The sequence below is a fragment of the Pseudoalteromonas sp. P1-8 genome (genome assembly GCF_001399985.1).
In the GTDB taxonomy this organism is placed as follows: domain Bacteria; phylum Pseudomonadota; class Gammaproteobacteria; order Enterobacterales; family Alteromonadaceae; genus Pseudoalteromonas.
In genome coordinates, this window is the sequence record NZ_LJSO01000001.1 from 747,641 (window position 1) to 805,311 (window position 57,671).

The window sequence follows — 57,671 nt, forward strand, 5'->3', positions numbered from 1 at the left end:
AGATTTAACCTACCCGCAATACGTAGTGATGATGGCGCTGTGGGAAAAAGATCAGATCAGCATTGCTGAATTACTTGAAAAAACCGCCATTGATGGTGGTGCAATGACGCAAATTTTGAAAAAAATGAGCGATAAAGCATTGTTGTCGATCACCAAAGATAGCCAAGATAAACGCAAACGACTCGTGCAGCTCGAAGCCAAAGGCAAGGCGATGCAAGATCAAGCTGCCGATATACCGTCGCAAATTCGTTGTCGCTTCCCAAGCATTAACGAACAACAAGCACTGCAACTGATTGAGTTACTCGATTTAGTAAATAGTGACCTTAATTAACAAAAATTATTTGAAAGTGAATTTGGATAATACCAACTTGCTTAATAAAGTGGGCTTTTTGAGGCAAGAAAACCTCGTTGATAACAAGGCAAAAATTTCGTTATGTTGTTTTAAATGAGAAATTTTTAACGCTGGTAGCGACAGGTTTGCTCCCTCAAAATGATTACGTATTATTGCGAGCTGGTATCTAAACCTCTTTTTAATATAATTCTATACGCTATAGTGTTCAAAACTCATCAATACGGACACCATCATGAAAGCATTTGGATACACTACAGCAACCCCAACGTTATCGGACTCATCATTACAAGCGATTGAATTACCTGATCCCGTTGCGACAGGTCACGACATTCTTGTCGCCGTAGAAGCAATTTCAGTAAACCCTGTTGATACTAAAATTCGCGCCAATGTGTCACCAGACAATGGCTACAAAGTTATTGGCTGGGACGCCGTGGGAACCGTTAAAGCTGTTGGCGACAAAGTTTCGTTATTTAATGTCGGTGATCGTGTGTTTTATGCTGGCGACTTAACGCGCCAAGGCAGTAATGCTGAGCTGCAACTTGTTGATGAACGCATTGTCGGTCTTGCACCAACAAGCCTCAGTAATAGTGAAGCAGCCGCCCTGCCATTAACCAGTATTACGGCATGGGAGTTATTGTTTGACCGCTTACAGATTGAAAAATCTAAAAGCAATAAGCCAGCCTCTGTATTAGTGATAGGTGCCGCAGGTGGTGTAGGCTCAATTTTAGTGCAGCTTGCCAAACAGCTTACCAATTTAACAGTTGTTGGTACCGCCGCACGAGAAGAAAGCGCCAACTGGCTTAAAGACTTAGGTGTTGATCATGTGCTTGATCATAGCAAAAACCTTAACGAGCAACGTCTTGCGGCCGATCTGAATGAATTTGATTACGTAGTGAGCTTAACGCACACCGACCAACACCTTGATAGCATTATGGAAGTGATCAAGCCACAAGGTAAATTGGCACTGATCGACGACCCTGCAAGCTTTGATATTTTAAAGTTAAAGCGTAAAAGTATTTCGTTGCATTGGGAGTTTATGTATACCCGCTCAATGTTCCAAACCGATGATATGATTGCCCAGCATCAGCTTCTTTCTGAGCTCTCGACCTTAGTTGATAACGGCACAATCAAAACAACATTGGGTGAGCATTTAGGTAAAATAAACGTAGCAAACCTTATTAAAGCCCATGGGATTTTAGAATCTCACAAAGCTCGCGGAAAGCTTGTGTTGGAGGGGTTTGAGTAACGAAGGGAAAGTTGCGAGGGGAAAGTTAGCGAGAGTAAAGTTAGCGAGAGTAAAGTTTTGAGAAGCGAGGTGCGAGCATGTAGCAGCGATTTTACATCGCGTTTCATTCTCGTACCTTCCCTACCTCACCCATGTCGCGGCATAAAGCTGCTGCTACGAAAAACGAGGTGCGAGGGACGAGGGGCGAGAAGCGAGGGCGAGCATGTAGCAGCGATTTTACATCGCGTATTTCCTCGATCATTAATAAAAAAACGCATCATTAAAGTGCATTACTACGCTTGCCTTTCACTATTTTAGTGCCAGTTTTTGGGGACGCCCTTACCGCTGAATATTAACCAATTGATTTTTAATGCATTTAATTTTAATAAAGGTTTGGCACAGATCTTCCAATAGTGAGTATGAACTGGCACTAACAAGGAGACTAACGTGACTAACTTCTTTCACACTCTTTATCTACTTTGGCGATTAGACATCAGCACATGGCATATGCATGAAGCAAACGATCCGCATAATGTGGCTGATTTGGAGCGTCGCTATGTTAAATAATGACCCCGCATTTATTGAAGCGCTTAAAAAAATTTCGGTTCATCAACTAACAATCACTGAAGCGTCTGAGCAGTACGACATTCCTAAGCGTGTGTTATACAAAGCCGCACGACAGCAACAAGTTAAGCAGAACAAACAAAAAGCGTATTTAATCGCCACTCAGAAGCGCCTTCAACAAAGTCTACGTAATGTAGAAATGGAGTTAGCTAGCTTCAGCTAAATAACTTCTGTATGGTTAAAATACACGCACAACAATGATGGATTAAGTATGCACGCAGTAGAAGTAAACTTTGATGGCTTAGTGGGGCCTACTCACAATTACGCGGGATTATCGTATGGCAATGTCGCTTCACTAAGTCACGCCTCTTCGCATTCCAACCCTAAAGAGGCCGTGCTTCAAGGCCTTGAAAAAATGAAAGCAATGCACGAATTAGGGCTAGAACAAGGTATTTTTGCACCTCATGCTCGCCCCGACATTAATGTGCTAAAGCGTTTAGGCTTCTCAGGCAGTGATAGCCAAATTATTGAAAAAGCATTTAAAGCAGACCCTATTTTACTGCGAGCTTGTTATAGTGCATCGGCCATGTGGACAGCCAATGCTGGCACTATCTCGCCTTCAGTCGATACGCTTGATGGCAAAGTGCACTTTACAGCTGCTAACTTAAATAACAAATTTCACCGCTCGCTAGAGCCCGTTACAACTACGGCTTTATTAAAAGCCATGTTTAACGATGAGCGTTACTTTAGCCATCATACGCACTTACCTGATCAAGGTTTTTTTGGTGATGAAGGCGCCGCAAATCATAATCGATTATGCGACAGCCATGCAGATACAGGGCTTGAGATCTTTGTTTATGGTGCAAGTAGTTTTAATAGCGCCTTACCAAAACCCGTGAAATTTCCTGCAAGACAATCTCTTGAAGCTTCGCAAGCAATTGCTCGTTTACATCAGCTAAAGCCAGAAAATCAATTATTTATTCAGCAAAACCCTGATGTAATAGACCAAGGTGTCTTCCATAACGATGTAATCGCTGTAGCCAATGGCAATGTACTTTTATGCCACGAACAAGCGTTTTTACATCAAGCTGATACGCTAAAACAGATTAAACAAGCTTACTTAGGTAACAAGCCACTCCATATTATTGAAGTGCCAACCAACAAAGTGAGCATTACTGATGCTGTAGGCAGCTATTTATTTAATAGCCAATTAATTACCTTAAGTGATGACAGCATGATGCTGGTTGCACCTAAAGAGTGTCAGCGTAATCAAGCTGTTCACGATTACATTCAAGAAATGATATTGGCAGATAACCCTGTTCAGCAAGTGCGCTTTTTTGACTTGCGCCAAAGCATGCAAAATGGCGGTGGCCCTGCTTGTTTACGCTTGCGTGTAGCGCTCAATACTGACGAACTAGCCGCAGTCAATCCGGGTGTACGATTCAGCGAAGAAAAATATAACCAATTAGTAAGTTGGGCGAATAAGCATTACCGTGACTCTTTAAGTAGTGACGACTTTGCCGATCCAATGCTTTTAACCGAAAGCTACCAGGCACTTGATGAGTTAACCAGCTTACTTAACTTAGGCTCTGTGTATCCATTTCAACAAGAATAAATAATGAAAATTAGAGCTGTACACTCTATTAAAGGGGTGTCTAAATCACTCAATAGTTTACTGATTGATAGCGTTGCCAGTGGCGCATCAATCGGCTTTATTGCCCCGCTATCATTACAGCCAGCACATGACTACTGGCAAGGAGTCGATGGGGATTTAGCAACGCCTTACCGTAGGCTTTATCTTGCCCTTGATGGTGATACGGTGATTGGCTCAGTGCAGCTTTCTTTGTGTGCTAAAGCCAATGGCACTCACCGCGGCGAGGTTGAAAAGCTCATGGTGCACAGCGAATATCAAGGCAAAGGAATAGCAAAACAATTGATGAATAGCCTAGAGACCGACGCCCGTATATTAGGGATTCAATTATTGGTACTTGATACCCGCCAAGGTGACACTGCTTCATATTTATATCGCAAACTCGATTATATTGAAGCTGGCACGATTCCTGGTTTTGCGAAAAGCTCATCCGGTGAATTTGACGCAACGGTGTATTTTTATAAGCAGGTCGCCTAGATCTGCTTTTTATAGCCAATTGATATAATCATAAAGTCGACTAATAAAAATCTATAAACGTACTAAACTAGTACTGCGGATTTTATTAGGAGCGATAAATGGCGCTATCAATACAGCAACGGGTACTCTTTCTAGCCCTACTTCCCCCCCTACTCATTGCAATTATGCTGACACTCTACAACTATGTGCAATCAAAACACAGTGGTGCACAAACCGTTGAAAGTTTTGCCACACAAATGGAAAACGATCGAAAAGCAGAAGTTAGTAACTATCAAAAAATTGCCATGAGTTCGATTGCTCATCTCATCGCACAAGATGATGGCTCTAATACTGAACAGCTACAAAACCAAGCAAAAAGCATTTTGCGTAATTTGCGTTTTGATGATGCTGGCGATACAGGCTATGTGTTTGTATATGATGTAAAAGGTGTCAACATTGCTCATGGCGTTAACGCCTCACTTGAGGGTAAAAACCTTTATGATTTTAAAGATCCTAATGGGGTTTATCTGATACGAGAGCTGATTGATGCTGCGAAGAAAGGCGGTGGCTATGTGCAGTATTCTTGGAAAAATACCAATGGCAGTGTAAACCCTAAACTCGGTTATGCCGCTTTGCTACCAAAATGGAACTGGGTGCTAGGAACCGGTTTTTGGATCAGTGGCCTTGAGCAACAAGTTGCAGTGACAGAGCAACGTGTTAATGAAGGTATCGATAATGCCTTTATAAACACCGTTATCGCTTCAATATTCGCAGTTGCAATTACCGCAGCGATTGCAGTGGTGGTATCGCGCAGTATTACTAGCCCTCTGCACACAACCGTACTAGCAATGAACGATATATCACAAGGTGATGGCGATTTAACCCAACGTTTAATGGTGAAACGAGACGATGAACTCGGCAAGCTTGGCAGTTCGTTTAACCGTTTTGCCGATGACGTTGGTAAGATGGTTATTGATATTCGCCAATCATCGCAATCGATGAATCAAGCGTCACACAAACTCAACGAGCTACTTGCCAATATGCACGCAGGTATTAATCGTCAACATGAAGAAAGTGAACAAGTTGCAACCGCAATAAACGAAATGTCGGCGGCGTCAATGGAAGTTGCCCGCAGTGCTCAAGAGGCCTCAACCGCTGCTGAACATGCCGATCATTTAGTAAAACAAGCTAACAACCAATTACTCATTGCCATAAAAGTGATTAATGGCCTTGCCAAACAAGTTGATGAAGGGGCTAATGCGGTCGATCAGCTTAATCAACAATCGAGTCAAATTGGTAGTGTGCTTGATGTGATCAGAAACATTGCCGAGCAAACAAATCTACTGGCACTGAACGCAGCTATTGAATCTGCCCGAGCTGGTGAAGCGGGTCGTGGCTTTGCGGTGGTGGCTGATGAAGTGCGAACTCTAGCAAAACGCACGCAAGATAGTACTCATGAAATAGAGGCAATGATTGAGCAAGTACAGCAAGGAACAACAACTGTAAATAGCATTATGCAGTCAATCAAATCTGGCAGTGCAACCAGTGTTAATGAGGCAGGCGAAGTCGAAAAAGCGCTTAATGAAGTACTGCTTTCGGTTAACACCATCACATCACAAAATGCACAAATTGCCACAGCCGCTGAAGAGCAAACGTCAGTGTCTGAAGCCATTAATCAAAACATGACGACCATTGTCGATATCGCTAACAAAACCGCTAATGATACCGATGTAGCCACATCGTACATGCATGAACTAACAGACACGGCAACGCAGTTAGAACAAAATGTTAGCCGTTATAAAACCTAATAACTGATTGATGGTTAGGCAGGCATTGCAGCCTGCTTAACAAAAATCATTGGTCTTTTGTAAGTTCTTTAGCCAATCGAACAAATCATTATCGTAGCGCTTTAGACGTTGTTGATGTTTGTCATTAAGACTATAAAAAGGCGCAATACAAATATACTTTTCGCCCATAATAAGTACTAAGCGCAAACCAAAAAATGAGTAATGGTGAATAAACTGCACTTGTCTTGCATGCATATGACGGCATTGTCCAAATAAATTACGGTAATGCACACCATGGCGACACACCGTTAAATTGCGCTTTGAATTAAACACAAGTAGCGCTAATAACAACGTAACTGCACAAGCTAAAAAGCTAAAAAGTAAGCTGCTCACTTCTGATACGCTATTAATAAATCCCACAAATAAGATTAAGTTAAATGCAGCTAGCAGTGCCCAACTCCTCAACTCAAAGCGCTTTTCTAAATCAATGACCTTCATTTTTGTTCCTAGATTTTTATTTTTTGCGATGGTGTCAGCAAAATGTGGAAGAAAAATGAATTTGCTTAAAAAGCACGCTAAATTTGCATTTATATTTTGTCGTGGCTTTCAGCTTGTTACATAAAAGGTACAAAGGTGTTAATCGAAACTTATCATTAGCAATTCAAGTTACATTAAGTTTTAGTTATTACACTATTAGTAAATTTTTAGAACACAAAGGGAAGAAATGATGAACTTTAAAACTACATTACTTAGCAGCGCCGTTTTATTTGCACTTGTTGGTTGTGGCTCAGATGACGACAAGAACGACTCGGTTGATCCTCAGCCACAAACTGCACAGTTCACATTAGGTGTGTCTGATGCACCAGTGACAGGTTTAAAAGCTGTTAATGTTGTGTTTGATTCAATCACATTGAAAACCCAAGGTGGTGAAGAGTTCACTTTTGAGACCCGTGAAGATGATGATGAAACCATGCCTGAAATGGTTAACCTATTAGACTACACAGGTGATGATGTGTTTTCTTTATTAGAAGATGAAGAAGTACCTGCTGGCGAATATCAATGGATCCGTGCAGATGTTATCAATGGTGACACAAACGATTTAACCATGACTTCGCATGTTGTTTACGAAGATGACAGCATTGCACCACTGGTTGTTAAACGTAAAGGCAACGATGGTATCGGTGAAATCCAACTTGATGGCTTTACCCTTAACCAAGCTGGTAACGACTTTGTTATCGAATTTGACCTTAAAAAGTCACTAGTTGATCCACAAAATAGTGATGAGATCTTCTTAAAACCACGCGGTGTTCGCTTAGAAAACCTTGCTGAATCTGAAGATATCGAAGGCACTGTAAGCGATGTACTTATCGCTAACTGTGAAACTGATAATATCAATATCGCACTAGAAGATGGCTCATTCGGTCATGCTGTTTACCTATACAGCAGCGATGTTGAAATGCCAATGGACAACTATGAAGTTAACGAAGACGAAACACCATTAGATGCACCTCTTGCAACGGCGGATGTTGTTTTCGATAGCGAAGATAACCAATACGAATTTGAACTTGCGTTCATTCAACCGGGTGACTACCAACTTGCTTATACCTGTGCAGCGCATATCGATGACGTTGAAACGCAAGACGAAGCATTTACGCTTTATCAAGTAAAACCAATTACAGTAACATCAGGTGAAGACTTAGACGTGTCTTTCACTGTTTCTGAATAATATTGGAATCAATACCCCCATTAAAAAGCCCGCACTGCGGGCTTTTTGTTGTTTAGAGTGTGTCGTAACGAATAATTACTTCAGATATTTGATCCACCACTTTATCTGCACCGGTTTTAATGTCTTCCATGATCATGCTGACTTCTTCAACATTTTGCTGAGACTCACCAGACAGAGCTTCGATTTCTTCGATAAGAGCCGTCATTTTTGCTGCGATTTCTTGCGTCTTTCCAATCAGGCCTGATATTTCACTGGTCGACACAGAAGTACGTTGCGATAAATTTCTTACTTCATCGGCAACCACCGCAAAGCCACGACCATGCTCCCCGGCTCTGGCAGCTTCAATCGCTGCATTTAAGGCGAGTAAGTTTGTTTGCTCTGCGATGCTATTAATGGTGGTTACAATTTCACCTATTTGTGATGACTGCTGCGCTAACACATCCGACAGTTCACGAGTTTGATGAACCTGCTCGCTCACTTTTTTTGATGACGCAACACTACTTAAAATTCGCTGCTGACCATTCGTCACAACTTGCGAGGTTTCTTCAGACGTGTGGCCGGCATTTTCTGCTGCATGTTTAACTTCTTCGGTGCTGTTAACTCTGGCGGTGACATCAGATGCAAACTTAATGATCTGCGTCACTTTACCCTGTTTATTAAAAATAGGGTTGTAGGTTGCTTCTAAATAAAGTGGGCTGCCATCACGTTTTTTACGAGAAAATTGCCCAGAGAAAATGCGCCCGTTTGCAAGATCTTGCCAAAAGTTGGGGTTCTTTTGATAAAAGTCGTCATAACAAAACAGTTTGTGATGCTGACCTTGAATTTCAGCAAGACTGTAACCTACAACATTTAAGAAATTATCATTCGCAGAAATAATATGACCATCCGGCGTAAAGCGGATCATCGCAGTGCTTTTATTAACGGCATCATAGATTGCCGACATTTCATCAAGTTTCTCGACTTCTTTAGTAATTTCTGAAGCGAACTTAATTGCACAGCGCACCTTGCCATCATCACCGCGAACAGGAAAATAGGTTGCACGCAGCCAAATATCTTCGCCGGCACCATTTATGCGCGAGAAAACCCCTGACTTTGCTTGGCCTCTAGCAATATCTTGCCAAAACGTTTGATACTCTTTTGAGCTGCTATATTCAGGCGCACAAAACTTACTATGATGCTGACCAATAATATCGCCAGCTTGCACTTTCATTGTTTTACAAAACAAATCATTGGCTTCGAGAACAGTTCCATCTGGTGTAAATTCGATATAAGCAATACTTTCTCTGATCCCAGCTAAATATTGCTGACTTTTATCAACATCATGCTGCAAGGCATCAATGAGTTGATCTTTATTTTTACTAAACCACATTGAAACACCAGTTATTAGGGTAGTTAAATAAATATTAGCTCAGTAGCATAAGAAATAGAATTACAAAATGGTTCTTTTTTCTTAATGATTAACAGGTTAACTAACTGCCTGTTCTTACACTAAAGCGCTTTCTTCTTAAACATTGAGCAAATATATAATATTATAAGCCTTACCCAAACAGCCTAGGCTTTGTTATGACCTCGCGTATTCTCAAATCGATTTTTTACTCATCTTTTCTATTAGGCTCTGCTGTATTTTTGCAAGGCTGCCAAGAACAACCTCAATCAGATCAAATCGCCGTCACTGGCGGGCTCATCCAAGGGCAAAAAGAAGGGCGTTTTATTGCCTATAAAGGCATTCCGTATGCTGCAGCTCCGGTGGGAGAGTTACGCTGGCGAGCACCAGAGCCTGTTCCTAAGTGGCAAGATGTAAAAGTACTTAACGATTACGCGCCTGACTGTATGCAAAAGCCGTTTGCAGCCGACGCTGCACCGCTTACAACAACTCCTTCGGAAGATTGCCTTTATTTAAATGTATTTAAACCCACTAAACACAGCGATACCCCTTACCCTGTTGTGGTATGGATACACGGTGGTGGCTTTGTAAATGGTGGTGCATCACCCGCAGTTTACTCTGGTGAAAGTTTTGCTAAACAAGGGGTTATTTTTGTTAGCTTTAATTATCGCCTAGGCCGATTTGGCTTTTTTGCGCACCCTGCTCTTAGTCGTTTTGAGAACGATGCGCTTGGCAACTACGCTTTAATGGATCAAATTGCGGCCCTTGAATGGGTTAAACAAAATATTGCTCAATTTGGTGGTGATGCTGCAAAAGTGACACTTATGGGTGAATCTGCAGGAGGCGCATCGGTACATGCGATGATGCAAACACCTGCTGCTAATGGCTTATTCCAGCAAGCGATTATTATGTCAGCGGGCGGACGAGAGCTTTTTAAGCAGTTGCCTCTAACTAGTGATGATGACACCGTATTAAGTGCCGAAAAAATTGGCGAAAACTTTGCCAAACAACACACCATTTTAGGCAGTGATGAAAATGCCCTTGCTGCACTACGTGAGTTATCTGCCGAAGACGTGGTTGATGACCTAAATCTGAGCACATTAAACCGACAAAATGATGTTGAACCTACGTACGTTGGCGGGCCAATTATTGATGGCACCATCATCAATTCGGCGACAGAAGCGCGCTTGAGTAAAGGCACGTTTAGCCATGTTGCGACCATGGTCGGTACAACAGATATGGATTTAGGCTTTGCTAATTTTGCTTCTAAAGAGGCGCTATTCGCAAGTTTTGCTCCGCACAGTACACAAGCAAAAATGACTTACGATGCAAGCGGCGAAACGCCATTGCCTTTACTCAATTACCAAGTTGGGCAAGATGCTTTGATGCAAGAGCCAGCAAGGTTCGTTGCAAAACGTGTAACAGATATGGGGAAAGATGCCTTTTTATATCGTTTTGGTTATGTGGCGCAAACTTTAGATAAACCCGGTGCAGAGCACGCCAGCGAAATTCCGTACTTTTTTAATACTGTGGCAGCGAAATATGGGCATGTAACCACTGAGCAAGATAAGCAAGCCGCTAAAATAATGCACCGTTATGTGACGAATTTTATTAAATTAGGCACACCAAATGGCCCGGGTTTACCGACTTGGCAAGCATATAAAAATGATGAATCTTTTATACTGAAAATGAGTAAATCAGGGACTGCAGAGTTTTTACCGGATCCCTTACAAGCTCGGTTAAACATCACAGAAACAAAAGCTGAAAAGTAATCAAATAAGGCGCTTAATTAAAGCGCCTTATTTTTACCCTTGCTGCTGAACATACTCAAGCGCAGTCATCTTGTGGTATGTCACATTAGGATGAAATACATGAGTAGGATCCGGGTCAACCACCTCAATTGGCGTGCCTTGACTGCGTGCAATATCGAGTGCCATTTGCGTTATATTGACGCTAAACGAGGTGCCGATAAAGACGATTCTATCGGCATCGAGCATACGCTGTTGCGCCTCAGAGATTCGATAAAGCTCAGTGTAGTATTCGTCAAATAACAACACGTAAGGCTTAAACGATTCGTTAAGCTTGGGGCTTTCATTATCAATATTGAACACCTCAAGCAAGGAGTTGTGGAGGTTGTCTTCGTTGACTTTGTCCCACGGCGCGTTAAAAGCCATCACATCGTCACCTTGATGGTGAAACAGTGTCATTTGATCTAAGCGACCATGAATAGCAATAAAATCGGTGTTACCTGCTTTACCATCAAGGCCATCGATATTTTGCGTAATGAGATTTTTATCACTCAACCAATGATGCACTTGATTGGGACCGTGATGGCGATAGGTTGCAAAACGATGATAATACCAAACTAAAAATTCGCGGGGATTATTTTCGTACATAGCACGTGTTGCCATTTCCATCGGCGTATAATTTTTGCTGCCAATGGTCCAATAACCATCTTCGCCACGAAAGGTCGGTATACCGCTAGCGGCACTCACACCCGCCCCAGTAATATAGAGTGTATTCATAGAGATAACTTTACCTTGTAACCAAGTGCATCGGCTGTCACTTGTTGATTATTATCCATTCCACCAAGACGATACAAGCTTCCTTGGTGCTCTAATAAACCTCGATGATCCATGCTCGCGGTATCGGCTTTTGGCATTACATGCCACGTGTTTTTATCAACATCAAAGCGCCAAACATGATCACTCGCTGGCGCTGGTTTACCATCATACCCCATACCATTGTAGTTATATGGGTTATCAGAGCCGCCCATCATATAAATGTCTCCATTAAAACTGGTTGCTGCCATACGGTAATGGGCAACACCTGTTGGGTGTGGCACGGTACGCCAATCTATCTTTAATGGGTTATTTGCATCAATCGTACCTTTTAAACACTGTGCAACCGCAGCGAAAGAACGACGTTTATCAGCATTCGCCTGTGTTTTAACGCCATCACACACCAATATAGTGTTCCCACTAATTGCCGCCGCTTGGCCAAACACCGGTTGACCTAAAAATGGCGAAGCCTGTTGCCAAGTATCTGTATGCGTATCATACACTTGTACAAGGTTTACATTCCCATCGTTATGCCAACCACTGACTAAATAGATATAACGCTGCTGGTACGAAAGCGCTACACTGTCATCCACCGGCACTGGCATATTGGCAAGTTGCGTATATGAATTAGAGAGCACATCATAGCGATATACATCGGGTGTAGAGATTTCTTGATGATCGGCGCTAACGGTATACCCACCAAATACATAGGCATGCTTACCCACACCCACTGCGGTACTCGCCAAACGGCCAGTAAGGGGCAACGTACTTGGTACGGCTTTAGCTGCTTGCCACGCCTTATCGCCCACTTTAAGGACCCACACTTTATTGTGAACATCTGTATGTGCTTTGCCTGAGCTCAAGCCCATAAAACTTAAAAAGTAGGCTTGTTCATCAATAACAACTTTGGCAACAGCATTGTTCGCGACGGGTTCAGGTAAGGCAGGTATGGTTGCAAGTGCAATAGAAAATAACAGGCTCATAAATTAAATAGGTAACTTAACACATAGTTTAAGAATACCATTTTATGAGCCTGAAGAAAGGCTCGCTATTAGTAAGCAATACTAATACGTTGATTTAAATGAGCTGCCGATTGTGCTTCATCAAGCATCGCTTTAGCATAATCAGTGACTGATATTTTGCTTTCGCCTTTTGCATCAGTAAAGAAGCTGTCGCCACCAACACGGTACGGGCCTTCTGACTCACCAGGGTAAATGACCGCAGCTGGTGATACAAAAGTCCAAGCTGTATCTACTTTTGAGGCTCTAAACACATCAAGTGCCTCACCTTGAGCTATGGCTTCTGCTTTGTATTCAGTAGGAAAATCTGGGCTTGATACCAGTGTTACACCGGGTGCGACTTCTAAGCTACCTGCACCGCCCACCCATAAAATACGTGTGTTAGTACCTGCAAGTGCGTTTAGTAATTGTTTTGCTGTATTTGCCACAATTTCATGGTTACCTAAAGCACGACCACCAATTGCAGCAATAACAACATCACTACCTGCAGCTGCAGTTGCGATATCGTCTTTAGTTAAATCAAATTCAGTCACAGTAACGTTATCTTGGGTTACTTTACTTGCGTCTCTAACTAATGCAATTAACTGATGACCACGTGCGATTGCTTCTGAAGTAATGTGGCTGCCAATCCAACCTGTTGCGCCAATAACTGCTAATTTCATGAGGAATTCTCCGTTGTTTGTTTCAATGATTGCAGTTTACTTGTTCACTAATTACTGATAAATACACTATATAGATACACATTGTTTCACTTGAAGATACCAATGGATAAACTCAATTCAATTACTAGCTTTGTCGAGGTTGCCCGTACCGGCAGCTTTACTCAGGCTGCAGAGCATTTAGGTTTAAGCCGATTACAAGTTTCTAGACATATTCAAGATATAGAAAAGTGGCTAAATTTAAGGTTGTTTCATCGCACAACACGCAAAGTGAGTTTAACAATTCAAGGCGAAGAAGCCCTTAGCTATTGCCAGCAAATATTAAATCAAGTGTCTGATTTACAAAGCCGAGCACACAGCCATAACAATGAATTGGTAGGTACCATTCGAGTTGCCTCTCCGATTGGGCTTGGCCAACATAAACTGTTTGATGCCATTGAAGTATTCACCAAGCGCCATCCTCAGACGCGCTTTGAACTGTTACTTTCAGATAGTTTATCGCAGCTGGTTGATGACCGCGTTGATATCGCTTTGCGTTACATCCACCAGCCCGATGAAGGTCATATTGCCCGTAAGCTAATGTATATCGCAACCGCAGTATGTGCTTCTAACGATTATTTAGCTGCGAACCCACCGATTAATGAGCCGAGTGACTTAACCGCACATAATTGCCTTGTTCATAACAAACACACTATTTGGCAATTTCAACACGACGACAACACACAAAAAGTCACGGTTAAGGGCAACATTGTTGCCAACGATATGGGGGTGCTTTTAAAAGCAGCGAAACAAGGAATCGGGGTAGCTCACCTACCATGTGATCTCGCCAATGACTATTTGGCATCAGGTGAGCTTGTTAAAGTACTGCCTGAGCATACTACTATGGGCTCTCACTTATGGGCAGTGTATTTATCACGTAACTTCCAACAAAATGTGGCCAGAGCGTTCATCGACTTTTTAGCAGAGCACTGGCAACACGATATTTTATAATCTAAACCTGCTGCAAATACGTATAAGCTACAAAAAGGAGCCGTAATGCAGCACTTAGATCATGAAATATCACGCATCATAGAGATGGCGTGGGAAGATAGAACCCCGTTTGAAGCAATAAACCAACAGTTTGGCTTAAATGAAAAAAGCGTTATCGCGCTAATGCGTGAGCAATTAACAAGCTCGAGTTTTAAACTTTGGCGAAAACGCGCAGCGGGTAGGCAAACCAAACACTTAAAAATACGCCATCCAGATATAACCCGTGGTTACTGTAAAACCCAATATAAACATAGATAAAGTTATTTTATCTTTTGTGAAAACTGCCCAACCGCATCTACCACTTTTCGAGCGCCATGTTGAATGTCGCTCATCACGCTACCAGACTCTGAAGCAAGTTTAAAACCTTGTTCAGCTTTTGCTTTTCCTAATTCGATAACTTCAACCGTTTGTTTAGTCAATGACCTATTTTGTTTTACAACATCAACAATCTCGACTGTCGAATTAGAGGTTCTTAAAGCAAGTTGTCTTACTTCATCAGCCACCACCGCAAAGCCTCGGCCTTGATCACCTGCACGAGCCGCCTCAATGGCAGCATTAAGCGCCAGTAAGTTTGTTTGATCTGCAATACTACTAATACTTTGTACGATGGCAGAAATATGTTGCGATTGCTTATCGAGCTCAGCCATTTCAGCTGCAGCTTGTTCCATTTGCTTCGCTAAATCGTCCATTACATGAACCATTTCATCTAAAACGGTGGCACCTTGTTTTGCTGCTTTATCGGTTTCAGTGGATGTGCTGTAGGCAATATCCGCCGCTTGAGACACAGCCATTTCTAGATTCACTTGTTCGGTGATGACGGTGGCAAACTTAACGACTTTATAAAGCACATCTTGCTCGTTAAAAACCGGATTGTAAGTCGCCTCCAACCAAATGGATTCACCAAATTTATTCACCCGCTTAAATCGTGACGAGATAAATTGGCCTTTTTGTAATTTCTGCCAAAACTCAGCATAGCCAGTTGAGTTTGCTTCAGCTGGTTCACAAAACATACGGTGATGTTTACCGATAATTTCGTCTTTTGTATAACCAACCCCCGCTAGAAATTGCTCATTCGCTTTTAAAACATGGCCATCTAAATCAAACTCAATAACCGCCATAGACCGATTAATTGCTTTCACTAAGTCTTTATTTTCTTGCGATGTTTCAATTGTTCGGGTCAGTACACTGGCGTGAAGATCAAACTTTTCAAAGCCCTGCTGTTTATTTAAAATTGGATGGAAAAATACTCTTAACCAAACATGCTGGCCCTGCGTATTTAAAAGTTGAACAGCACCGACCCAAGCTGATTTATCTAAAATAGCTCGTTTAAAATGAAGATAATGCTTTGCGTCTTTGGCGCTGCTAGGCACCAAATCAAGCAGAGGTTTTCCTATTAGTTGTGCTTCTGTAAAGCCGAGTTCTGCTAATACTTGCGTATTGGCAAACGTGATATGACCTTCCCTATCGAGTTCCAGCGTAAACATTCTATTATCTAATGTATCTTTCACTTGAGATACACGAAACAATTCATCTTCTAACTGAGCTATCCTTTCTTTCAATGGTTGGGTAAAAAACATAAATCATCCCACCTTTAATACCAAAATCATCACAGAGTAGCTCGATAAGAACTACTAACTTCTGTACCGCCAAATGATTTTAGCGTAAAAAAGTTGGATGAATACTGGCTTTCAAAACAATAGGAAGTTTCTTGAGGCAAAATAAGAAATGATTTAATTAAATAGCATTATAAAAGCCTAACTGAGTAGGCTTTTTGTCAGTGATTCAGTTGGTTTGCAAATTGCCCAACTGCATCAACCACTTGCTGCGCACCGTGTTGTATGTCTTCCATCACTTGACCAGACTCATTTGATAAAGACACGCCTTGCTCAGCTTTCACCTTACCTTGCTCAATAACCTTTACTGTATTTTGCGTAAGTGACTGATTATTATTTACCACTTCAACAATTTCTTCGGTGGCTTTTGATGTTCTTGAAGCAAGCTGTCTGACTTCATCAGCCACCACCGCAAAACCTCGCCCTTGCTCACCGGCACGAGCAGCTTCAATTGCTGCGTTTAGCGCCAGCAAGTTCGTTTGCTCCGCAATGCTACTTATACTTTGCACAATGGCTGCAATTTGCTGTGACTGTTTATCAAGTGCTGAAATCTCTTGGGCTGCTTGCTCCATCTGCTGGGCTAATTCATTCATCACCGTCATGGTGTTTTGTAACACCTCAGCCCCTTGTTGAGCCAGTTTATCGGTCTCGGTTGATGTGCCATACGCAATTTCGGCCGCTTGAGAAATTGCCTGTTCACGATTAACTTGCTCAGTGATCACAGTGGCAAACTTCATCACTTTGTAAAGCTCACCAAAATCATTTGAAATGGGGTTGTATGAAGCTTCAAGCCACACTTCATTGCCATGACGGTCAACACGTTTAAACCGATCAACAACAAACTCACCACGCTTTAAGCGCTGCCAAAACTTCTCATACTCTGCTGACTCAGCAAGTTCAGGCTCACAAAACATACTGTGGTGCTTACCTACTATCTCCTCTCTCTTATAACCCATGCTCTCTAAAAACGGTTCATTTGCGTTAATAACCTTACCCTCTAAGTCAAACTCAATAACCGCCATTGAGCGATAGATGGCATTAATAGTATCGCGCTGTTCACGAGAAGTAGAAATTGCATCGGTAAGCACAGTGCCGTAAATAGCAAAGTAATTAAGTTCGCCTTGCTCTGTGTGTACCGGGTGTGCAATCAAACGGAGCCACTCAAGCTTGCCATCATAGCGAGTTATTTGTAAGTGCCCTACTCCATGCTGTTGATTTTCAATGGCGTTTTTTAGCTCTACAAACTGGTCAGTATTTCGAGATTGTTCAGTAATAATATCTTGGAAGGGCGAGTCAATTAACTGGTTGTGCGAGTAGCCTAATTCATCTAAAAAGTTCTGGTTAATATAAGCCATCGTGCCATCTGCACGCAGCCTAAGCACCAACATCTCTTCATCAATACCCGAAGTGAGATCTTTTAGCGGATAAAGCTCAGCTTTTAACGTATCAATTTCAGCCTGTAAGGATTTACTAAACCACATAAAACGCCCTGATTTTTTATTAACGTGTTGTTGTTCATAAAATTGTAGAACAATTATCGCAGGGCGCTACTTTAAGATAAGCAAAAAGAATTAAGGAAAGTGATTTAACTAAGAAGCTTGGGAGGTCAATTTAACGTATTTCTCAGCCAGTTCATCTAAAGTTTCACGATGATTTGGATCTGGCTTAATGCAATCAATAGGACACACACTCACACAAGTCGGGTTATCATAATGCCCTACACACTCAGTGCATTTATTTGGGTCTATTTGATATATTTTCGCGCCCATATAAATAGCTTCATTCGGGCACTCTGGATCACACATGTCGCAGTTAATACATTTGTTATTGATGAGTAATGCCATGACACACCTTTAAGCACGATGATGGAGTATTGCCTTTAAAAGCTAATCTAGATTTCAAAAAGCAACGAAAATTGCAGCCGCGTAATATAGATTGCTACGAATGAAGTTTCTTTGATCTAGATCAAATTTAAAAGTGGTTTAGATTCTCTAATCCGATATTACAGTAGTAATGGAGTGGATTTATCCACCGAACCAAGCTATGTGATGAAATAAGTGAGAAGTTTTATGGTAACTAAGTAGGATTTCGGTATGAACATAATTCGTTTATGGACAAAAGTGCGATAGAGGATTTAATCGTAATGCTCCGCGAGCCTGTTGTAGGCGCGAAGTGGCTAAGATTTATAAATTTTAGCCAGGTAGTGAAAATAAGTATTTAGCGGCTTGTTATGTATTTTTTTAAAAGAATACTCTTCTATTTCACTTACAGAGCGTAGGGTAATCTCTGGGAAGTCCACACAAATACGCAGGCTATAATACGAAAGGGAGCGAAGGGAGCCTGCGTGTTTTTGTCCCAACGAGCACTAATGAGTGACCGAGACGGTCATTTATCAACCATTCACTCAGCACTACCTCTAAAGGTTTTTGGAATATAGCGAAGTAATTGTTCAGAACTTTGAATAGTTAAACGCTGCTTTGGGAACTCATGTAGTTGAATATTTAAGTACTCAGTTTTTGAAACCGGTTTAGCCATACGCTTGAGAAAGCTCGGAGTATTTTCTGAAAATAAACCACTTTGTAATGTAACAGCCGAGACTTCTTGCCAGGGAATAAACAGGTTTTTATGACCAAACTTAAAGGGAAAAAGCACTCTTAAATAAAGCCCCCTGTTATTTGCTGCAACCTTTAAGATTCCGTTATGTCGTATTTTACCAATATACCCACTTCCAATTCGGAAGCTTTCTTCTAAATCACAGTCATTATTTTTTCTGTACCTTTTAGCTAAGCTTTGCCAACCACTTTCTTTTCCTAGTCCATAACAAACTCCAAACCAACCAACTACAAAAACAACATAAAACCAGTTTGAAGTGAGAAAAGACGATAAAACTGCCTGAAAGTAGATCACATACTCTTGAGCTAAAGGAGGTATTTCACCTCCACTTCCAACGTAGATAAATAGAACAAAAAATGAAAGGAAAGAAATAGTCCAAATCAACCCAATAAACTTAAAAACAAACTTCATACTTTCCTTTTGCCCCAATCAGCTTACGGGCGACATAATTTTTTTATATACGTGTTTATTACAGCCTATCAAATTTCATTACTCTGTAAAACTCACCAGAATTAGAGCATTTATAGTTGCTACCATTTAAACCTCCGCCTTTGACCTTAACGAGAGTTTTGTCTTCGAAATAACACGTATTCATAGTGGACGTGAATATAGCCTCACCTCTGAAATGATTAAACCCGCCATGAATGGGGGCACCATTTTCAGTCATCTGTGATATTGCAGTTACAAACTTTAATTTTCGAGACAAGTGCAGAAATCTTCCATAAGTATCAACGCTCCGATAAGGGGCTAAAAATTGTTTGCTAAATGTTGAGGAGCCAAAACAGCAAACTGTTTTTTGTCCTTGTTTATTAGATTGTTAGGGCTACTTTTACCCAAATGGTGATTTAAAGCAACCACGTTTATACTCTTGAATTATAATACGGAACGAAGCTGCTTGTTTGTTCTACCGAACGAAGTGAGTGAGATTTGAACTTCACCTAAACTACCGTATGAGAAAGAGTAACTGGTGAACCAATATAAACAGAAGCCTTTGCAATAAGGCTTGGTAACTTTAAGATCCTAGAGTCATATTCAGTAGCAAACGAAATGAAGATATCTGTATTTTCTATTTTTATATTATTTGATGTCACAAAACTTGTTATCGATACCAGAGAAGATTGAGTCAGAGGAATACATACAACATAACCACCTAGCTTTTTGTTTGGTCTACAAGATGAGACTTTAAGGCTTAATTTAGCTTCGCTTACTAACTCTTCTGATAGAGCCAAGAATCTGAAGCTGATATTAAGTTCAATGTCTGCGTCCATTTGGTCTGTCCCTAGATGCATAATAATTTGATAGTGCGAGCTACATATTTTTCTGCTTATTCGGAATGCGAAAAGGCTATAGCAATATGCAGCTTTAATTTGTTATGCAACTTCCAACCACAAATCAATATTGAATTCCTTTAGGTGTTTTTTAATTGCACCTATTAGATTAATAATTTCTTGTTCAGGCATTACTTGGGCTTTGATATAAATATCGCTATTACCCTGACCATACTTGGATATCCACTCATCGGAGAAGATAGTATCCGTATAGCTTTGAATCTTAGTTTTCAGAAGTTGTTCGTGATACTCACAATCCCTTAGTGCACTTGACAATACAATAACCAAATCGACACCACCATCTTTTCTTTCTCCAACGATATCGATTTTATCTAAGTTCTCAATAGGGTCATCCATGTTCAGATTCCTTAAGTTACGTGATATTTAAGTCTTTGTGACATGCGGTTTGTCAGGCAAGAGCAAAGCAACTGGTTTTGTCATCGCTTTTGATTTGCCTTGCTATATGCAAGTGACACAAATTTCAATATGTCATCTAGCAATATTAGTATTGCAAAGCTAATGATTAAAACAATTAAATAGTACAAATTATAAGGTGACCAACTAGCAAGTAGTGTGGCTTTATCACTATCTGATAAACAAGACTCTAAGATGCCATTTGAGCAGCGTTTTTGAGCTAAAATGAACTGCTCACTACTTCTATATGACATTCCAAACATAGTACTTGTGTAGCCTAATATGCCAAACAAGAGTCCTTTCAAAATCCTTTCATACATTTATTAGACACCCTAAACTTTCATGTGAATATAATTTTATAGTGATCTTCCCCTGAACAACTACTCCTTTATTCGATAACCCTTTACTAAAGATTCGTTTTAAATTGACTGACGGCCTCAACCACTTCTTTAGCACCTTTTTGAATATCATCGATTACACTTCCTGCGCTATTAGATAACTCTAATGCATCTTTTGCTTCTACTAGACTAGATTCAATTTGAGTTACCGCATCTTGTGTTAGTACTTTATTTTCAGTCACGACACCTATTATCTGCTCAGTAGCGGCACTCGTTCTTGAAGCAAGCTGCCTTACTTCATCAGCCACAACAGAAAAACCGCGTCCTTGCTCTCCAGCTCTTGCAGCTTCTATTGCAGCATTGAGAGCAAGAAGATTAGTTTGGTCTGCAATACCTTTAATACTATCGACCAAGTCAGCTACTTTAGCTGACTGTACATCTAATTTATTGATACCTTCACTGGCTGTTTCGAGTTTCTTAGAGAGGGCTTTCATCGTTGATATTGTTTGCTTAACAACTTCTAAACCGTTTTCTGCATCTGCGTCTGTTTGCTTTGAAATATCGTAAGCAATCTCTGCAGTCTGTGAGATTGCTTGCTCTCTTTTCATTTGTTCTGTAATGACAGTCGCGAACTTAGCAACTTTATATAAATCACCATTGTCGTCATGAATTGGGTTATATGAGGCTTCAAGCCATACCTCATTACCGTGGCTATCAATCCTTTTAAAACGATCTGAAATAAAGCGCCCTTGCTTCAGCTCAGACCAAAACTGTTTATAAGCACTCGATTCAACTTCATGTGGATCACAAAACATACTGTGGTGCTTTCCTAGTATTTGATCTTGAGAGTACCCCATGGCTTTCAAAAAGTTATCGTTAGCATTGAGTATTATGCCATCCAGGCTAAATTCAATCACAGCAGAAGAGCGACTGAGGGCAGTAAGCATATCTTCTTTCTCTCTTGATTGAGATATGGTTCTTGTCAGTTCAGCTGAATACACGGCAAGTTCGCCATTTATTGGTTGTAAAATGCTCCTGAGCCATAGTTCACGACCTGTATTAGTTTGTAATTGTAAGGCGCCGTGCCAATGGTTTAACTTATTTATTGCCGAGAGTAATTTTTGTGTGTGGGGTTTATTAATTGATTTTTTTAGGAGCAAATCATTTAAGTTTTTACCAATTAGATCATTCGCTTGAAGGTCTAGCGCTGCTGCAAATCGCTCATTTACTTCAATGATGGTGCTATTTTTGTTCAGTAGAAAATACAACATCTCTTCTTTGAGCTCATGCTTTATGTTTTCGTATTCAGCAGCCAGCTCTTTTAAATAAATATTTTCGGATAACAGTTTGCGATTAGTAAACCACATTAGGTATGTTCCTTTGGATTATGAACTCAAGATTTGACTAATTTTTATCATCATACAAATATAATTGGTTATTAATAGTACATTAAGATGAATGGGTACAAAGAGAAGTTAGAAACCATGTAAGTTAACTCTAAGCTCCAAACATAGTTTACAAAGAGCTTATTTACTGCTGGAGGATTATAAAAGATCACTTTTTCTAGTTCAGAGCCTTATATTATCGTTGGCAATACGCTTTCGCATTACCACAATAGAAAGTATTTTTGCGTACAACTCCCTCTCTTGTATTTTCAGTGTGAACTCTGTCTATTGAGTAAAAAACCACCAACTTATAAAACAAAAAACGAACCCTAAGGTTCGTTTTACTTTTAACTCTAACAGTCTCAGCGGCGCTCTTACTCATGAATATGAGTAAGAGCTAAGTGCTCTAGCCTGCTGTATTTTGGTCTAGTTTAAAAATTATATTTTAAGCTAACCTTATAATTTAATGGCTCACCTGGTTGAGTCCAAATTGCAGAGTATGAATTAGCGTAATAAGTTTTATCCAATACGTTATTTACAACAAACTGTAAGCTCAAATCATCATTAACGTGGTAATTTGCAAACAGATTTACCAAGGTATATGAAGGTAAATAATAGGTAGGATCAATCGCTTCACCTAAACGTTCACCAACATATTGAACAGACACACCAACCGTTGAATTCGAATCGATTAAATCGCTAAGATCTCGTTTAATTTGTGCATTGGCACTGTGCTTTGGAATATTCAGTAAAGGGCTACCTTTTGGCAAACTAACCCACCAATCGGTATTAACCGTATCTTTTGCTGTTTTGGCATCAGTATAAGTGTATGCAAGATCAAACGAAGTTTGGCTAGTAATATTACCGTGTAAGTCTAGTTCAACACCATCACTTGTAACCTCGCCTAGAGCCCTAGATACACCTGCTTGTAAGTCTGTGCTTAGCATGTTGCTCTTTTGCGCATTAAATACTGTAAAGCTACCACTAACAATGTCGGTATTAAACTTAACTCCAACTTCAATAGAGGTTGTCTCTTCAGGCTCAAATGCTTCTCCATCAGCATCGAAACCGCTATTAGGTCTAAACCCTTCAGAGTAACTGCTATAAAATTGTAGGTCTTCAGAATGAGCATACACTAAACCTGCTCGAGGGCTGAATGTGCTTTTGTCAGCCTCTGAACGGGTTACGTTTTTATGGTTATCAATTCTTTGATCAAACCAATCGTAACGACCCCCAATTTGCATTTTCCATTTTTCAGTGATGTCGACTTGGTCTTGAATATAAATACCATAGCTATTCTGTACTTCTGTAGTGTCGAATAACAGTGAACCTTCAGGCGCCGTTTTACCATATTCAGGCTCATACATATTTATAGCGTAACTCGTGTCTTCGAGAGTCGGGCGATATCTGTACCAAACCTTATCAAAGTCAAACTTACTAGCATCAGCACCAATTAAAAGATGATGAGTGAAACCAGCAGCTTCTATACTGCCGCTGAGCTCCGAACGTACAGACATATAGTTAGTTTGAAAGTCACGTTGATTATGTTGTCTGCTCAGTGTCACGCCATCAATAAAATAAACTTGCCGACTGGGAGCAAGCTCAGCATCACTTGATTCGCTCAAAAACTCTGAATCGCTATAACTAATACCTGTTAGAAGCGACCATTCTCCTAATTGATGCTCAAGGGTAAGCTGATGAGAAATAGCCTTAACTTCTGTAGGTTTATCACTTGGCTCACCTAAAAAAGTTTCAATGGGTAGTGCATCAATTTTACCATCTACAGCAACAATACCTCGATCGAAAGTTAAACTTTGATCAACGTACTCTAGCTCATAATTCAACTTCGTTTTATCTGAAATTAGCCATAAAATTGAAGGTGTTAATACCGTTTTTTCCGATTCATGGTAGTCTCTAAAACCTTCACTATCTTCAACTGCACCATTAACTCTAAAGGCCACTTGGTCCGTAATTGCGTTAGTATAGTCGCCTTCTGCGCGATAACTTTGCCAGCTACCAGCTGTCACTTTTACATAGCCTTGTTGTTCAAACTGCGGTTTTTTTGTAATGATATTAATCGTACCGCCAGGCTCAGAGCGTCCATAAAGTGCAGAGCCAGTTCCTTTCATGATTTCGACATAATCAATATTACTCGTATCACGAACACCGCTAAAGCTACGTCCAGACGAGAAACCGTTAATTAAAAAGCCTGATGGAATATTCTCATCGCCCACTAAACCACGTATAGCGAAGCTTTCCCATAAACCACCAAAATCATTTTGTTCTGAAATACTTGGAGTTAAATCGAAAATGTCACTTAAGGTGGTTACACCAGCCTCATGAAGTGTGTCTGATGAAATAAACTCGACAGATTGTGGCTGCTCATTTAAAGGAACATCCCCACGAAAAGCTTGTCTTACACCCGACACAGATATTTTTTCTATGTCTGATGGCTCTGTAGTGGCATATACGGAAGATGTAAAAATTGCGCTAATCATGATTGAAAGGGCTGATTTTTGGTATCTGTTCATTCTATCTCTCAGGTATGAATGTAGTTATTCAATAAAGCTTGTAGTTATTAGGTAAGGGCTTACATTATCAATTATCTGTATACGCAATTAATAATACTTATCATTTATAGTATGATATACAATTAAACAGCCGAGAACTAGCCTCGCAAACAACAGAAATTAAAAAACTTAAATCAACGCTCGATTTATAAACACTTAGAGAAAAAAATGAACAAAGTTACTTTAGCCTGCATTACATTAGCTATATCAATTTCCAGCATTTACACCGCAAAAACACAAGCACATGCAATATGGTTTGCTGAGCGCTCATCACAACTAGCACTGATATATGGTGAAGGCGCACAAGATTTAGACACCGTTAAGCGCCAAGACAAAGTTAAAACAGTTACTGGCTATAACAAAAATTGGCAAAAACAAAGTGTAAAACTTGTTGAGTCAGGACATATGATGATACTGAGCGATAACACGGTTTATGCTGTTACAGGAATGCTAGATAACGGTTTATGGAGCAAAACTAAAGATGGTAAATGGTTTGCTAGTGGCCGTGATCAAATCCCTGATGCAGTTTTAAGCGAGCATACAAAAAAACATGCTGTACACTTGCGTGGCCCTCTTACAGAAATTCCTCAACTTAAAGAACAACAGTTACAAATTATCCCAATAGGTGAGAGCTTTTCAGATCAAAAAGGTGCATTGGTTAGTTATCGCATAATATTTAATGGTAAGGCAGTTCAAGGCGCTAAAGTGATTAATGATATTGTGAACGACCCAGATCAAAAGCCTCTGATAAGCAATCATGAAGGCGTAGTGACATTGCCACTACGTAATCAAGGTTTAAACGTAGTTGCCGCAATATATGATGAAAAAAGTACCAATCTCGCTGTATTTGATAAGACCGAGCACTTAGCAACACTTTCATTTGTTTTACCCCATGCTGAAGAGTAGTTTTTAATTAGCTACTTATATTCAAACAAAACTTTGTGGGCCTAGACTTACAATAAGTCTAGGCCCTTATGCACTTTTAGTGGCCCTTTAAATAAGTGAGTAGCACGCTACTCCTCCGCTGCACTTAAGCCTCACCTAGTGTTGTTGTAAATTACAAGTTTAATTATTACAGTAGAAAGCATGTTTACGAACAGTTCTAAACTTCTACGTTAAGGTGCACATTTCAACTTGAAAATTCACAAGTAAAACCGAGTCCCTCCATTCCATTTAATCAATCACTACAATCTTTTTATTCCATTTTAAAGATGAACAATAATGAGCAATACTAAAATCATCAAATTATGAGAGTTAGGGTATTCAAAATGATTAAGACAGTTACTTTTGCAATGATGCACTTCGCAATCGCTTTTGCAGTGACTTATTTTTTAACCGGTAGTTTTTTAATTGGTGGCTTGGTTGCTATTGTTGAGCCAGCTGTAAACACTGTTGCGTTTTACTTTCACGAAAAAGTGTGGCGTAAAGTTGAAACTCAGAATAACTTTAAACAAGATTCAGATGGGATAATGTTTGCATAAGAATTAACTAGATTAAATTGGCTCACAAACCAACGAATATCCCCATATTACACCTCGAACTGTAAATTAAGCTTTGCCACTAGAGCCGGTGGCAGAGCTTCAGACCAAAACGGCTAAAACTGTTTTTAATTAATAACCGAAATTAATGAGCCTTTTGATTATTCTTAGTAAAAGAGTGCAAGGCTTCCCCTCCTTAGATACATGCCAAGCCACGCTAAATAAATAAGTATATAACTATGAATTTAAAGGAAAAAATAGCAATCCATTTAACTATATTTTATTAAATATAAACTCTTAATAGCGAGCTAATGCCCTCCAATTTAGAGCTAATACTCAAATTAGGCTTGCAATTATCGCGTTTCAGCTTACACTCGTACGCCAAGTGAGCGTACACCTGTAAGCTATAGGCGAAAAATGAGAGCGTTATTAAATTCATTATCAAAACATTTACTGCATCATCAATCATGGGCTGGGTACTGGGAGCCGGTGGTTCAGTGCTTTAAACCTGGCTGGCGCGAAGGCTACTTCCGTGCACAAGTAAAACATGTACAGGTGTTTGCTGAACAAAGCGTTGAGGTGATTATTGAGCCAGAAAAAACATGGCCAGTTCATCAAGCAGGCCAGCACATTGCGTTAACAATACAAACGAATGGTCGACTGCTAACGCGTGTATTTACCATCGCAAGCGAACCACAACTGGCAAGGCAGCAGCGACAAATTCGTTTATTGATCCGCAGCCAAGAGAGCGGCGCATTTACGTCAAAGCTAACAAACTTGAGGCCAGGGCAATGGCTTAATATTTCTGAGCCTAAAGGCCAGTTTGTTATGCCAAATACCGCGCGTTCTTTAATCATGCTTGCCGGTGGCTCAGGCATTACGCCATTTATAGCCATGCTTAAATCAATACCTGCTGATAGCAAACAAACTATAACCCTGCTTTATTATGCAAAGCCGAACAGCCACTGGCTTAAAGATGAACTTGAGCAACTAAAGCAATCGCTGAGCAATTTTGATTATCACTTACTTGAGCGCAACAAAGATGGTGATGCGACGACATGGCTGACAACAAATGCGCATAAACACTGGTTAGTGTGCGGCCCAGCAGCTTTGTATAAGCAAGCAGCCGCTTTAGCTAAGCAATTAAATACGCCTATCGACAGTGAGCATTTCAGTGCAGTCCCTGCTGTTTTAGCAACCTCTGATAAGCACGAACTAACACTCACTCATCAGGGCAAAACATTCACTATTGATAACCAACAAACCTTACTGACTCATTTACAAGCGAATGAACAACCGGTGTCAGTTGGCTGTGGTATGGGAATTTGCCATCAATGCCAATGCGTTAAAAAGCAAGGCATCGTGCGTGATATTCGTACCGGTGAGCTCTCTGATAGCTCAGAGCAATTAATTCAACTTTGCATATCGCAACCTGTCAGTGACGTGGAGTTATCAGCATGAACACAACAAAAACAGTCAATTTTGAAAAATTAGCAGCTCAACTCGATAGCGTTAAAGCAGATGTAAAATCAAAACTCGGTGAGCAAGATGCAAAATACATTCGCCGCGTTATTGTTTGCCAGCGAGTGTTTGAATGGGGTGGCCGAGTTTTATTAATGCTAGGCTTTATTCAGCCTGTTTTATGGCTAGTGGGTGTGCTTAGTTTAACCACAGCAAAAATCCTCGATAACATGGAAATTGGCCACAATGTGATGCATGGCCAATACGACTGGATGAATGATAAATACATAAATTCAAAGTCTTACGAGTGGGATATAGCGTGCGATGGGGCTAGTTGGAACCGTGTTCACAACTACGAGCACCACACCTATACCAATATTATTGGTAAAGATCGCGACTTTGGCTATGGATTACTTCGCTTATCGAATGACTTTCGTTGGCGGGTAAAAAACCTATGGCAATTTGTTACTTACCTATTACTCAGTGTGCTGTTCCAATGGGGAGTGTCGTACCATGAAATGGCAGCCGAGCGAGTATTTTTTGGCAAGAAAAAAGATGACCGCGATTACAAAGTACCGCACAGCGAACTGAAAAAGCGCTTTTTTAGTAAAGGTGCGCGCCAGCTAGTGAAAGACTACCTGCTCTTTCCACTGATTGCTGGGCCTTTATTTTTGTGGGTTTTGGCGGGCAACCTAGCGGCTAATTTATTACGTAACCTGTGGACCTCAACCATTATCTTTTGCGGGCACTTTACCGGTGAAGTTGAAACATTTAACCAGCAAGACTGCGAAAATGAATCACAAGGTCAGTGGTATTACCGCCAAGCGTTGGGCTCATCAAATATCAAAGGCGGTAACCTGTTTCATGTAATGACTGGGCACTTGAGCTATCAAATAGAGCATCACTTATTCCCCGATTTACCCGCAAAACGCTACCGCGAAATTGCCCCTAAGGTACAAGCTATCTTTAAAGAACACGGTATCCACTACAATACCGGCGGCTTCTTTCGCCAGTACTTTTCTGTCGTAAAACGAATTGTGCGCTACTCTTTTCCGTAATTGATAAACGCCAGTGCATAGCGCTGGCTTTTTTATAAATAATTTTATGGCAAGGAATTAGCTTCGAGAATCAGTTCGTTAATTTCTAACTGTAATTCATCATCTGCTGTTTGTTCCGTGAAAGTTAAAGCTGTATTGGCAAAGTTTAGCGCTAGGGCCTTATCAGCTTTCTCTAGGTAATTCTCTGCAATCGCAAAATTAATCGACGCTAAATAATCCTCTAGTTCGAGTAACGTTGCTAGCTCTAGCGCTTTGAAATAATAGCTAAGTGCAACTTCTGGCTTTTGATAGGTAAAGTCAGCGAGCGTTTCCCATTGAAACGGATGATCAAGCGGTGTGCCTGCAAACTTGTCGCAGATTTCTTTTATTTGATTGTACGCCACCCACTCTTGTTGTTTATTGTTAGCATTAACAATATCAAGCGCAAGTTGATGAATCGCCTCATAATGAGGTGGCTTTTTAATTGATTCAACCTCTCCAAATTGTTCCTTATGCATTCCCTGCCCTCTCTAAGCTAATTAAATCTCATTCGATTCAGACCAAACCCGTAACTCATCGAGTATATGCAGTGCTGAGCGGCCAAAATCAGTAAGTTCATAGGTCACTGCTATCGGGCGGGTGCTAATAACATGACGGGTGATCATCGCTCTACTTTCAAGCTCTTTTAGGCGCTGGTCTATCATCTTTTTGCTTGCACCACCGAGCATGCGCGTTAAATCATTAAAGCGCACAGGGCCATCTTTTAAATGATAGATAATAGAGCCCGTCCATTTACCGCCAATCAAACGCATGCCTTTTTCAATAGCACACGGCTCCATGCAAGCATTTAAAACTTTTTTTCTACCCTTACTATCTGTTTCTACTGAACTTTCCAAAACAACCTCGCGTTTTTCAGCCTAGTTACAAAAAGGTGACTGGTTGATTAAATAACCTAGGTTACTATTATATACCACGGAATGTATTTTGAACACGATAAAGTAATTAGCAAACGGATACTCAACTATGAAAAACGTATTAATTATTAACGCACATCACTATTACCCTTTTTCTGAAGGTAAGTTAAATGCTGCTTTAATCGAAAAAGCCGACGCTTTTTTTCAAGCAAAAGGCTATCAAACTCGTGTGGTTAATACACAAGACGAATTTGATGTAGAAACTGAACTTGAGAACCATCAATGGGCAGATATCGTCTTTTTGCAATCACCTATTAATTGGATGGGCATGACTTGGTCATTCAAAAAATACATGGATGAAGTGTACACCGCGGGTATGGGTGGAGCGCTTTGCCATGGTGATGGTCGCCATCAAGACAATCCAAAAGCCAATTACGGTAAAGGCGGCACCTTAAATAACACTCAATATATGATGTCGCTGACCTTAAATGCACCTGCAGAATCATTTGCAGATGCCGCTGACTTTTTTGAAGGTAAAAGTGTTGATGACCTTGTTTTCCCAATGCATATGAACTTTAAATTTTTCGGTATGCAAGCGTTACCTACTTTCGCCTGTTATGACGTGATGAAAAATGCAGACATCGAGAGCGACTTTGCGCGCTTTGAAAAACACTTAAACGATAACTTTTAAGGAACACTCATGAGTAACGAATCTGTTTATAGCAATAAACTCCATCCGGGCAGTGCATTTCCTAGTATTAGTGCTGCACTTTTGAATGGTGAAAAGACTGTTCTTGGTCAACCTCAACACGGTGCAAGCTGGCAGCTTGTTGTTGTTTATCGTGGTAAGCATTGCCCTTTATGTACTCGCTATTTAAACAGCCTCGAGCAGTACAAAGCTGCGCTATTAGAAACGGGTGTTGATGTAATTGCTGTTTCAGGCGATAGCAAAGAGCAGTTAGAAGCGCATTTAGAGCAGTTATCAGTGTCATTTTCACTTGTTTACGGTTTGACTACAGAGCAAATGAAAACATTAGGTACTTACATATCTGATCCCCGTTCACCGCAAGAAACAGATCACCCTTTCGCAGAGCCTGCACTGTTTGTGGTTAACGAGCAAGGTAATGTACATGTGGTTGATTATTCTAATAACCCATTTGTAAGACCTGATTTAGCAACCTTGGTAAGTGGGCTTAACTGGATACGCGATCCAAAAAATAACTACCCAATTCGCGGTATGCATAAGTAGAGAGTAGCCATGAGCAAATTTACAACTTTGCTGATTGGCTTGGTGAGCATAATAATGTGCTCGCCACATGCCTTTTCAGCACAACTCCCCCATGCACATATTGCTTCACCTAATCACTATGAAGTATTGCTAGATAACAGTGACGTACTTGTTTTGCGTATGACTTTAGCACCAGGTGAGCAAGATAATTGGCATAAGCATAATGCTGAAACTGTCTACTTTGAGACAGGTGGTAAGGCAACCATCAGTACAAAAGAGTCACAAACAACACTTGAGATCCCCAATGGCTATGTGATGTGGCATGACGCATGGACTCACCAAGTCAAAAATGAAGGTGAAACCACCATCACTGCAATTATTGTTGAGAGCAAATAGGTAGGAGCAATTATGGCATTAGAAAACCACCCTATGTGGCGCTTACCTAAGCATCACCTAGATTTAAAAAGTTCACATGACCATGTTCATTGGGTTGAATTATTTTATGACCTTATTCATGTGGTAATCATTTTTCTGCTAGGTAATTTTTTAAGCGACCACTTACATTTAAGTGGTTTTCTTACTTTTGCAGGTTTATTCATCACCGTATGGTTCGCGTGGGCTGACTCCAGCGTTTTTAACTCACTCTATGTCAGTACAGATGTAAAACATCGGCTGATCATGGCCTGCCAAATTGTCACCGCCATGGTTATGGCAGCCTCTATTCCCCATGTACTTGACAAAGGCTGGACATATTTTGCATTGGCCTATGCAGCTAACCGACTTATTACAGCGTATTTATTTCATCGCACCAATCAATTAGGGATCGAATCAACAAAATTAGCACGCAGTGTGAGCCGTAACTACTTTGCTCTTGCCATTATCTTCGCAACCACAGCTTTTATGCCTGCACCCTATAGTTATTGGGTATTTGGCACTGCGATTGCCGCTATCCAAGTTTTATATATGGCTCCAAAAATTGGTGTACTTGAAAATAAACGTTTTTTACCACGCCTTGGGCATATGTCTGAGCGCTTTGCCCTTTTACTGCTCATTGTCTTAGGCGAAGGTTTCTTTAAATTGGTGATTACTTTATCAGAAAAAGGAATTTATAAAGTCGACCCCTCTGTACTAGCTAACTTTATGTTTGGCGGTATTGCAGTATTTGTGCAGTGCTGGATTTACTTTGACTTTGTTGGCAATGGTAAACCTAAAAATCAGCATAAATGGACACTCGTAAGTTGGTGGTTAGCACACCTATTTTTAATGTTATGTGCAGTTATGGTTGGCGTTGCACTCGCCGGCGAAGTGAAAGCTGGGTTTTGGCAACCTTACCCACTTAAATATGGGGTCATTGGCTGTGTAGGGTTAGCAGGCTACTTATTGAGTTTATTGTGGATCCAGTTAATGATCGAACACCGTGTAGCGCATCGTTTTGCAACAGCTAAAGTAAGAATGTTTGGCGTTATACTCGCTTTGGTTACTATTCCTATTTTACCCCATGTGCCTTCGCTCATTGGCAACTTACTTTGGGGCACAGCACTGATTTCACAAATTGCCTACCCAGTCACTCGCGCATACTTTACCCTTTCAAAAGAAGAAGCTAATTCATAAAGATTAAAACACCTTTGCAAAAACAACAAAGGTGTTTTGTAATCCTTGCTGTTTTTCGCAAAAAAAATTAGCGCCACAATATCCTCATTACTTAACCATAAATCACTTTCAGGGCCGCATTAAATTGTTAAGTTTCGCTTAGCTATGCCCCTTAAAGTTTGGAGTCATAATGAGTTTTGATAAATTAGCACATAAGCCATTCTCAATTGGTGTTGAACTTCCACTTGATAATGACTGGGTAAATTTCAAACAACAATCAAATCAATCATTTGGGATCCCTGATTTAGCTAACCATGAATCACGTATTCAACTTGCTGATGAGCTTGGCTATGTTGCGGCATGGGTTCGCGACGTGCCGATTTATGACCCTCAATTTGGTGATGCTGCCCAAGTTTATGAAACTTTCAGCTACCTTGGCTATTTAGCAGCTAAAACCAAGAATATATTACTTGGCACCGCAGCGGTTGTATTGCCATTGCGCCAACCTTGGCTTGTTAAAAAGGCAGCAAATACTGTGCAAGCGCTAAGTAATGATCGGCTAATTTTAGGTGTTGCCAGTGGTGATAGACCCATTGAATACCCTTTATTCGATATTGATTTTGCAAGCCGTGGTGAGCAACTACGTGAATCTGTTTCGCTACTTAAAGGCGCCCCTAAGCGACCTTTAGAAGCGGGTCAAAAGCTACTACCAGAAGTGAAAGATTTCCCACTTTATGTAGCAGGTCTTGCTCAGCAAAGCCCTCAATGGGTTGGCGAAAACATGGACGGCTGGCTTGCTTACCCAGGCACACCAGATGATCATCAAAAGCGTGTCGCCTTGTGGCGAGATGTCGCAGGTAATAAGCCGTACGTTAGTTTTATTCATTTAAATTTATTAGATGATCCTGATGCACCTATAAAACGTCACCGTTTTGGGGTTGAAACAGGCGTCAAAGGACTCATCTCAGAGCTAAAGGCAATGAAAAATGCCGGTGTGAATCACATTGGCCTGCACTTTAGACGTAACGAATTACCCATCGAATGGGCATTAAAGCACATCGGCGAACATGTTTTGCCCAAGTTCCATAATTAAGGAGTTATGATGTCACAATCAATTATGCCAAAACTGGGTTTTGGTACATTTAGATTACAAGACGAAGTTGCATATCAAAGTGTGCTAACAGCTATTGAAGAGGGCTTTAGACACATCGACACCGCGCAAATTTACGGTAACGAAGAAGCTGTTGGCCGAGCGATTAAAGACAGTGGTGTTGCACGTGGTGAGTTATTTATTACCACCAAAGTATGGAATGATAAGTTAAATAAAACGGACTTTATTAACAGCGTAAAAGAGAGCCTGACTAAACTACAACTAGATCACGTCGACTTACTGCTTATTCATTGGCCAAGCCCAGCCAATGGCGAAAGCATGCATGAGTATTTAACCGAGTTACAATCAGCAAAAGAGCTAGGTTTAACGAAAGAAATTGGTGTTTCAAACTTTACCATTGCACAAATGGAAGAAGCCTTAAGTATTTTGCCAAAAGGCGCCTTATTTACCAATCAAGTTGAAGTTCACCCCTACCTAACCAACCAAAAAGTACGTGATTTTTGTGCGCAAAACGACATTCTCGTTACTGGCTATATGCCATTTGCGGTAGGTAAAGTACTTAAAGATCCAACCATTAAAGCGATTGCAGACAAACACCAAGTGAGCACCGCTGAAGTGGTCATTGCTTGGGAGTTAGCTCATGATATGGTGACGATACCGTCATCGACCAAACGCGAAAATATGGCTACCAACTTAAAAGCCCTTTCGCTTAGCTTAAGCCAAGACGAGATCAATCAAATTGATGCCCTTAGCTGCGGCGACAGGCAAGCCAACCCGGATTTTGCTCCTGATTGGGATCATGATGAAGTAAAAACAACTCATGCTTGGCAATTTCAAGGTGCTGATAAAGCACTCGCTTTGGGATTAAAAGCTGTACCAGCACTAAAAGCAGGGCAAATTTTAGTCCGAAATCTAGCGGTTGGCATCAATCCAGTTGATTGGAAGTTTATTCAAGCTGATCCTATTAATTGGACAGATACACACACTCCTGGTGTAGACGGTGCTGGGGTTGTTGAGCAGGTAGGCGATGGTGTCGATAGCAAACTAATAGGTAAAACAGTCGCTTATCATCATAGTTTGAGTGAAAACGGCAGCTTTGCTAAACACACAGTACTTTATGCAGAGCGTGTTATGCAGGTGCCAAAAGGGTTAGCTGCTAATGTTGCTGCTGCATTACCTTGCCCACTGCTTACTGCGTGGCAAGCCTTTAGCAAAACACCATTACGCAAAGGCGAAAAAGTATTAGTTACCGGCATGGGAGCTGTTAATAAACTGCTGACGCAAATGCTGAACCACAGTGGCTTTGAAGTTCATGCATTATCAAAAAGCTTAACGGCAGAACAAGCCGAAAAGCTTGGCGTTAAGTTAGTATTACGCGACGCGCCTTCTGAGGGTGGCTACTTTGCACTCTTTGATGCTAATGGTCCTGAAGAAGCTAAAAAGTTAGTGCCACTTCTACAGGCAAATGGTCATGTGATCAGTATTTTAGGACGCATTGAAACCCCCGTCGATGAGCCATTCACGCGCACTATTTCTTATCATGAAATTGCCCTTGGTGCATTACACGATTATGGTGATACACAGCAATGGCAACGTCTTGTAAGTGATGGCGAAAAGCTCCTTAATGACATTGCGTCGGGTACTTTAAATGTTGAAGAACCCACTGACTTTGAATTTAACAATCTCAATGACGCCCTTGAGTTTTCTAAAGTTCAAAAGCAAAAAGCCGTTGTAGTTGTTTAGTTATCATTTAAAAGGCCTCTTCTGAGGCCTTTTTATTTTATTCTGCTGTTTCTTTAGGTGTATTGTTGAATACAGCTAAATGATAAATAATCACTAAATTCGCTATAAACCACAGATCTTTAATTACAAACTGACCTAATCGCTCAAACACTGTAACGCTGCTAAGCGCATTAGGTGCGGTAATTAAAAATGTTTGTGTCATGATAAAAACAGCGCAACAGGCAAGCCCTGCCATAACTATTAACTTATTGTTTTTAATCAACAAGCCAACACAGAGTAACAACACACTGACAATATCAAAAGCACCAATTACATTCGATGCCCCCTGCACGCTAAAAACAATATACAACCAAGACATAAACGGTGAAGATTCAACAAGGCTAACAATCGCATTTGCTTCAAAAGCAAAAAACTTCATGGCGCCAATCCAAACCAACACTAATGCTACCGATACATAATTGAAGGCAATATGCGCTTTATCACTTAAAGCATCTTTATAAAACACAAATAAAAACAGCGGAATAACAGCAAAATACTTAATGATCCCCTGCCCCGACCCAATTACAGGAAAGCCCCCTTCACTTGCAAGCCAACGATTAGCGCCAAACAGCGTAATCAAACAGAGCAGTGATATAGTAAATGCAGTGATGCTCGGAAGCGCTCTATTAAGAAACCCTAAATGTGAATGAAGGCTGGTAATGCCAACAAAGCAAAATGCAAAGCCTGCGAGCATACTCATGATATGAGCTGGCACCTGTGCGTCTAATTTATAAAATGAAAAGATACTGCCAATGGCATTGGGGTTTGCTCCCAAGATAAAAGACAAGCCCAATAACGAAAAACTGATGGTGATAATTGCAACCACTAAATTATTTGATGTACGTAAATTCATTTAAACCCCTCTCTACTGCTTGTTTAAAAGACCTTAGTTAGGGGTAAAAACATTCATAATTAAATAAAATACAAGAAAAGTCTGAGTATTAGTTTATCTAGGCAACTGAAAAACAACTAAAAGAATCGCTGCTATTTGCCGTTATTCGCTGTTAATTAGGCAAAAATAAATCTCTCCCATTCAATATCAGCAATTTTGTTCAAGTTTTTAGGTTGCCTGCTTCGCTATATTGGCGTAGGAATAATAACGAAGCGCACAACCTTCAGGAGCATCTGTGAGCAAAGACAATCACTTTAAGTACATCAACAACAAACAGCATCAGAGCATCTCGATGTTGACGGCGACTATGAGTGATTTTACCTATGCAAAGCATGCTCACGAAGAGTATTCAATTGGCATTACTCTACAGGGGCGGCAAGATTTCTTTTGTCGTAATGCGTTTTATAAAAGCGTACCTGGCAATGTTATTTTATTTAACCCTGAAGATATTCACGATGGTCACTCTGGCACTGAGCAAAACCTAGAGTATCTAATGCTGTATATTCATCCCGATGAATTTCAGCCTTTGTTCAAAGCGCTAGGATATAAGCAAGATTGCACATTACGTATGGCAAACACCTTATATGCTGATCCATTACTGCGTAATCAAGTGATTCACTTATCAAGGCTTTTACAAACAGATTGCACGAGCAAAATAGAGCGAGAAGCTGCACTACTGCAAATGGCGCAGTCTTTAGTAAGGCTCAACGGAAGCCTTGATTTACCGGCTTTAAGCACCCGTGTTGATAGCTTACTACTGCGCGCAAAAGACTATATTTTGGCAAATATCGACAATGACATCTCTATTGATGACATTGCCCATGCTGCCACTATGTCGAAGTTTCATTTTATCCGCCGCTTTCGCGAGCACTTCGGTATTACTCCACATCAATATGTTTTGAACTGTCGTATTAATTATGCCCGTAGAGCGTTACAAGTTGGCCGCGATGCCACCAGCGTAGCGGTTGAATCTGGCTTTGCAGATGCCAGTCACCTCAATCGTAACTTCAAACGAGTATTCGGTATGACACCAAAACAATTTCAACTGCAATGGGCTCGTAGATAGAGCTAAATTACTGATTTGGAGCTGTTATGGCAGATATTTTTGCATATGCTATTGGCATTATGTACACCCCTGGGCCAATCAATTTACTCGGTTTAAGCAGTGGCTTAAATAAACAAACACGTTCACACCTTGGGTTTTTTATCGGCGTGGGTAGCGCGATGTTTATCTTATTTGTGCTGCTTGGCTACCTTGGCTTACAAGTGATCAATCCGCAGTTTTTGCCTTATGTGAGCTTAATTGGTTGCGGCTATATTTTGTATATTGCTTGGAAGGTCGCAAAAGCAAATGTACAGGTGAGTGATACCTCAGGGGATACCTCACTTAGCTTTTTCGATGGCCTGTTTATGCAGCTATTAAATCCAAAAGCCTTGGTGGCCACTTTGCCAATTGCTACGATTCAGTTCCCAAGCGCAGATATTACCGGCGCTGCAATCGTATTTTGGTCTCTTATTTTAGCTATTCTTGCCTTTGGTGCTCCTACAAGTTACTCGTTAGCTGGCTTAATGCTTGGCAAACAAGTATCACGACCGGGTGTTTTTAATGTGTTTAATAAACTGATGGCTGTTTTGTTGGTTTATGTCGCGCTAATGATTGCCTACGAGCATGTGCTGACCCCGTTAATGGCCTAAAATTGATCATCCCGAGCAAACAGGCATAATAGCCTTATTCAGCAAACAGTTATCACAAAACGATGCAAGGCAATCTATCTATTCGCTCTTACAGTACTAAGCCTGTTAGTCATAGCCATGACTATCATCAACTTGTACTGCCTTTAAAAGGTGTGATTGCTATTAGTGTGGGTGATTTTCAAGGTAAAGTCGCCCCCGGTGAATGCGTGGTTGTCAAAGCCTCGCAAACGCACCTGTTTACCGCAATGCCAGAAGCCCGGTTCGTGGTGGCCGATATGCCAAAGCTACCAGATAACCTGGCCACTGCTGAGCGCTGCGTGTTTGCTATTAATCAATCACTTTGGGCATTTTTGCAGTTTGTGGCAAAGCAACTTGAGCAAGCGGTTAATAATGAGTTAGAACTTGCCATGTTTAACACCTTCGATTTGCTGCTAGCTGAGCAAATTATGCAGCCTAAGGTCGACAGCCGAATTAGCGAGGCACTGCTTTATATTGACAGTCACTTAAGCATTCCTCTTCACATCAAACACCTTGCCAGCATTGCCTGTTTAAGCCCAACGCAATTTAAGTTGCTGTTTAAGCAACAAACCGGATTGACTGTCATGAACTATGTAACCAAACAGCGAATGGAAAAAGCCCAAGCCTTACTCAGCCATACCGACTATCCGTTACAACGTATTAGTGAGTTAGTTGGTTACAATGAGCTTTCGTCTTTTAGCCGCAGTTTTTCAAAGTACTTTGGTTTATCACCAAGTAAATTCAAAAAATAACTTTAGTTTTTAACGTCAACAAAACCGTCCTTTTTGTCAAAAATTGCACATCAATTCTGATTATGCTTTTGATATCTTAAATTTAAAGCGAATCACCAATGAACCATACCATCGCGACCATTGCCGTTTTAGTTGCCAGTGTGTTTTGGGGCACAACGGGTACAGCCGCAAGCTTTGCACCAGACATAAGCCCTTTTGCAATAGGAGCCTTTGCGATGGGATTTGGCGGAGTCTTACTTTGCCTAACCTCACTAACTCAGCTAATAAACAATGCGAGTACACTGCGTAAGCATTACCCTCTAACCCTACTAGGCTCAGCCTGTGTGGCTATATATCCTCTAGCATTTTATACCTCAATGAATAGCGCTGGCGTAGCAATTGGCACTGTTGTTTCGATTGCCAGCGCCCCTTTATTTACCGTCTTATTGGAATACTTAATTGAGAAAAAGCCTTTTGAAACTCGCTGGCTAGTCAGCTTTTGCTTTGGTGCAGTAGGCATTTGCTTAATCGCGTTAGGCAAAGACTCACACTCTGCTGCTAAGGGGCTGTTTAGCCAAAACATCGGCATTTTACTTGGCTTAATTGCAGGGCTTACCTATGCGGGCTATTCATGGGTTGCCAAACGTTTAATTAGCAACGGCGTTCATTCAAGAGCGACTATGGCAAGCCTATTTGGCGGCGCTGCATGTGTACTCTTGCCTTCGTTATTGATCACTGGAGATACGCTTTTTGCCACAGTTACCAATACCAGCGTGGCGCTTTACATGGCCATAGTGCCGATGTTTTTCGGTTATTGGCTATTTAGTATTGGCTTAAAAACCATAGCTGCGAGCCAAGCCGTGCTCATTACTTTACTTGAGCCTATTATCGCCACCGTACTGGCTATTGTTATTTTAAATGAGCAATTTCAGCAAATTGGCTGGCTTGGAATTGGTTTAGTGGGCGTTAGTTTGGTAATTCAAACGGTCAATATTAAGCAGTTCGTGATACACTGCAAAAAACGCATATTGACGATTTAAGATGAGAAAAGACAGCCGACTATCGCGGGTTTTACATGTGCTGATCCATTTAAACAGTTACAGCCACCCTGTTACATCAGAGACATTAGCAAACATGTTAATGACCAACCCTGTGGTTGTACGCCGTACTATGGCGTTACTACGTCAAGCGGGTTATGTATCGGCAATAAAAGGTCACAATGGCGGCTGGCTACTGGCCACTCCCTTAACAGACATCACTTTATTTGATATTCACCAAGCGCTTGGCGAAAAGAACCTATTTGTAATTGGTCTAACCGATGAGCACAACAACTGCCCTATTGAGCATGCAGTTAACAGCGCCCTGCAAAATGCGATGGATGACGCAGAAGCACTGTTATTAAAACGTTTTGCTGAAGTGTCGCTTGCAGAGCTTGCCAGTCAATTTAAAAAGTAGGCTTACCTTGAAAAACTTGGTGACTTCACAAACTTATACAACACTGTAATTGGCAGGGGTTTACTAAAGTAATAGCCTTGTACTTGAGAACACTCAAGCTCTTTCAGTATGTTCAGCTGCTGCTCGCTTTCAACGCCTTCAGCAATTGACTCCATATTTAACGCGCTGGCTAAATCAATCATGGCTTTAACAATTGCCTTATCAGCATCGCTGGGGTTTTCTAAATCATCAATAAATGATTTGTCTATTTTGAGCTTATCAAGCGCAAAGTCTTTTAAGTAATTCATTGATGAGTAGCCTGTGCCAAAGTCATCAATCGACATTTTAAACCCTGCTTCACGCAGTTTAGTAATCGTACTTAAAGCAAACTGAGGGTTACCAATGGCAATTGTTTCCGTTAATTCAAGTTCAATACATTCAGGCTCAATAGAGTAAGTTTGTAATACCGAAATTAAATCACCAAGCAGCTGCTTTTTAACAAACTTCGTTGCCGATAGATTTATTGCAAAGGTCATTGCTGGCATATTGTCATCTTGCCACTGGCGAATTGTTTTAACAGTATTTTCGAATACCCAGTCATCAATTTTGCTAATGAGGCCACTGCTTTCAGCAATGGGAATAAACTCAGCAGGTGATACATTGCCTAATGTTTCGCTGTGCCAACGTAATAATACTTCAACAGCCACCACAGCACCTGAGGCAATATCAATTTGCGGTTGAAAGACTAAATAAAGCTCATTATCTTCAAGGGCAAAATTAAGAGCATTGATGATTTGTAATTGCCTAAGCCCAGATTTATTCATTTCTTCGGCGTAAAATAACGCATTGTTTCTACCTAACCGCTTAACCTCAAACATCGCTGATTCAGCCATTTGCAATAGGGGCTCAAATTCTTTACCATCAATTGGAAACAAGGAAACCCCGACCGATGCTGTAACAACAATGAGTTCATCATTTATTGTAAGTGGCTCACTGATCACTTTTAATAAATCGTGGCTGCTCTTATTTATAGCGCCGGTGGAGGTATAGGGCGTGATAAATGCAAAGCGGTCGCTTTGCAGCCGTGAAACCATAATATGCTCACCCATAAAGTTACAAATTCGCGCACTCAAGCTTTGTAACACTAGGTTGCAACTTGCCATACCCAATGCTTTATTGAGAATTTTAAAGTTATCTAAACCAATTAAAATAAAGGCTGCTTTTGTATCTGCTTGAAGCTTAATGGTTTGTTCAAATTCCATCTGCAACTTGTCTTGGTTTGCAAGCCCCGTTAGCTGATCAAAATAAGAAAGTTGATGTATGAGGGTTTCACTTTCGACTTCTTTGGTTACATCATGCTGAAACGAAATGTAGTTACTTACCTTCCCTTGCTTATCCATTATTGGGTAAATGGTCGTTTGCTCAACAATCACCTTACCGTGCTTGGTCATGTTAACCAAAGCACCCACCCAGGCTTTTCGATTTTTTAAGTGCTCCCACATTGTTTGATAAACAGCTGGTTCAGTTTGACCGGCACTGATTTTATGCGGGCTCTGACCTATTAGTTCATCATACTCGTACTGACACATATCGAGGTAAGCGCGATTCATATACTCAATTTTTGCATCTGTATTGGTAAACATAATGGGGTGTGGGTTTTGCTCAACCGCTTGAGACAATATGTGCATGCGTTTGTTTAGAGTAATTTTATGAAACCATTGCCACACTGACTCGGCCCAAACCGTTAGCATGTTTTTATCTTGCACACTAAACACCTTGGTTTGATGCTGCAAAATAATGGCCATATGGCACTGACTATGGCGTATCACTGGCACCACTAACAATGAGTTAGAGTCGCCAGGTAACCCGTATTCTTTCGCATGTTTTCGGTTAACAATGACAGCTTGCCCTGCCGCAATTTTGCCTTGTAACTTTTCAGTGCACACATCAAAAACATTACCTTTCTGGGCTCGATAATCATGTTGCTTTTGTTCGTTACAAATAAACAAGGCTGCGCCATCGCAATTGGTAATTTCGAGGGCTTGATTAACAGCATAATTCAACAACACATCTTGATCGTCTTGAAACGAAATTTCGGTTAGCTGTAATAAACCCCGATTAAATTTACTTTGCTGAGCAAGTGCCGCCATACGCCCAACTTTATCCGACACATCGCGAGCATTCACCAAATAGGTTGGGCCATCATTATCGTGTTCGAACAAGGTAATCGAAAATTCAAAATGAATAACCCAACCATTTACGCTAATGGGTAAGGTATTGACCAAACAAACAGCTGATTTTTTTGCCTCCATTAGCGTGCGCATAAAATCTTGCGCATCAGATTTTTCAAACATACTACTAATATTTTGCCCAACCATCGCTTTAGTAAAGACATGGCTATCGGAGTTATCACTGAAGACTTCGCGAAAAGTACCGTCTTTTTCTAGCTCAAACACAGAGTCTGGCAGTGCAGTAAGTGTTGCTTTTAACTGATTAGAGGAGTTATCTAGTGCTGCATACGGTTTAGTTACAGTTTCAACAAAGAGGATTTTATACAGTAAAAAGTAGGTGAGCCCTTTATATACATGCCCAAAAAAATTAAAGGTGTTGGTGGTATGCGACGCATCATTAGACACCACAAAACAGGCCTCACTTAAAATAGCTAATAGGCAAACTAATGTTTTACCGGCAATATTTAAATTTGTTCTGGGCTTACGAAGTTGTGTCGAAAACATCAAAACAGCGGCACCGTATAGCGCTAAAACAAGTAGATCAATTAAAAACTTAATATGGCTACCACCGACTCCTTCTATGTATATGTCTGGCAGTAAACCTGGAAAATAAAAAAGAGAGCTTGCAATAAACAAACTAAAAAGCAGTAAAGAGGTAAGTAAGGCACGCGCATTTAACGGTTTATATTTAACCCAAATCCCTGCTGCAATAATTAAAAAAGCAGCTCCATTAAATAACCGAGCAATGAGCCAAAAACTTAATACCAAGTTCATGTCTGCATTGCCTTCGTGCATGCTGTCAAAAGCTAAAAAGTGCAATGAATCAAAAATGGCAACGCACAACATGGTGCAAGAAAGTAATAACAGTTTGTAGTTATTGGTGAAATGCCAAGTGTTCCAACCAATTGCAAAAATTAAAAACGAGATCACAACTGAGAACAATTCGACGCTCGTATGCATTGCTACATAAAAAGGAATAGCAGCAATAAGCCCTAATCGCTCAAGTAGTAAGACAATAGCCAGCAGCAATACCCCTACCGCAACATAAGGTACTGTGTGTAAAAGCTCTTTATGATGTGATGGATGAACAACGTATTTCACTATAGTTTTTGACTATGTTTAATTATTACCCTTAGAAAAAAGAATAGTAAAAATAGCTAGTAACGACAGTGAAATACCAAAAAAAGATGAGATCAATGCGCTAAGTATGACTTAGCGCATCTTTTATTATGCTTTATTGAATGGATTACGGGTATCTTGGTCGGCATCTAGATTACGCATTAAGATTGCGTGATCTAAGTCGATATCTTCTGGCAGAGGAATTTTAACAATATGGCCTGAACCTTTTGCATCGCTAATGGCTTCGCCTTTTTTGTTTTCCATAAAATCCAACTTAAAGTTGATGTTGCCTTTTGGTGTCATAAGCTCAAGTGAATGACCAGTACAAAACTTATTTTTAACATCAATTTCAACTAAGCCATTATCGTTGCGACCTAATACTTCACCGACAAACTGCTGTTTATCTGATACCGAATGACCGTACTCATAGTTTTGATAGTCTTGATGTGCATGGCGTTTTAAGAACCCTTCGGTGTAGCCGCGGTGCGCTAAATTCTCAAGAGTTTTAAATAAGTTTGCGTCAAATGGACGGCCAGCAACGGCATCATCAATGGCTTTACGATACACTTGTGCAGTACGAGCAACATAGTAGAAAGACTTGGTACGGCCTTCAATTTTTAAACTATGCACGCCCATTTTCGTCAGTTGATCAACATATTGAACTGCACGTAAATCTTTTGAGTTCATAATGTAAGTGCCATGCTCGTCTTCAAAAGCAGGCATGTACTCACCAGGGCGCCCTTGCTCTTCAAGCATGAATACTTCGTTACTTGGTGCACCATCACCTAGGGTTGGGATCACCGCTTTAGGGTCAATTTTATGCACCATTTCGCCGGTTTCATTCTCGGTGCCTGGTTTCACATCGTAGTTCCATCGACATGCATTGGTACACGTTCCTTGATTTGGATCGCGTTTATTTATATAACCCGATAGCAAACAACGGCCAGAGTACGCCATACAAAGTGCACCGTGAACAAACACTTCAAGTTCTGTATTTGGGCATAGTTCACGAATTTCAGCGATTTCTTCAAGCGATAATTCGCGCGATAAAATGACTCGTTCAATACCCTGCTGAGCCCAAAAGTTCACTGTGGCATAGTTCACCGCATTGGCCTGCACAGATAAGTGAATAGGCATATCTGGCCACTTTTCACGCACTAACATAATAAGCCCAGGATCAGACATGATCAGCGCATCTGGCTGCATCTCAATGACAGGCTCAATATCGCGTAAATACGATTTTACCTTGGCATTGTGAGGAGCAATGTTCGACACCACATACAACTTTTTATTTTGCGCATGGGCTTCGTTGATACCAACTTGCAGATTATCTAGGTCAAACTCATTGTTACGAACACGAAGGCTATAACGAGGCTGGCCAGCGTAAACGGCATCTGCACCATAGGCAAAGGCATAACGCATATTCTTTAAACTACCCGCAGGTGATAACAACTCAGGCGTAAAAGGACGAGGGGTCAAAATAGGTGACGACATGAAAGCTCCACACATCGAACCGAGTACAAGTCGGTTGCATGAATTAATACGATAATGAAGCGCGGCAGTATAATAACCTGCCCAGTAATTTTATTGATCTAGATCATGATTGGTGAAAACTCAGCAAACAAGCTGTGTGCCAATAAAAAGAAAAAAGGTGACCAATCCTATGGCCACCTTTTTAGATCAAACTCAATTAACTATCCAGGGTAATTGGTTTGGATTTGCTAATGTTAACAGCCAAAAAAGCTACAACATATATTCTTTAATAATTATGTAGTTATATTATATGCTAAATGTGATTTTTTGATTACAAAAACTACAACAACAGCACTTCTTCAGTTTCAAGCGCAAAGGTTTTGCCGTTTGCAAAACTAATATCGATATAAAAAATATGGCTACTTTCAATTTCAGGAGCTTGGTTAGGTTTTAGTTCAATAAATATAGGTGCAATAGTGGGGAATACGCTTGTGAAGTCTTCTACACTGGCATAGTTGCCATCACTGTAATAATCAAAATCATTAACAAACATCTCTGTGATATCAAACACGCTATTTAAACTCGTACCCGCGGTGAATTCATTGTTGTAATCAGCGCTTGAGTAAATATTAATAGCTGTAATGGTATTCGCGCTCCCTAGTACCACAGCTGGGATAGCACACTCTGCATACTCTTTATTAGGGTCGGGCTCATTTCCTTCACTATAAACACCTTCACCAACACCGCCTAATTTAATGGTATAGGCATCATAGGCGAGTGCTGTATTAGCTGCGCTTTGCTCTGGGGTTACAACATAATTATTAATATCGATTGCAATGGGGTAAGGAGAGCACTCAAGCTCATCGTTTGAGTCTGAATTACAGCCAGCTAAACAGCTTGCAAATAAACTAGTCAGTAAAAGATTTTTCATTATTGTCCTTATTAGTTTTATCATTTCCTGAGTTAATAATTGCCTATAAAATAGCCCACAACAAGTACTTAACTGCTAAAATTCGCTCACACTTTATACCCGCGTTGCTATACATGGTTAGGGTTCATGAAAATGCCATCAAATGACTATTTAATTAAATTAGGAATTTTCACGTAAAGCGCGTATAATTCGCGCCCGTTAATATTTAACCTTTTAAATTTAAAATTATTGGAGCATAAAGATGGCTTTAGAGCGTACTTTTTCAATCGTAAAACCTGATGCAGTTGCTAAAAACCACATCGGTGCTATCTACAACCGTTTCGAAACTGCGGGTCTTAAAATCGTTGCAGCTAAAATGGTTCACCTTTCAAAAGAAAAAGCTGAAGGTTTCTACGCTGAGCACAGCGAGCGTCCTTTCTTCGGTGCTTTAGTTGAGTTCATGACATCTGGTCCAGTAATGGTTACTGTTCTTGAAGGTGAGAACGCAGTACTTAAAAACCGTGAAATCATGGGTGCTACTAACCCTGCTGAAGCACTAGCTGGTACTTTACGTGCTGACTACGCAGACAGCATCGACGAAAATGCTGTTCACGGTTCTGACGCTGTTGAATCAGCTGCACGTGAAATCGCATACTTCTTCGCTGACGAAGAAATCTGCCCACGTACTCGTTAATTTCGAGTTCACAGCTAAGTCTGTGATGCAGAAGAAAAAGGGCTTTCGGGCCCTTTTTTAGTCATTAGCTAAGCTTATTGTAAATATGTTTAGCTAATGACTAAGTCGATTAAATAATGTACAATCGCGCACCCAAACTACTTACCACCGTCACTGATTGAGGTTGTTTCATGACCACTGAAAAAAAGATTAACTTATTAGATTTAAACCGAGATGCAATACGTGAGCTTTTTGTATCATTCGGTGAAAAGCCATTCCGTGGCGATCAGGTGATGAAATGGATTTATCATTTTGGCGTAGACAATTTTGACGACATGACAAACGTCAACAAAAAGCTAAAAGAAAAACTAAAAGCTGAATGTGAAATTGTTGCTCCTGAAATCTCAGTTAGACAACAGGCAAGTGATGGCACCATCAAATACGCCCTGATGCTACAAGGTGGCCAAGAAGTAGAAGCTGTTTGGATCCCAGAAAAAGACCGTGCAACATTATGTGTTTCATCACAAGTAGGTTGTGCCCTTGAGTGTACTTTCTGCTCAACAGCACAACAAGGCTTTAACCGTAACTTATCTGTATCTGAGATCATCGGTCAGGTATGGCGTGTTGCAAAAGACATTGGTTTAAACGGCGATAGCACTAAGCGACCAGTTACTAACGTGGTAATGATGGGTATGGGTGAGCCATTACTCAACCTTAAAAATGTAGTACCAGCAATGGAACTTATGATGGACGACTGGGGTTTTGGTTTATCAAAGCGTCGCGTTACTTTAAGTACCTCTGGTGTGGTGCCTGCTCTTGATTTATTAAAAGAGAAAATTGACGTAGCGCTGGCTATTTCACTTCACGCGCCAAACAATGAACTACGTGATGTACTGGTACCAATTAATAAAAAGTACCCTATCGAAGAGTTCTTAGCGGCGTGTCGTCGTTATATTGATGGCTCTAAAGCAAACAAAGATGTGACTATCGAATACGTGATGCTACAAGGTGTAAACGACAGCACAGATCAAGCACACGAATTGGTTAAAACATTAAAAGGAACACCTTCAAAAGTGAACCTAATTCCGTTTAACCCATTCCCAGGTAATGAATATGGCCGTTCGAGCAACAGCCGCATCGACCGCTTCTCTAAAGTATTACAAGCAGCGGGAATTACCTGTATTGTTCGCCGTACCCGTGGTGATGATATTGACGCAGCTTGTGGGCAATTAGTGGGTGATGTTGTAGACCGAACTAAACGTTTAGCGAAAAAGAAAATGCGCGAAGATAACGCTATTGCGGTAAATGTTCACCAAGCATAAGCGTAATTTCTAAAGATAAGCCTTTGTGACAAACTCGTTATTTTTAAAATAATAGATGCAACACAAAGGCTTTTCGGTAAGATAGGCATACGGAATCAAAGAAGAGATTAGGTAATGCGTTCTATACTTGCCATTACTGTTGGTGCATTCGCATTAACAGGGTGTGTTACAGAAAACAGCTACGAAGGTAGCGACAGACCCGTTGTTGAAAAACAGGTTAATAATACCGGTGCTGCCCGTACTCGTATCGCCCTTGCGTTACAGTACTTAAAAACAGGCAACAACTCGCAAGCAAAATATAATTTAGAACGCGCCGCAGATTTTGCACCTGACCTCCCAGAAGTTCACTACTCTTTAGCTTATTACTATCAACAGGTTGATGAACCTGAGCTAGCCGATAAAGCCTATCAACGCGCACTAAAAATCGCCCCTAATGATCCGAACACCTTAAATAACTATGGTGTCTTTTTGTGTGGCATTGGCGAATATGATCGCGCTGCAGAAGAACTTCTTAAAGCGATTGCTGTTCCTAGCTATATCCGTGTAGCTGAAAGTTACGAAAACTTAGCCTTATGTGCGATTGAATTTGATGATTTTGAAAACGCAGAAAAATATCTAAAATCTGCGCTAAACCACAGCTCGCAGCGTCCATCATCAATGATTAGTCTTGCTGGTTTATATTACGCAAAAAGCGATCTTCACAAAGCTGAAGATATCATTGAAAGATACGAATCGTTAGGCCGCGTAACCCCCCGTGCACTCATGCTCAGCTACTTAATTCAGCAACGGATGGGCCATATTGAAAAAGCCGAAACAACGGCAGGTATCATTTTACAAACCTACCCAGGTTCGAGCGAAGCAAAAGCAATTACTACAGGGCGAACTAAACGCTCAGAATTTGAAGTTCTACGTGAAAAATACCGTCAAGCGCAGCTTGAAGAACTGAAAATCTCAAGCGATAACAGCACGGTTAGCAAAGATCAGCCAAAAATTCGCATCGTGAAAAGAAAAGCGCCTGCTAAACAAGCTGTTGTTGCACAGGCGCCAGTGGCTGCTACCGGGCAAAGCCTTGTAAAGACCACAAATGTTCCAACAACTAATGAACAAACTTCTCTAGTTGAGCAGCCAACTGTAAACAAAACTCAACCCGAGCCACAAACTGTAGCGCAAAGTAATAAGCAGGTGCCTACTGAGGTAAACTCAGACAGCGAAGAAAAGCCCGTAACAGAGACACTCGCCTCTTCTCAAACAGTCAATACAACGCCAGAGACGCTCACAAAGCAAACTGACGAAGGTTTCCAAACGGTTAGCTCTCGAAAAGTTGAACAGGCTGCTGTTATTGCAAAGCAACAAACAAGTACGCAAAGCAATGATGAAGTGACCATAGTGTCATTTGGTGCACCGCAAACGCCAAGCGTTCAACAACAAACGCCAGCAAACTCGCAAAATACCAAAAATGATGCCAGCACTGTGGTGTTTTACGAAGCAGAAAAAGACGAAAACGTATTTAGTGGCAGTCAAACAACGACGTCAACCGCCAATAGCACTGACTTTAGCGTGACAAACGAGCCGCTTAACTTACCCATGCTGAACGCAAATGTACCGGCGCTGAATATCCCGTATCATATTATTGAAAATGGTGAAAACCTCTTTAGCATTTCGGTGCGATACAATGTTAAACTACAGAAGATTTTGCTTTGGAATGGCTTAAAAGAATCGGATCGTGTACAAAACGGTACTCGCATTTATTTGAACGATCCGAACATTTATCACGACATCAATGATGGCGACACACTCTTTAGCATAGCCACACAGCATAGCGTATTGATCGATCAGTTAATGCGCTGGAACAAATTGAGCCCAGATGTAGCCCTAAAACCTGGGCATAGACTCTTATTGGTAGATCCAGACTCATACGCATTATGAATGAAGAAAACAATTTAGAACAACCACAAGAAACGCTCGGCCAAGCGCTAAAAAAGCGCCGCGAAGACGCAGGAATGAGCCTTGAGCAACTTGCTGGTGCATTAAAGTTATCAGTTTTACAGTTACAACGACTAGAAAACGACGAGCACGAACTACTAGGCCCTGCGACCTTCGTAAAAGGTTATATCAGAAGCTATTGCCGTGAGCTTAGAATCGATAGCCAAGCCATGCTTGAATTACTGCCAGAGCACGTTGAGCCTGAGAAAAAGTCAAAAATGCAGAGCTTTTCTCGCCGCACAGAAAAAGAAGCACATGACAGCCGTTTAATGCTGTTTAGCTACTTTATCTTAGCGGTGATCATTGGTTCGTCTGTGTTTTGGTGGTGGCAAAATAGCAACCAGAATATCGAAGAGCCGGTCACGACTGCGATGCCAAATCAGCTCGAAAGCAGTGATATTTCACCCGACTTAGCTGTAGAAGCGCCAGTTGAAGAAACCATTCAACCACTCGCTGAAGGCGAGCAAGAAATCGTTCAGCCTGAAGCTGATGCGCCAACGACCAGCAACGAAGCACAAAATCAAGCTGCATCACAAAACCAACCTGCTGCTCAGCCACAAACTGAAAAGGCTGATCCTGAGCATAGCGAAGTGGTGATGCACTTCAATGAAGATAGCTGGGTAGAAATTCACGATGGCAACGGCGATCGTATTGCTTTTGGTGTTAAAAAAGCAGGTTACATTATGACAGTAACCGGCCCACAGCCGTTTAATGTAGTATTAGGCAAGCACCAAGTAGTCGATATTACTTTTCAAGGTCAAGCCGTCGATACCTCACATTTTGCCAAAAATCGCTTAGCTAAATTTACTTTACCGTTATCAGAGTAACCGCAATGTTTTCAGAATCTCCTATTAAACGCAGAAAATCGACCCGTATTAACGTAGGTAACGTGCCAATTGGTGATGGTGCGCCAATTGCCGTTCAGTCGATGACTAACACCAACACCCTAGATATCGATGCAACGGTTGCACAAATTCAAGCTATTCAAGATGCCGGCGCCGATATTGTGCGTGTGTCTGTACCTACCATGGAAGCAGCTGAAGCATTTAAAAGCATTAAAGAACAAGTCACTATCCCGCTGGTAACAGATATTCACTTTGATTACCGTATTGCATTAAAAGTGGCTCAGTATGGTGCGGATTGTTTACGTATAAACCCGGGTAACATTGGTAGCGAAGAGCGTATTCGTGCCGTTGTAGACTCTGCACGTGAGCATAACATCCCTATTCGTATTGGTGTTAATGGCGGTTCATTGGAGCGCGATTTACAAGAAAAATACGGCGAACCAACACCAGAAGCACTGCTTGAATCAGCTATGCGCCACGTTGAGATCTTACAACGTTTAGACTTTGACCAATTCAAAGTATCCGTTAAAGCGTCAGATGTATTTTTAGCGGTCGGTGCATATCGATTACTTGCCAAAGAAATCGACCAGCCACTGCATTTAGGTATTACCGAAGCAGGCGGTATGCGCTCAGGTTCGGTTAAATCGGCTGTTGGTTTAGGTATGCTACTTGCCGAAGGCATTGGTGACACATTACGCGTATCACTTGCTGCCGATCCGGTACAAGAGATCAAAGTGGGTTTTGATATTTTAAAATCATTACGCATTCGCTCACGCGGTATTAACTTTATTGCCTGCCCGAGCTGCTCACGCCAAGAGTTTGATGTGGTAAGCACCATGAACCAACTTGAAGAGCGCCTTGAAGACGTGGTTGAGCCTATGTCAGTGTCGGTGATTGGTTGTGTAGTTAATGGTCCTGGCGAAGCGCTGGTTAGTGATATCGGCCTTGCTGGTGCCAACCGTCGCTCTGGCTTATACATCAATGGTGAGCGCCAAAAAGCACGTATCGATAACGATAACATTGTCGACCAACTTGAAGGCTATGTGCGCGACTTTATCGCTAAAAAAGAGAAAGAAACGCCAATCGACATCAAAATCGTTGAATAATTCGCATATACTCGGCAAACCCTTGGGTTTGCCGTTTACCTTTATAGCCAAAACGCTATAATAGCGGGTCAATTTTTTAGTTTTTCTTGAGGCGCGATTTTTTCAGCGCAAGTACAGTATTTAGGATTTATAAGTGGCAAAACAAATTCAGGCAGTTCGTGGTATGAACGATTGTCTGCCAGGCGATACGCAAATTTGGCAGAAAGTAGAAGACATTTTACGTGAAACAGTTTCATCGTTTGGTTATCAAGAAATTCGTTTTCCAATTGTTGAATCAACCGACCTATTCAAGCGCTCTATCGGTGAAGTAACCGATATCGTCGAAAAAGAAATGTACACCTTTGCAGACCGTAATGGCGATAACTTAACACTTCGCCCTGAAGGTACGGCAGTATGTGTGCGTGCAGGTAATCAAAACGGTTTACTGTATAACCAAGAACAACGTTTATGGTACATGGGCCCGATGTTCCGTCACGAGCGTCCACAAAAAGGTCGTTACCGTCAATTCCACCAATTTGGTTTAGAAACATTCGGCATTGCCACTGCCGATATTGATGCAGAAGTTATTTTGCTGACAGCCCAATTATGGAAAGAGTTTGGTATCAATGAACACGTTCGTCTTGAGCTTAACTCACTGGGTTCAAATGAAGCGCGTGCAGACTACCGTGATGCACTTGTTGCTTACTTAGAGCAACACGTCGATGTACTTGATGAAGACTCTAAGCGTCGCATGCACACTAATCCTTTACGTGTGTTAGATAGCAAAAACCCTGATGTACAAGCTATTTTAACTGATGCGCCTAAACTATCTGAGCACTTAGACGCTGAATCAAAAGAACATTTTGAAAATTTATGTGAACGTTTAGACGCTGCAGGCGTCGAATACACGGTAAATGAAAAGCTTGTACGTGGCCTTGACTATTATAACCGCACTGTTTTTGAGTGGGTAACCGATAGCCTAGGCGCACAAGGAACCGTTTGTGCCGGTGGTCGTTACGATGGTCTAGTTGAACAACTAGGCGGTAAAGCAACACCAGCGGTAGGTTTTGCAATGGGTCTTGAGCGTTTAGTGTTATTACTTCAAGCACTCGAAAGTGTAGGTGACATCCGCCGTAGTGCTGATGTATATTTGGCAGCCATGGGCGATAAAGCCAGCATTCAAGCGCCTATCATTGCCGCTCAATTACGTAAAGATGTTGCAGGTCTACGTGTTATGGTGCACGCAGGCGGTGGCAACTTTAAAAAGCAATTAAAACGCGCAGATAAAAGCGATGCGCTAGTCGCAGTTATTATCGGCGAAGATGAATTAGAACAAGGCGTTGTGACTATTAAGTACTTACGTGAGCGTAAAGAACAAGTCACCTTAAAACTAGAAGAAGCGAAAACGCTACTAGCTGAGCTTATTTAAGCCCAGCTAGCAACAGAGGTAAGCATGGAAATTTATTCAACAGAAGAACAACAAGAAGAAGCGATCAAACGCTTTTTCCGTGAAAATGGTTTAGCACTTGCAATTGGTATTGTTGCAGGTTTAGGTGGTTTATATGGTTGGAAAGCTTATAACCAAAACCAAATCACCACAGCTGAGAAAGCATCTGACACTTTCACACAACTTGTTGAAAGCGGTGCCGTGCTAGAAAAAGCGGATACGTTTATTAAAGACAATGGCGAGTCAAGCTACAGCACGCTAACAGCATTTGTAGCAGCGAAAGAAGCCGTTGAAAAGAATGACCTTGATGCAGCAAGCGAAAAGCTTAACTGGATCATCACCAACGAGCAAAACCCTGAGCTTAAAGCAACGGCAACAACGCGCCTTGCTCGTGTTCACCTTGCACAAAAGCAATATGAGCAAGCGTTAACAACGCTAAACGCCCAGCTTCCAGCATCATTTGCTGCTGCAGTCGCTGAATTAAAAGGCGATGTTTATGCTGCACAAGGCGACAAAGACCAAGCTCGCAGCCAATACCAAGCTGCTGCTGATAATGGCGGCCTTGAAAACAATCCGTTATTACAAATTAAACTTGATGACTTAGCACAAACTAGCCCAGCGGCGTAAGGGGTTAAGATGAAGAAGTTAACAGCGGCAACACTTGCTCTGTGTATCGCAACCCTGACTGGGTGTTCGTCAAGTGATGACGAAGAAGAACTAGTACTGCCTGAAATTGTTAATCAATTTGAGACAGAAGTGGTTTGGCAAGAATCAATTGGTGATGGTGTTCAGCACTATTTCTCGCGCTTAACGCCGGCTATTCATAACGATGTTGTGTATGTAGCAAACCGCGAAGGTGAAGTTGAAGCCCTATCGCTTGAAAATGGCGATACGCTATGGCAAACCGATGTGCGTGAAAACCCAGCCTTCTGGCCTTGGGAAACCACAGAGAGTGCCAAGCTATCGGGCGGTATTTTACAAGCTTACGGCAAAATTTTCGTTGGTTCTGAGCATGGTTACTTAACTGCTCTTGACCGTGAAACAGGTGAAATCGTTTGGCGCAAAACGATGCCAGGCGAAGTACTTTCTAAACCAGCTGCAGGCGACGGCCTAATTTTTGTAAACCTAGGCTCAGGTAAATTATTAGCTGTACACCCAGATACAGGTGAAGAGCGTTGGAGCTTTGAACAAGAAGTGCCACCACTAACGTTACGTGGTCAAAGTTCACCAACTGTAGCCAACGGTGGTGTATTACTAGGTCTTGAAACAGGTAAATTAAGCGTATTAATTTCTGAAAATGGTTACTCTGCGTGGAGTGCTGAAATTGCTTCTCCAAAAGGTGCGTCTGAGTTTGAACGTTTGGTTGATGTAGATACACAAGCATTAATCAGCGGTCCATATGCTTATGCAATCGCCTATAATGGTAACTTAGCAGCCGTTGATATTCGTTCTGGTAATGTTGTTTGGAAACGTGAGTACAGCAGCTACCGTGATTTATCAATGGATAGCCAGTCTATCTATGTTGTTGATAGCGATGGTGTTGTTTACGGTCTAGATAAAACATCAGGTATTGAGCGTTGGAGCCAACCGGCATTACGCGGCTGGTACTTAACAGGCCCTACCGTGGCTGGTAAATATTTAGCATTAGGTGACCAAGAAGGTAACCTACACTGGTTAGACAAAGAAACGGGCGAGCTTGTATCGCGCGAAGACTTTGACAGCTCAGGTTTCTTTATTGAGCCAGTTGTTGCCGGTGACAAGTTAATTTTATACACCCGAGATGGTGAAGTTAGCGCGGTTAAAATTCCAAACTAACTTACTAATAGTAAACGTTATTTTTCTAAGGCTTCGCTTGGCGAAGCCTTTTGTTGTTTTTTTAAGAGGTAGTTTATGCTTCCCGTGATCGCTCTTGTTGGGCGACCCAATGTGGGCAAATCCACATTATTTAACCGTTTAACACGTACTCGTGACGCCCTCGTAGCCGACTTTCCAGGCTTAACACGAGATAGAAAATATGGCCAAGCTGATTACGATGGCTATGAATTTATCGTGGTAGACACGGGTGGTATTGACGGTTCTGAGCAAGGTATCGAAACTGAAATGGCTGAGCAATCGCTACTAGCGATTGAAGAAGCCGATATCGTGCTATTTTTAGTTGATGCCCGCGCAGGTATGACCGCCGCAGACCAAGCGATTGCTAACCACCTTCGAAAACAACAAAAGAAATGTTTTGTTGTGGCAAACAAAGTTGATGGCATTGATGCAGATTCATACTGTGCTGAGTTCTACCAGTTAAGCTTAGGTGACGTGCATCACATTGCTGCGGCGCATGGCCGTGGTATCACGCAATTACTTGAAACAACCTTACAGCCAGTTATTGCAGAACTTGCAGGCGAAGCTGAAGAGCTTGAAGAAAGTGATGACGAACTGGTTGATCTTTACAGCGAAGATGAAGAAGGCGAAGACAACCAGCAAGCCTTTGCTGACAAGCCAGTAAAGCTTGCTATTATCGGTCGCCCTAACGTTGGTAAGTCAACACTTACAAACCGTATCTTAGGTGAAGAACGTGTAATCGTTTACGATATGCCGGGTACAACCCGTGACTCTATCTATATTCCGATGACACGTAACGACAAAGAGTACATTCTTATTGATACTGCGGGTGTTCGTAAGCGTAAGAAAGTAAGCGATGTTGTAGAAAAATTCTCTGTGATCAAAACCCTTAAAGCGATTGAAGACGCTAACGTGGTATTGCTTGTGGTTGATGCACGCGAAGGTATTTCTGATCAAGATTTAAGCTTACTTGGTTTTGCCTTAAACGCAGGTCGTTCATTGGTTGTTGCTGTTAACAAATGGGACGGCCTTGATGATTACGTTAAAGAACGTATTAAGTCAGAGCTTGACCGTCGTTTAGGTTTCATCGATTTCGCACGTTTACACTTTATCTCAGCTTTACATGGCACAGGTGTAGGTCATTTATTTGAGTCGGTAGATGAAGCATACGAGTCAGCAACTAAGCGTATCAGCACAGCGATGCTGCGTCGTATCATGGATATGGCACAAGCCGATCACCAACCGCCACTTGTTCGTGGTCGTCGTGTAAAACTTAAATATGCTCACGCAGGTGGTTATAACCCACCACGTATCGTGATCCACGGTAACCAAGTTCATGACTTACCAGATAGCTACAAACGCTACCTAATGAACTACTACCGTAAAGCATTAGGTATTATGGGTACGCCAATCAAAATTGAATTTAGAGAAGGCGATAACCCATACGCGGGTCGCACTAATAAAGTGACTTTATCGCAAAAACGTAAAATTCGTGCATTTGCGAAAGAAAACCGCAACAAGTCGTAGCTACTACAGCTAAGCTTTAAGTATTAAAAAAACCTTGTGAGTATGACTTACAAGGTTTTTTTATTGCTAAAACTATGCTTTATTTAATAAACGAACAATAAATAGAGCAGCATAAATGGTATTTTTAAGTCAGGTTATTTACGTCGATAACGTAGAAGAAGTACTCGACTTTTACTATCAAGCATTTGGTTTAAATACCAACCATATCAGTGACGATGCCGAGTACGGTGAACTTGTTACAGGGTCTGTAAAACTTGCTTTTGCGACCCACCCGCATGCACAGTCATATTTTAAGCAAGGGTATATTCGTGCCCACCCTAAGCAACCTGCACTAGGCTTTGAGCTAAGGTTTAGCTGCCATAATTTAGTCGAAAGTTACGATAAAGCTGTACTTGCTGGTGCTGAGCCATTATGCCCGCCAACTAAAAAAGACGCCCAGCATTATGCGTATGTTCGTGCTATTGAAGGCACTTTAGTGTGTTTATTAGAAGATTAGCCTTTTGTAAGGTCCGTTTTTGTAAGGTCAGTGTGCAGCTCAAGGGTTAACTCGCGTAATAACTCGATTCGCTCCACACTCATATTTGAGCGTGCCATTAACTTAGCCGTTAATTCTTCAGCATCAACTTTAAGTTGCATGCCCTGCTCTGTTAACGAAATTACTTTTTTACGCTCATCTTCATTTGATACCTGACGAGTCAATAAACCTTTGGTTTCTAGGCGCTTAACTATTGGTGTTAAGGTGCCTGAATCAAGGTGCGTGTCATGAGAAAGCGCTTTTAAGCTCACTTGGTTATTATACCAAAGAGAATGCATCACAATATATTGCGGATAGGTTAAGTCATAAGCTTCGAGGATTGGTCGAAACGCTCTGATCAGCGAAGGCAAGATTAAATCTGAAGAAACGATATACCACGGTATTGAAAATGCCGTTGATGCATTTCTTGGTCTGTTCGAAGGTAAAAATAAAGGAAAAATGCTGTTTAAGCTTTAACGCTTAATAACTAATAAAGCCTGTATCTTAGTTGGTACAGGCTTCTTTTTAGGCAAGTTTAAAAAATACGATTGCCGCAACAAGCATCACCTTGCGCTTACAAACCTTCATACTCGGCCTTCCTTGGTTTTAAAATTTGCTTTCTGCAGTCAACCATATCCCAACAATCTGTTTCAGGTACGCCGTA

55 protein-coding genes and 2 pseudogenes (1 of these 57 cut by a window edge) are annotated in these 57,671 nt (G+C 41.2%); 36 read left to right on the forward strand and 21 right to left on the reverse strand.

Features of this window, described 5'->3' with window-relative positions; all coding sequences use genetic code 11:
• The 6 genes from AN213_RS03285 to AN213_RS03310 all read left to right on the forward strand — a co-directional run.
• Positions 1 to 331, forward strand: partial view of a MarR family winged helix-turn-helix transcriptional regulator gene (locus tag AN213_RS03285; RefSeq protein WP_055197371.1) — the 3' portion only. It extends 101 nt beyond the left edge of the window; the window shows 331 of its 432 coding nt (coding positions 102–432); the start codon falls outside the window, past its left edge; its stop codon occupies positions 329 to 331.
• 253 nt (positions 332 to 584) lie between these two features.
• Positions 585 to 1,598 (forward strand): zinc-binding alcohol dehydrogenase family protein, encoded by a 1,014-nt coding sequence (locus AN213_RS03290; RefSeq protein WP_055197373.1) that lies wholly within the window; start codon positions 585 to 587, stop codon positions 1,596 to 1,598.
• 535 nt (positions 1,599 to 2,133) lie between these two features.
• The gene (locus AN213_RS03295; RefSeq protein WP_054562555.1) at positions 2,134 to 2,364 is read left to right on the forward strand and encodes a helix-turn-helix domain-containing protein; all 231 of its coding nucleotides are present in this window, start codon (positions 2,134 to 2,136) and stop codon (positions 2,362 to 2,364) included.
• A gap of 48 nt (positions 2,365 to 2,412) precedes the next feature.
• Positions 2,413 to 3,756 (forward strand): N-succinylarginine dihydrolase, encoded by a 1,344-nt coding sequence (gene astB, locus AN213_RS03300; protein WP_054562556.1) that lies wholly within the window; start codon positions 2,413 to 2,415, stop codon positions 3,754 to 3,756.
• A gap of 3 nt (positions 3,757 to 3,759) precedes the next feature.
• Positions 3,760 to 4,269, forward strand: coding sequence for a GNAT family N-acetyltransferase (locus AN213_RS03305; RefSeq protein ID WP_055197375.1), 510 nt, complete (start codon positions 3,760 to 3,762; stop codon positions 4,267 to 4,269).
• A gap of 98 nt (positions 4,270 to 4,367) precedes the next feature.
• Positions 4,368 to 6,056 carry a methyl-accepting chemotaxis protein gene (locus tag AN213_RS03310; protein WP_055197377.1) on the forward strand — a complete coding sequence of 563 codons (1,689 nt, stop codon included), beginning with the start codon at positions 4,368 to 4,370 and terminating at the stop codon, positions 6,054 to 6,056.
• Positions 6,057 to 6,092: 36 nt separating this feature from the next.
• Here the strand turns inward: AN213_RS03310 and AN213_RS03315 are convergent, their stop codons facing one another.
• Positions 6,093 to 6,533: a hypothetical protein gene (locus AN213_RS03315; protein WP_054562559.1), complete on the reverse strand. Its 441-nt coding sequence runs from the start codon at positions 6,531 to 6,533 to the stop codon at positions 6,093 to 6,095.
• Between the two features lie 229 nt (positions 6,534 to 6,762).
• Here AN213_RS03315 and AN213_RS03320 point away from each other — a divergent pair, with 229 nt between their 5' ends.
• Positions 6,763 to 7,761, forward strand: coding sequence for a DUF4382 domain-containing protein (locus AN213_RS03320; protein ID WP_055021592.1), 999 nt, complete (start codon positions 6,763 to 6,765; stop codon positions 7,759 to 7,761).
• A 52-nt stretch (positions 7,762 to 7,813) separates the two neighbouring features.
• On the opposite strand, the gene AN213_RS20495 is transcribed toward AN213_RS03320, so the two are convergent.
• Positions 7,814 to 9,130, reverse strand: a complete 1,317-nt coding sequence (locus AN213_RS20495) for a PAS domain-containing methyl-accepting chemotaxis protein (RefSeq protein ID WP_055197379.1) — start codon at positions 9,128 to 9,130, stop codon at positions 7,814 to 7,816.
• Between the two features lie 194 nt (positions 9,131 to 9,324).
• On the opposite strand from AN213_RS20495, the gene AN213_RS03330 reads away from it, so the two are divergent.
• The gene (locus AN213_RS03330) at positions 9,325 to 10,917 is read left to right on the forward strand and encodes a carboxylesterase/lipase family protein (protein ID WP_055197381.1); all 1,593 of its coding nucleotides are present in this window, start codon (positions 9,325 to 9,327) and stop codon (positions 10,915 to 10,917) included.
• A gap of 33 nt (positions 10,918 to 10,950) precedes the next feature.
• Here AN213_RS03330 and AN213_RS03335 read toward each other — a convergent pair whose 3' ends face one another.
• From AN213_RS03335 to AN213_RS03345, 3 genes are all read right to left on the reverse strand, one after another.
• On the reverse strand, positions 10,951 to 11,670 hold the full coding sequence (locus AN213_RS03335) for a Sir2 family NAD-dependent protein deacetylase (RefSeq protein WP_055197383.1): 720 nt from the start codon (positions 11,668 to 11,670) through the stop codon (positions 10,951 to 10,953).
• Positions 11,667 to 12,689, reverse strand: a complete 1,023-nt coding sequence (locus AN213_RS03340; RefSeq protein ID WP_055197385.1) for a kelch repeat-containing protein — start codon at positions 12,687 to 12,689, stop codon at positions 11,667 to 11,669. The genes AN213_RS03335 and AN213_RS03340 overlap by 4 nt, the downstream gene beginning before the upstream one ends.
• Positions 12,690 to 12,757: 68 nt before the next feature.
• Positions 12,758 to 13,387: an NAD(P)-dependent oxidoreductase gene (locus AN213_RS03345; RefSeq protein ID WP_055197387.1), complete on the reverse strand. Its 630-nt coding sequence runs from the start codon at positions 13,385 to 13,387 to the stop codon at positions 12,758 to 12,760.
• 102 nt (positions 13,388 to 13,489) lie between these two features.
• On the opposite strand from AN213_RS03345, the gene AN213_RS03350 reads away from it, so the two are divergent.
• Together AN213_RS03350 and AN213_RS03355 are read left to right on the forward strand one after the other, a co-directional pair.
• Positions 13,490 to 14,374, forward strand: coding sequence for a LysR family transcriptional regulator (locus AN213_RS03350; RefSeq protein WP_055197388.1), 885 nt, complete (start codon positions 13,490 to 13,492; stop codon positions 14,372 to 14,374).
• A 45-nt stretch (positions 14,375 to 14,419) separates the two neighbouring features.
• Positions 14,420 to 14,671, forward strand: coding sequence for a TIGR03643 family protein (locus AN213_RS03355; RefSeq protein ID WP_055197390.1), 252 nt, complete (start codon positions 14,420 to 14,422; stop codon positions 14,669 to 14,671).
• Between the two features lie 2 nt (positions 14,672 to 14,673).
• On the opposite strand, the gene AN213_RS03360 is transcribed toward AN213_RS03355, so the two are convergent.
• The 9 genes and pseudogenes from AN213_RS03360 to AN213_RS03405 form a co-directional block, all read right to left on the reverse strand.
• Positions 14,674 to 15,990, reverse strand: a complete 1,317-nt coding sequence (locus AN213_RS03360) for a methyl-accepting chemotaxis protein (RefSeq protein WP_054562568.1) — start codon at positions 15,988 to 15,990, stop codon at positions 14,674 to 14,676.
• A gap of 197 nt (positions 15,991 to 16,187) precedes the next feature.
• Positions 16,188 to 17,507, reverse strand: a complete 1,320-nt coding sequence (locus AN213_RS20540) for a PAS domain-containing methyl-accepting chemotaxis protein (RefSeq protein ID WP_055197392.1) — start codon at positions 17,505 to 17,507, stop codon at positions 16,188 to 16,190.
• 108 nt (positions 17,508 to 17,615) lie between these two features.
• Positions 17,616 to 17,870, reverse strand: a complete 255-nt coding sequence (locus tag AN213_RS03370) for a YfhL family 4Fe-4S dicluster ferredoxin (RefSeq protein WP_054562570.1) — start codon at positions 17,868 to 17,870, stop codon at positions 17,616 to 17,618.
• A 556-nt stretch (positions 17,871 to 18,426) separates the two neighbouring features.
• Positions 18,427 to 19,050, reverse strand: a complete 624-nt coding sequence (locus AN213_RS03375; RefSeq protein WP_055197394.1) for a hypothetical protein — start codon at positions 19,048 to 19,050, stop codon at positions 18,427 to 18,429.
• A gap of 527 nt (positions 19,051 to 19,577) precedes the next feature.
• Positions 19,578 to 19,907 carry a hypothetical protein gene (locus AN213_RS03385; protein WP_150114697.1) on the reverse strand — a complete coding sequence of 110 codons (330 nt, stop codon included), beginning with the start codon at positions 19,905 to 19,907 and terminating at the stop codon, positions 19,578 to 19,580.
• A gap of 102 nt (positions 19,908 to 20,009) precedes the next feature.
• On the reverse strand, positions 20,010 to 20,324 hold the full coding sequence (locus AN213_RS03390; protein ID WP_054562606.1) for a DUF6572 domain-containing protein: 315 nt from the start codon (positions 20,322 to 20,324) through the stop codon (positions 20,010 to 20,012).
• 463 nt (positions 20,325 to 20,787) lie between these two features.
• Positions 20,788 to 21,327, reverse strand: a complete 540-nt coding sequence (locus AN213_RS20545) for a methyl-accepting chemotaxis protein (protein ID WP_408002925.1) — start codon at positions 21,325 to 21,327, stop codon at positions 20,788 to 20,790.
• A pseudogene (locus tag AN213_RS20550) lies at positions 21,322 to 22,086 on the reverse strand (PAS domain-containing protein); the annotation flags it as partial. The pseudogene AN213_RS20550 and the gene AN213_RS20545, both read right to left, overlap by 6 nt.
• A gap of 449 nt (positions 22,087 to 22,535) precedes the next feature.
• Entirely contained in the window at positions 22,536 to 24,635 is a 2,100-nt protein-coding gene (locus tag AN213_RS03405) for a TonB-dependent siderophore receptor (protein WP_055197404.1), read from the reverse strand.
• 207 nt (positions 24,636 to 24,842) lie between these two features.
• Between AN213_RS03405 and AN213_RS03410 the strand changes: the two genes are divergently transcribed.
• From AN213_RS03410 to AN213_RS03425, 4 genes are all read left to right on the forward strand, one after another.
• The gene (locus tag AN213_RS03410; protein ID WP_055197407.1) at positions 24,843 to 25,580 is read left to right on the forward strand and encodes a DUF4198 domain-containing protein; all 738 of its coding nucleotides are present in this window, start codon (positions 24,843 to 24,845) and stop codon (positions 25,578 to 25,580) included.
• A gap of 362 nt (positions 25,581 to 25,942) precedes the next feature.
• Positions 25,943 to 26,155 carry a DUF2061 domain-containing protein gene (locus tag AN213_RS03415; protein WP_054562611.1) on the forward strand — a complete coding sequence of 71 codons (213 nt, stop codon included), beginning with the start codon at positions 25,943 to 25,945 and terminating at the stop codon, positions 26,153 to 26,155.
• Positions 26,156 to 26,569: 414 nt separating this feature from the next.
• A complete protein-coding gene (locus AN213_RS03420) occupies positions 26,570 to 27,613 on the forward strand; it encodes a flavin reductase family protein (protein ID WP_082401615.1) in 1,044 nt (347 codons plus the stop codon).
• Positions 27,610 to 28,671 (forward strand): acyl-CoA desaturase, encoded by a 1,062-nt coding sequence (locus AN213_RS03425; protein WP_054562612.1) that lies wholly within the window; start codon positions 27,610 to 27,612, stop codon positions 28,669 to 28,671. Before AN213_RS03420 ends, AN213_RS03425 begins: the two co-directional genes overlap by 4 nt.
• 44 nt (positions 28,672 to 28,715) lie before the next feature.
• On the opposite strand, the gene AN213_RS03430 is transcribed toward AN213_RS03425, so the two are convergent.
• Positions 28,716 to 29,168, reverse strand: coding sequence for a hypothetical protein (locus AN213_RS03430; RefSeq protein WP_055022047.1), 453 nt, complete (start codon positions 29,166 to 29,168; stop codon positions 28,716 to 28,718).
• Between the two features lie 21 nt (positions 29,169 to 29,189).
• Positions 29,190 to 29,546: a helix-turn-helix domain-containing protein gene (locus AN213_RS03435; RefSeq protein ID WP_054553546.1), complete on the reverse strand. Its 357-nt coding sequence runs from the start codon at positions 29,544 to 29,546 to the stop codon at positions 29,190 to 29,192.
• A 127-nt stretch (positions 29,547 to 29,673) separates the two neighbouring features.
• On the opposite strand from AN213_RS03435, the gene AN213_RS03440 reads away from it, so the two are divergent.
• From AN213_RS03440 to AN213_RS03470, 7 genes and pseudogenes are all read left to right on the forward strand, one after another.
• A complete protein-coding gene (locus AN213_RS03440) occupies positions 29,674 to 30,255 on the forward strand; it encodes an NAD(P)H-dependent oxidoreductase (protein WP_055022048.1) in 582 nt (193 codons plus the stop codon).
• Positions 30,256 to 30,264: 9 nt separating this feature from the next.
• Positions 30,265 to 30,813, forward strand: coding sequence for a redoxin domain-containing protein (locus AN213_RS03445; RefSeq protein WP_054562615.1), 549 nt, complete (start codon positions 30,265 to 30,267; stop codon positions 30,811 to 30,813).
• Positions 30,814 to 30,822: 9 nt separating this feature from the next.
• A complete protein-coding gene (locus tag AN213_RS03450; RefSeq protein ID WP_054562616.1) occupies positions 30,823 to 31,188 on the forward strand; it encodes a hypothetical protein in 366 nt (121 codons plus the stop codon).
• Between the two features lie 12 nt (positions 31,189 to 31,200).
• Positions 31,201 to 32,403: a low temperature requirement protein A gene (locus AN213_RS03455; RefSeq protein ID WP_055197409.1), complete on the forward strand. Its 1,203-nt coding sequence runs from the start codon at positions 31,201 to 31,203 to the stop codon at positions 32,401 to 32,403.
• A 169-nt stretch (positions 32,404 to 32,572) separates the two neighbouring features.
• Entirely contained in the window at positions 32,573 to 33,475 is a 903-nt protein-coding gene (locus AN213_RS03460; protein ID WP_055197411.1) for a TIGR03571 family LLM class oxidoreductase, read from the forward strand.
• 9 nt (positions 33,476 to 33,484) lie between these two features.
• Positions 33,485 to 34,291, forward strand: a pseudogene (dkgB, locus tag AN213_RS20340) (2,5-didehydrogluconate reductase DkgB); the annotation flags it as partial.
• A 60-nt stretch (positions 34,292 to 34,351) separates the two neighbouring features.
• Entirely contained in the window at positions 34,352 to 35,236 is an 885-nt protein-coding gene (locus tag AN213_RS03470; RefSeq protein ID WP_055197465.1) for an alcohol dehydrogenase catalytic domain-containing protein, read from the forward strand.
• Positions 35,237 to 35,273: 37 nt separating this feature from the next.
• Here AN213_RS03470 and AN213_RS03475 read toward each other — a convergent pair whose 3' ends face one another.
• Positions 35,274 to 36,128, reverse strand: a complete 855-nt coding sequence (locus tag AN213_RS03475; RefSeq protein WP_055197413.1) for a DUF417 family protein — start codon at positions 36,126 to 36,128, stop codon at positions 35,274 to 35,276.
• A gap of 274 nt (positions 36,129 to 36,402) precedes the next feature.
• Between AN213_RS03475 and AN213_RS03480 the strand changes: the two genes are divergently transcribed.
• The 5 genes from AN213_RS03480 to AN213_RS03500 all read left to right on the forward strand — a co-directional run bounded on the left by AN213_RS03480 (position 36,403) and on the right by AN213_RS03500 (position 40,066).
• Positions 36,403 to 37,233, forward strand: a complete 831-nt coding sequence (locus AN213_RS03480; RefSeq protein ID WP_055197415.1) for an AraC family transcriptional regulator — start codon at positions 36,403 to 36,405, stop codon at positions 37,231 to 37,233.
• 26 nt (positions 37,234 to 37,259) lie between these two features.
• Positions 37,260 to 37,862 carry a LysE family translocator gene (locus AN213_RS03485; RefSeq protein ID WP_055022051.1) on the forward strand — a complete coding sequence of 201 codons (603 nt, stop codon included), beginning with the start codon at positions 37,260 to 37,262 and terminating at the stop codon, positions 37,860 to 37,862.
• A 62-nt stretch (positions 37,863 to 37,924) separates the two neighbouring features.
• Positions 37,925 to 38,632, forward strand: coding sequence for an AraC family transcriptional regulator (locus AN213_RS03490; protein ID WP_055022052.1), 708 nt, complete (start codon positions 37,925 to 37,927; stop codon positions 38,630 to 38,632).
• A 98-nt stretch (positions 38,633 to 38,730) separates the two neighbouring features.
• The gene (locus AN213_RS03495) at positions 38,731 to 39,651 is read left to right on the forward strand and encodes a DMT family transporter (RefSeq protein WP_055197417.1); all 921 of its coding nucleotides are present in this window, start codon (positions 38,731 to 38,733) and stop codon (positions 39,649 to 39,651) included.
• 1 nt (position 39,652) lies between these two features.
• Positions 39,653 to 40,066, forward strand: a complete 414-nt coding sequence (locus tag AN213_RS03500) for an Rrf2 family transcriptional regulator (protein WP_055197418.1) — start codon at positions 39,653 to 39,655, stop codon at positions 40,064 to 40,066.
• Positions 40,067 to 40,068: 2 nt separating this feature from the next.
• On the opposite strand, the gene AN213_RS03505 is transcribed toward AN213_RS03500, so the two are convergent.
• The 3 genes from AN213_RS03505 to AN213_RS03515 all read right to left on the reverse strand — a co-directional run bounded on the left by AN213_RS03505 (position 40,069) and on the right by AN213_RS03515 (position 45,799).
• A complete protein-coding gene (locus tag AN213_RS03505) occupies positions 40,069 to 43,377 on the reverse strand; it encodes an EAL domain-containing protein (RefSeq protein WP_055197420.1) in 3,309 nt (1,102 codons plus the stop codon).
• A gap of 126 nt (positions 43,378 to 43,503) precedes the next feature.
• The gene (gene yegQ, locus AN213_RS03510) at positions 43,504 to 44,889 is read right to left on the reverse strand and encodes a tRNA 5-hydroxyuridine modification protein YegQ (RefSeq protein ID WP_055197422.1); all 1,386 of its coding nucleotides are present in this window, start codon (positions 44,887 to 44,889) and stop codon (positions 43,504 to 43,506) included.
• Between the two features lie 319 nt (positions 44,890 to 45,208).
• Entirely contained in the window at positions 45,209 to 45,799 is a 591-nt protein-coding gene (locus tag AN213_RS03515; protein ID WP_054562627.1) for a DUF5034 domain-containing protein, read from the reverse strand.
• A 241-nt stretch (positions 45,800 to 46,040) separates the two neighbouring features.
• Here AN213_RS03515 and ndk point away from each other — a divergent pair, with 241 nt between their 5' ends.
• The 10 genes from ndk (at position 46,041) to AN213_RS03565 (ending at position 56,989) form a co-directional block, all read left to right on the forward strand.
• On the forward strand, positions 46,041 to 46,472 hold the full coding sequence (ndk, locus tag AN213_RS03520; protein WP_036972405.1) for a nucleoside-diphosphate kinase: 432 nt from the start codon (positions 46,041 to 46,043) through the stop codon (positions 46,470 to 46,472).
• A gap of 170 nt (positions 46,473 to 46,642) precedes the next feature.
• On the forward strand, positions 46,643 to 47,773 hold the full coding sequence (locus AN213_RS03525) for a bifunctional tRNA (adenosine(37)-C2)-methyltransferase TrmG/ribosomal RNA large subunit methyltransferase RlmN (RefSeq protein WP_054562628.1): 1,131 nt from the start codon (positions 46,643 to 46,645) through the stop codon (positions 47,771 to 47,773).
• A 114-nt stretch (positions 47,774 to 47,887) separates the two neighbouring features.
• Positions 47,888 to 49,699: a type IV pilus biogenesis/stability protein PilW gene (gene pilW / locus AN213_RS03530; protein WP_055197424.1), complete on the forward strand. Its 1,812-nt coding sequence runs from the start codon at positions 47,888 to 47,890 to the stop codon at positions 49,697 to 49,699.
• Positions 49,696 to 50,583: a RodZ domain-containing protein gene (locus AN213_RS03535; RefSeq protein WP_054562630.1), complete on the forward strand. Its 888-nt coding sequence runs from the start codon at positions 49,696 to 49,698 to the stop codon at positions 50,581 to 50,583. Before pilW ends, AN213_RS03535 begins: the two co-directional genes overlap by 4 nt.
• 5 nt (positions 50,584 to 50,588) lie before the next feature.
• Positions 50,589 to 51,707, forward strand: coding sequence for a flavodoxin-dependent (E)-4-hydroxy-3-methylbut-2-enyl-diphosphate synthase (gene ispG / locus AN213_RS03540; RefSeq protein WP_054553525.1), 1,119 nt, complete (start codon positions 50,589 to 50,591; stop codon positions 51,705 to 51,707).
• 133 nt (positions 51,708 to 51,840) lie between these two features.
• Entirely contained in the window at positions 51,841 to 53,115 is a 1,275-nt protein-coding gene (hisS, locus tag AN213_RS03545; protein ID WP_055022058.1) for a histidine--tRNA ligase, read from the forward strand.
• A gap of 24 nt (positions 53,116 to 53,139) precedes the next feature.
• Positions 53,140 to 53,760 (forward strand): tetratricopeptide repeat protein, encoded by a 621-nt coding sequence (locus AN213_RS03550; protein WP_055197426.1) that lies wholly within the window; start codon positions 53,140 to 53,142, stop codon positions 53,758 to 53,760.
• Positions 53,761 to 53,769: 9 nt separating this feature from the next.
• Positions 53,770 to 54,948, forward strand: a complete 1,179-nt coding sequence (gene bamB / locus AN213_RS03555; protein ID WP_055022060.1) for an outer membrane protein assembly factor BamB — start codon at positions 53,770 to 53,772, stop codon at positions 54,946 to 54,948.
• A gap of 75 nt (positions 54,949 to 55,023) precedes the next feature.
• Positions 55,024 to 56,493: a ribosome biogenesis GTPase Der gene (gene der / locus AN213_RS03560; RefSeq protein ID WP_054553521.1), complete on the forward strand. Its 1,470-nt coding sequence runs from the start codon at positions 55,024 to 55,026 to the stop codon at positions 56,491 to 56,493.
• 115 nt (positions 56,494 to 56,608) lie between these two features.
• A complete protein-coding gene (locus tag AN213_RS03565; RefSeq protein ID WP_055022061.1) occupies positions 56,609 to 56,989 on the forward strand; it encodes a VOC family protein in 381 nt (126 codons plus the stop codon).
• On the opposite strand, the gene AN213_RS03570 is transcribed toward AN213_RS03565, so the two are convergent.
• The gene (locus AN213_RS03570; RefSeq protein WP_269083455.1) at positions 56,986 to 57,378 is read right to left on the reverse strand and encodes a MarR family winged helix-turn-helix transcriptional regulator; all 393 of its coding nucleotides are present in this window, start codon (positions 57,376 to 57,378) and stop codon (positions 56,986 to 56,988) included. The two genes, AN213_RS03565 and AN213_RS03570, sit on opposite strands and share 4 nt — an antisense overlap.
• Between the last annotated feature and the right edge of the window lie 293 nt (positions 57,379 to 57,671).

Bases quoted from the DNA above. Each gene is read 5' to 3' on its own strand.
- AN213_RS03290 (WP_055197373.1), top strand. From the start codon at position 585: ATGAAAGCATTTGGATACACTACAGCAACCCCAACGTTATCGGACTCA.
- AN213_RS03295 (WP_054562555.1), top strand. From the start codon at position 2,134: ATGTTAAATAATGACCCCGCATTTATTGAAGCGCTTAAAAAAATTTCG.
- astB (WP_054562556.1), top strand. From the start codon at position 2,413: ATGCACGCAGTAGAAGTAAACTTTGATGGCTTAGTGGGGCCTACTCAC.
- AN213_RS03305 (WP_055197375.1), top strand. From the start codon at position 3,760: ATGAAAATTAGAGCTGTACACTCTATTAAAGGGGTGTCTAAATCACTC.
- AN213_RS03310 (WP_055197377.1), top strand. From the start codon at position 4,368: ATGGCGCTATCAATACAGCAACGGGTACTCTTTCTAGCCCTACTTCCC.
- AN213_RS03315 (WP_054562559.1), bottom strand. From the start codon at position 6,533: ATGAAGGTCATTGATTTAGAAAAGCGCTTTGAGTTGAGGAGTTGGGCA.
- AN213_RS03320 (WP_055021592.1), top strand. From the start codon at position 6,763: ATGAACTTTAAAACTACATTACTTAGCAGCGCCGTTTTATTTGCACTT.
- AN213_RS20495 (WP_055197379.1), bottom strand. From the start codon at position 9,130: ATGTGGTTTAGTAAAAATAAAGATCAACTCATTGATGCCTTGCAGCAT.
- AN213_RS03330 (WP_055197381.1), top strand. From the start codon at position 9,325: ATGACCTCGCGTATTCTCAAATCGATTTTTTACTCATCTTTTCTATTA.
- AN213_RS03335 (WP_055197383.1), bottom strand. From the start codon at position 11,670: ATGAATACACTCTATATTACTGGGGCGGGTGTGAGTGCCGCTAGCGGT.
- AN213_RS03340 (WP_055197385.1), bottom strand. From the start codon at position 12,689: ATGAGCCTGTTATTTTCTATTGCACTTGCAACCATACCTGCCTTACCT.
- AN213_RS03345 (WP_055197387.1), bottom strand. From the start codon at position 13,387: ATGAAATTAGCAGTTATTGGCGCAACAGGTTGGATTGGCAGCCACATT.
- AN213_RS03350 (WP_055197388.1), top strand. From the start codon at position 13,490: ATGGATAAACTCAATTCAATTACTAGCTTTGTCGAGGTTGCCCGTACC.
- AN213_RS03355 (WP_055197390.1), top strand. From the start codon at position 14,420: ATGCAGCACTTAGATCATGAAATATCACGCATCATAGAGATGGCGTGG.
- AN213_RS03360 (WP_054562568.1), bottom strand. From the start codon at position 15,990: ATGTTTTTTACCCAACCATTGAAAGAAAGGATAGCTCAGTTAGAAGAT.
- AN213_RS20540 (WP_055197392.1), bottom strand. From the start codon at position 17,507: ATGTGGTTTAGTAAATCCTTACAGGCTGAAATTGATACGTTAAAAGCT.
- AN213_RS03370 (WP_054562570.1), bottom strand. From the start codon at position 17,870: ATGGCATTACTCATCAATAACAAATGTATTAACTGCGACATGTGTGAT.
- AN213_RS03375 (WP_055197394.1), bottom strand. From the start codon at position 19,050: ATGAAGTTTGTTTTTAAGTTTATTGGGTTGATTTGGACTATTTCTTTC.
- AN213_RS03385 (WP_150114697.1), bottom strand. From the start codon at position 19,907: ATGGACGCAGACATTGAACTTAATATCAGCTTCAGATTCTTGGCTCTA.
- AN213_RS03390 (WP_054562606.1), bottom strand. From the start codon at position 20,324: ATGGATGACCCTATTGAGAACTTAGATAAAATCGATATCGTTGGAGAA.
- AN213_RS20545 (WP_408002925.1), bottom strand. From the start codon at position 21,327: ATGAAAAGAGAGCAAGCAATCTCACAGACTGCAGAGATTGCTTACGAT.
- AN213_RS03405 (WP_055197404.1), bottom strand. From the start codon at position 24,635: ATGAACAGATACCAAAAATCAGCCCTTTCAATCATGATTAGCGCAATT.
- AN213_RS03410 (WP_055197407.1), top strand. From the start codon at position 24,843: ATGAACAAAGTTACTTTAGCCTGCATTACATTAGCTATATCAATTTCC.
- AN213_RS03415 (WP_054562611.1), top strand. From the start codon at position 25,943: ATGATTAAGACAGTTACTTTTGCAATGATGCACTTCGCAATCGCTTTT.
- AN213_RS03420 (WP_082401615.1), top strand. From the start codon at position 26,570: ATGAGAGCGTTATTAAATTCATTATCAAAACATTTACTGCATCATCAA.
- AN213_RS03425 (WP_054562612.1), top strand. From the start codon at position 27,610: ATGAACACAACAAAAACAGTCAATTTTGAAAAATTAGCAGCTCAACTC.
- AN213_RS03430 (WP_055022047.1), bottom strand. From the start codon at position 29,168: ATGCATAAGGAACAATTTGGAGAGGTTGAATCAATTAAAAAGCCACCT.
- AN213_RS03440 (WP_055022048.1), top strand. From the start codon at position 29,674: ATGAAAAACGTATTAATTATTAACGCACATCACTATTACCCTTTTTCT.
- AN213_RS03445 (WP_054562615.1), top strand. From the start codon at position 30,265: ATGAGTAACGAATCTGTTTATAGCAATAAACTCCATCCGGGCAGTGCA.
- AN213_RS03450 (WP_054562616.1), top strand. From the start codon at position 30,823: ATGAGCAAATTTACAACTTTGCTGATTGGCTTGGTGAGCATAATAATG.
- AN213_RS03455 (WP_055197409.1), top strand. From the start codon at position 31,201: ATGGCATTAGAAAACCACCCTATGTGGCGCTTACCTAAGCATCACCTA.
- AN213_RS03460 (WP_055197411.1), top strand. From the start codon at position 32,573: ATGAGTTTTGATAAATTAGCACATAAGCCATTCTCAATTGGTGTTGAA.
- AN213_RS03475 (WP_055197413.1), bottom strand. From the start codon at position 36,128: ATGAATTTACGTACATCAAATAATTTAGTGGTTGCAATTATCACCATC.
- AN213_RS03485 (WP_055022051.1), top strand. From the start codon at position 37,260: ATGGCAGATATTTTTGCATATGCTATTGGCATTATGTACACCCCTGGG.
- AN213_RS03490 (WP_055022052.1), top strand. From the start codon at position 37,925: ATGCAAGGCAATCTATCTATTCGCTCTTACAGTACTAAGCCTGTTAGT.
- AN213_RS03495 (WP_055197417.1), top strand. From the start codon at position 38,731: ATGAACCATACCATCGCGACCATTGCCGTTTTAGTTGCCAGTGTGTTT.
- AN213_RS03500 (WP_055197418.1), top strand. From the start codon at position 39,653: ATGAGAAAAGACAGCCGACTATCGCGGGTTTTACATGTGCTGATCCAT.
- yegQ (WP_055197422.1), bottom strand. From the start codon at position 44,889: ATGTCGTCACCTATTTTGACCCCTCGTCCTTTTACGCCTGAGTTGTTA.
- AN213_RS03515 (WP_054562627.1), bottom strand. From the start codon at position 45,799: ATGAAAAATCTTTTACTGACTAGTTTATTTGCAAGCTGTTTAGCTGGC.
- ndk (WP_036972405.1), top strand. From the start codon at position 46,041: ATGGCTTTAGAGCGTACTTTTTCAATCGTAAAACCTGATGCAGTTGCT.
- AN213_RS03525 (WP_054562628.1), top strand. From the start codon at position 46,643: ATGACCACTGAAAAAAAGATTAACTTATTAGATTTAAACCGAGATGCA.
- pilW (WP_055197424.1), top strand. From the start codon at position 47,888: ATGCGTTCTATACTTGCCATTACTGTTGGTGCATTCGCATTAACAGGG.
- AN213_RS03535 (WP_054562630.1), top strand. From the start codon at position 49,696: ATGAATGAAGAAAACAATTTAGAACAACCACAAGAAACGCTCGGCCAA.
- ispG (WP_054553525.1), top strand. From the start codon at position 50,589: ATGTTTTCAGAATCTCCTATTAAACGCAGAAAATCGACCCGTATTAAC.
- AN213_RS03550 (WP_055197426.1), top strand. From the start codon at position 53,140: ATGGAAATTTATTCAACAGAAGAACAACAAGAAGAAGCGATCAAACGC.
- bamB (WP_055022060.1), top strand. From the start codon at position 53,770: ATGAAGAAGTTAACAGCGGCAACACTTGCTCTGTGTATCGCAACCCTG.
- der (WP_054553521.1), top strand. From the start codon at position 55,024: ATGCTTCCCGTGATCGCTCTTGTTGGGCGACCCAATGTGGGCAAATCC.
- AN213_RS03565 (WP_055022061.1), top strand. From the start codon at position 56,609: ATGGTATTTTTAAGTCAGGTTATTTACGTCGATAACGTAGAAGAAGTA.